This window comes from Pseudomonas sp. NPDC090592 (assembly GCF_044769185.1).
Lineage (GTDB): Bacteria > Pseudomonadota > Gammaproteobacteria > Pseudomonadales > Pseudomonadaceae > Aquipseudomonas.
In genome coordinates, this window is record NZ_JBIVXJ010000021.1 from 57672 (window position 1) to 108983 (window position 51312).

The following is a 51312-nucleotide window of genomic DNA, read 5'->3' on the forward strand; positions in this document are numbered from 1 at the left end:
GGCGGGCACCGGTTTCATAGATGTGGTTGGCGATAGGGGTTGAACCTACGAACGACACGGCCTGTACATCCGGGTGCTCGATCAGTGCGTTCACCGCGTCCTTGTCGCCCTGCACCACGTTGAACACGCCGTCTGGCAGGCCGGCCTGCTTCAGCAGCCCGGCGATGAACAGGCTCGGGCTCGGGTCCAGCGGGCTTGGCTTGAGCACGAAGGTGTTGCCGGTGGCCAGGGCGACCGGGAACATCCACATCGGTACCATGACCGGGAAGTTGAACGGCGTGATGCCGGTGACCACACCCAAAGGCTGACGCAGGGTCCAGTTGTCGATGTTGGTGCTGACTTGATCGGTGAAGTCTGTTTTCAGCAGCTGCGGCGCGCCGCAGGCGAATTCGACGATCTCGATGCCGCGCATCACTTCGCCCTGGGCGTCGGTGAACACCTTGCCGTGCTCGGCGGTGATCATGCGCGCCAGGTCATCACGGTGCTCATTGAGCAGCGCCAGGAACTTGTTCAGTACCCGTGCACGGCGCAGTGGCGACAGGTTGCTCCAAGCCGGGAAAGCGGCTTTGGCCGATGCCACTGCAGCGTCCACGTCTTTTTGCGCCGACAGTTGCACCTGCCCAGTGACTACGCCGGTAGCTGGGTTGTAGACCGGCAGTTGCTGGCCGCTGGTAGCCTCGGCTTGAGCGCCGGATATCCAGTTCATGATGGTTTGGGTCATTGTTTTCTCACATCAGAGGGTAACGACGGTGGCGTGCTTTATTAGCTCGCCGTACTCGGTTTTCAGTAAATGGCGTAGACCTTGCGCACGGTCTCGAGCACATCCCAGCGGCCGGTCCACCCTGGCGGCAGGATGATCAGGTCACCGCCGTTCACTTCGACTACTTCGTCAGTGCTGCTGTCGGTAAGCAGGGCTTTGCCAGAAATGATGTAAGTGAACTCGGTGTCGGGACGCTCGATTACCGGCCAGCCACCGGGTTGGCATTCCCATACACCCAGATTACCTACTGCCTGCGGAGCAAGCGCCTGGATGGCGATTTGTGGGTCGCCTTTGTCGGCCCCTGCCCGCTGGCCGGCCGGGTTGAGTGACAGGGCCTTGATGTCGGCATGCTTGATGATGGTGAACGAAGTCATGGGGTTTCTCCTTGTCAATGGGCGCCGGTGAGCTTTTCCAGCAGCATCGCGGTACGCGAAGGTTTGTGGGTGAAGCGTTCTTCGATATCGCTCAGCGAGGCCGCTGCCAGGCCGCTGTTGATACCGAACCAACGCAAGGGTTCGTGCTCCCAGGATGGCGAGCGGTGATTGACCAGAGGCAATGTGTTGATTTCCTCGTCGCGCTGCAGAATGAAGTTGCGCAGCAAGCGCCCGGCCAGGTTGCTGGTGGCTACGCCGTCACCGACATAGTTACCCGCCCAGGCCATGCGCTTGTTGCGGTCGATGCTCACCGTTGGGCACCAGTCGCGCGACACGCCTAGTGCGCCGCCCCAACGGTGGGTGATGCGCGCATCCCGCAGCGCCGGGAAGAACTCGAGCAGGGTGTCGTAGATCTTGCCGTGGATGCTGTCGACCAAATCGTCCTCGGCAGACATGCGCGAGCCCCAGTTGTAGGGCGCCCCGCGACCGCCGAAGACCAACCGGCCCTCCGCCGTCACCTGGCCGTAAACGCGCAGGTGACGCATGTCGTTGAAGGCCATGCGGTGATCGAGTTTGAGCTTGGCCAGCAAATCGCCTGGCAGTGGCTCGGTGGCCAGGACCAGCGAGTACAGCGGAATGACAAAGCGGGAGTGGCCGGGCTGTTGGGAGGTGAATGCCTCAGTGGCACGCACAGTCATTTCGGCACGTACCGAGCCGTGGGCGGTGTGCACCACCCCCGGCGCCATCTGCGTGACTGCTGACTGCTCATGGATTTTCGCACCCAGGCCTTCAACCAGCTTCGCCAGACCACGGACCAGCTTGCCGGGGTGGATCAGCGCGCAATGCTCGGTATAGAGGCCGCCCAGCGTTTCCTGGGCACCGATGCGTGCCTGGGCTTCAGTAGCCTCAAGCACCCGCCACTGGTCTGCAAGCCCAAAGCGTGCCGAGGACTCGACCGCTGCCCGGGCCCGCGCCATCTGTGGTTTGCTGCGCGCCAGCGACAAGAAACCTTGCTTGGCATAATCAGCGTCTACCCCTTCCAGCGCCAGTACCCGGCCAATCTCATCGACCGTCTCGTTCATTGCAGCCTGCAAATGCAGGGCCGCGCTGTGTGAATACAGCTGCTCTACCCGCTGCAGCGAGATCGGAAAAATCGCCGACGCCCAACCGCCATTGCGCCCGGAGGCACCAAAACCGACTTCGTTCTTCTCCAGCAGGACTACGCGCAGGGATGGATCACTCTTGAGCAGGTAGTAGGCCGTCCACAGCCCTGTGTAACCGGCTCCGACGATGACCACGTCGGCCTGGACCACACCCTCCAGTCGCTCACGCGATGGGCCTGGCGCGAACCATAGCGGTTTGTTGGGCAACTGGGACAATTGGTTTTTCGCTGACATGCTGTTGGCTTCCCATTCAGGGCCCGGGGTCCGGGTTGTACTGATACGGCGTTGTTGACTAGGCAATGGTGACAGGCTGCCCTTTGACGGCGCGTTGACGTTTGCGAGTGAGGCTCAGTGCCAGGTACGAAACAGCGATGGCGAAGATGGCTATCACGCACTGCAGCAGGCTCATCTGCATGGAGGGGTCGAATGCCATGCTGACCAGGACGGCGATGATCGAGGCGGTGACCAGCAGCGGCAGCCATGGGTGCGCCCACATGGCGAACTTCAGGCTGCCCTCCTCTACCCACTTTCGGCGAAGCTTGAGTTGCGACAGGCAAATCATCAGGTAGACAAACAGGAACACCGTGCCCGAGGAGTTGATCAGGAACTGGAACACCGTATCCGGCCACAGCGCTGCAATGACCACGCAGCCATAGCCCACCAGGGTGGAAGCAAGCACGCCACGAACCGGTACACCTTTTTTGTTCAAGCCAGCAATCCAGCGAGGTGCCTCGTTATTGGAGGCCAGGACGAACAGCAAACGCGAAGAGGTATACAGGCCGGCGTTGAGCACCGACAACACGGCAACCAGAATGACCGCAGTGAGCATCTCGCCAGCACCGGGAATGCCGATGTGCTCCAGCGTGGTCACGAAAGGCGATTTGCCTGGCGTCAGGCTGGTCCATGGTTGGGCGACAACGATGAAGAACGTGGCCAGCACAAAGAACACCAGGATGCGCAGCATGACGGTGTTCACAGCCTTGCGGATGTTGCGGGTGGGGTCTTGCGATTCTGCCGCGGCGAGTGTCGCAACCTCGACACCTGTCATCGAAAAGATCACCACGACCACGCCCGTGAACAGCGCACCAACGCCGTGGGGCAAGAAGCCGCCGTGCTGTGTCAGGTTGTCGAACGTGGCAGTCGAGTTGGGCCACAGGTGGAACACGTAAGCGCCCGCGACCAGCAGGAACACCACGATAGCGGCCACCTTGACCCCGGCGAACCAGTATTCAGCCTCACCAAAGGAGTGCACCGACATCATGTTCAGCAGGGTCATGCTGATCATCAGGCCCAGGGCAATGACCCAGACCGGGATATCCGGGAACCAGCCATTGATGATCTGGCCGCCAACCACGGCCTCGAAGCCAACCACAATGACCCAGAAGTACCAGTACAGCCAACCGGTCATGTACCCCGCCGGCCGGCCGAATGCCATTCGGGCGTAGTCGACAAAAGAGCCTTTGGTGGGATGTGCCGCTGCCATCTCACCGAGCATGCGCATCACCAGGGCGACGATGATGCCGGTGATGGCATAGGTGAGGAACGCACCCGGGCCCGTTGCGGCGATGACCGCGCTGGAGCCCACGAACAGGCCGGCACCGATTACCCCGCCCAGGGCAAGCATGCTGATGTGTCGGGTTTTTAGTGATCGTTTAAGGCGCGGATCATGCTCTGACTGCATGGGCATTGGATGTCTCCTTTTATTATTGTTCAACGCTTGAACAGGAGACTAAAACGCCTTTGCAGCACTGGAAATCGTTAAATTTTCGGGTTTGCGATTGTGGGATTATACAAATGTATGACCTCGTTTTTTGCCGCCAAGGTGTGTTTGTTCAGGTAATCAGTTGCCCTGATGCCCTGTACGCAATACTGATTTCAAGCGACCACCATGGGCGCCTTAGACTGCCCCCCCCCCCACACACAGGAACCCCGTGATGAATGGCGAAACCTCGATAGAAAAACTCCTCCAGTCCATGCAGCCGGTGCTGAACGAGGGCGAATATGTCTTCACTCACGGCGCAGGCCCACACACATTGAACAGCGAGCAGGTCATCGCCAGCTTCAGGGAGCACGAAGGGTGGACAGTGATTGTCGAGCGAAAGGTTGCTGATGAGCTGAGCCTGCCTTACCAGTACGTATGTGCCTGGATCACCCTGACAGTTCATTCCTCGCTCGAAGCGGTGGGCCTCACCGCGGCGTTTGCCACCGCGCTGGGTAACGCCGGGATCAGCTGCAACGTAATGGCCGCGTATTACCACGACCACATCTTTGTCGGCGTGAAAGATGCCGACAAAGCCATGGCAGTACTGGCTGCGCTTTCAGGCAGTGCCGGCCACTGATGATGGTTAGCGGTCGTGAAGATGCTTCTTCAAGAATGCCCGGGTGCGGTCCTGAACCGGCTTTTTCAGAATTTCATCCGGAGCCCCCTGCTCGACAACCACACCGCCATCCATGAACACGATCTGGTCAGCGACTTCACCGGCAAAGCGCATTTCATGTGTAACGATCAACATGGTCATGTGCTCGGCCGCCAACTGCTTCATGACCAGGTTCACTTCGTCCACAAGTTCCGGGTCCAGCGCTGAAGTCGCTTCATCGAACAGCATGACCTTGGGCTGCATGGCCAGCGCCCGGGCAATCGCAACACGCTGCTTTTGCCCACCAGACAAACGTGACGGGTACTCGTCGACCTTGTTGGCCAGCCCGACCTTTTGCAGGTACTCCAGGGCCAGCTCCCTGGCTGCGCGTTTTGAGTAGCCTTTGAGCTTCATGGGCCCTATTGCGATGTTTTCACTGACCGAGAGGTGCGGGAACAGATTGAAGTGCTGAAACACCATGCCCATCTGCTGGCGCACCCGGTTGATATGCTGCTCGAAAGCACGGCCATGCAAGGGCCGGTTGACCTGGTCGCCATCCAGCCAGACCTCGCCGCCATCAAGCACTTCCAGATGATTGATCGAGCGCAACAGGGTGCTTTTGCCCGAGCCGCTGGGGCCGATGATGGCGAAAATCTGCCCACGCGACACCGACAGGTCGATACCCTTGAGTACCTCGAGCGAACCATAGGCTTTACGGGCGCCCTTCACTGCTACCATAGCGTTGTTGTTCATCGTGACATCTCGACCTTTGCTTCAATAAGATGCAGCCCCGCCTCGAGCACCAGGTTGGCCACGTAGTAGATCACCGCAACGGCAATGTAGAACTCGAACGGGCTGTACGTTTCGCTGACCGCCAGTTGGGCGCTGTAGACCAGTTCGGCAATCCCGATGATCGATACCAGCGAGGTGTCCTTCAGCAAGACGATGAGGTTGTTGCCCAACGGCGCAATGGTCTTTCTCAGTGCCTGCGGCACAATGATGTAGCGCTGGGTCATGGCCCTGCTCAAGCCAATCGAGCGCGCGCCTTCTGTCTGGCCAGGGTCGACCGCTTCGATCCCGGACTTGATCACGTCGGCGTTGTACACCGCAAAATGCAGGCTCAACCCGATAATGCCCGCAGCCAGGGCCTGAATATCAATACCCACCTGCACCAGGCCGTAATAGATCAGGTACAGCTGCAGCAACAGCGGCGTGCCCATCAACAGCCAGGTAACGAAGCGCACAGGCAGTGCCATGGCCCTGGGTGCATACAGGTCAGTCAGGGCAAACAGCACGCCCACGACCAGGCTGATGACGCTGGAGCAAACAAACATGACCACCGTCCACCATAGCCCGGTCGCCAGCATTTCAGAGTAAGGCGTGATGACACTCAGGTTTAATCCATCCATTGGCAAGCCCTTACTTGGTCGCGTAGCGCCGGTCCAGTACCTCGACCAGATACTTGACCGAATAGACCATGACGATATAAAGCAGCGCCGACACCATGAAGATCTCGAACGGCTTGTAGGTGGAACTGATAAAGCGTTGCGCGGTGTAGGTCAGCTCAACCACGGAGATGGCCGACACCAGGGCTGACCCCTTGATCAAACCGATGGCATTGACCCCCAGCGGCCTGATCATGAGTTTCAATGCCTGGGGAATGATGATGTACAGCAACGTCTGGCTGCGGCTGAAGCCAATCGAACGGGCGCCCTCAACCTGGCCAGGGTCGACGTTATCGATAGCACCGCGAATGGACTCAGACATGTACGCCGCGATATTCATGCCCAAACCGATTACCGCCGCAGAGAATGGCTCCAGTTCAATCCCTATTTGTGGGCCACCAAAATAGATAATGAACAACTGCACCAGGCAGGGTGTGCCGCGAAAGACGCTGACATAAAGTTTGGCCGCCCAGCGCAAGAGCGCCAGTGGCGATAACCTGAGTGCGACCAGGAGGATTGCCAACACCAGGCCCAGCACCAGGGACAGCAGCGAGATTTGCACCGTGACCCAGGCGGCCTCGAAGAAAAACGGGTAGGTACGGTGGATTAAAGACAGGTCCATAAAAGCCACTCACAAAATCAGCCAACCCGGCCCAACCCAACGGTCGGGCCATTACAAGTAGCTATCAGCGAATATCGCTACCCACCCATTTCATCGAGATTTCTTTGTAAGTGCCGTCGGCGAGAATTTCGTCCAGCGCCTTCTGCAACTGGGCCTTGAGTTCCGGGTTGTTTCTACGGATGGCGATGCCCAGGCCCTCGCGACCGCCCTGATCGTCTGGCAAACTGATAATCCGCACCTTCTGCCCGGTCTCTTTCACGGCAACCATGACCGGTATGCTGTCCATGACCACTGCATCGATACGCCCGGCATCAAGGTCCACCAGCATTTCCGGCAGGCCCTTGTAAGTACGCACTTTCAAGTTGCCGCGCGCCCGTGCCCATTTGTCATGCGAGTCGCCCAGGGTGACGCCAACCGTGACATCCTTGAGGTCTTCCAGCCCCTTGATCGGTGAATCTTCCTTGACGCCGATGGTACGGCCGGCATGGTAATAAGGCCCGACAAAGTCAACCGCTTTCAGGCGCTCGGGGGTAATGGTCATCGAGGCAATCACAGCGTCGTACTTCTTGGCCAGCAACCCGGCGATAATGCCGTCGAACGGTGTAGTGATGATCTGGATATTTACGCCCAGGCGTTGGGCAAGTGCTTCGCCAATAGAGGCGTCGAAACCGACAATTTCATTTTTTTCATTGGCAAAGCTGAACGGGGAATACTGCCCGCTCATTGCCACGCGCAGTACCTTCGACTGTTGAATGGCCTGCAGGTCATCGGCTTGCACTGCGCCATGGGTGAACAGTGCAGCTGCCGCTACAGCGGTGGAAGCCAATAGCATTCTGGTTTTTCTTGCCAGCATCGAGGCACTCCTTGGAAGTTTGTATTTCTTATTGTCTTGGGCGCCAAAGCCCCAACCTTCAACGAAAGCTTTGCATACTGAAACCTTGAAAGCACCCTGCAATGTGCGTGTTCGACGGGCACATTGCCGGAACCGACCGACATAATGTCGGTGCTACTTCGTGCCTTGCAAAAACTCAAGTAGTGTCTTGCCATGCACTACCAAGTAGCAAGTATTCAGCTGGTTTGCACCTGCACTGTGCAGGGCTGGCCGGCCCTTTACCGGTGATCGGCCAGGAGTGTCAGCAGTGCGCGAACTAGACGTCAAGGATCGGGAAATACTCGAGATACTTTCCAAGGAAGCGCGTGTCGCGCTCAAGGCACTTGCAGCAAGAATCGGCCTGTCCAGAAGTGCCACCAGCGAGCGGGTACTACACCTTGAGCGCAGCGGGGTGATTCGTGGGTACCGTGCGGATATTGGTGAGATCGATGCCAATGTCATACGGGCGATCATCCTGGTATCACTCAAGCGTACCCCGGCGCTCGGGCTGCTGGACCTGCTGGCGCAGAACGCCCAGGTGAAACGGGTTTCGTCGGTCAGCGGGCAACTGGACCTGGTGATCGAGGTTGAAGCGCGGACAATTGATGATTTGAACCGGGTACGTGATGTGGTGGCGTGCCATGATTCGGTGGACGACATCACTACGGCAGTGGTGTTGCGGCGTGATATTGACCGGCAGAAGGCCTGACTGAATTCGCATGGCACCGGCTCAAGCATGATACCCGCCCGTGTAGGAGCGGCCTTGTGTCGCGATCGGGCTGCAGAGCAGCCCCGGCAATATTTGCATTGACGCTGAAATCCTGGGGCCGCTTTGCGGCCCTATCGCGACACAAGGCCGCTCCTACACGGCCCAGTGATATGGTGATTATTTCAGTGCCGCAGTAAAGCTATCCTTCAGCACCTCCAACAGGAAATCGGCATTGGCGCGGCTGAAGATCATCGAAGGGCGCATTTTCAGCACGTTGTCATGCGGGCCTTCGGTACCGATCAACACGCCGCGCTCCCTGGCGCCATCCGCCACTTGCCTGGCCAGGGCCGTGGCCGGGGCCTTCGACTTGCGGTCGGTGACCAGCACGATACCGAGGAACAGGCCCAGCCCGCGCACATCACCAATCACCTCGAATTGCTGCTGCAGCTTACGGAAACCTTCAAGCAGGTAGTTGCCGACAGCCAAGGCATTTTCCTTCAACTGATCGCGCTCGATGGCATCGAGCACCGCCAGGCCCACCGCGCACGACACCGGGTTGCCGGCAAAGGTGTTGAAGTACTCCATGCCGTTGTTGAACGCATCGGCTACCTCACGCGTGGTCACCACCGCCGACATCGGGTGCCCGTTGCCGATCGGCTTGCCCATGGTGACCGCATCCGGCACCACGCCCTGGGTCTCGAACGCCCACCAGTGGCTCCCGACGCGGCCAAACCCGACCTGCACCTCATCGGCCAGGCACAGCCCGCCTTCGGCACGCACCATGGCGTACACCTCCTTGAGGTAGTGCTCGGGCAGGAACACCTGCCCCGCCACACTGGGGATCGACTCCGCCAGGAAGAACCCGGGGCGCTTGCCGGCCTTGCGCATGGCTTGCAGCTGCTCGGCCACCGACTCGGCAAAACGCTTGCCGTGCTCTTCCAATGGCCAGTGCTCGGGGGCGTAATAGCTTTCCGGAACCACCGCCTCATAAACGTGCGCCGCCCTGCCCTTGCCGGCTTTGCGCTTGTACTTATAGGGGCTCAAGTCGATCAGCTCTTGCGTGGTGCCGTGGTAGGCCCAGTCCAGCACGATCGCCTGGTCACTGCCGGTGTAGTTGCGCGCCATGCGCAACATCAGGCTGTTGGCTTCGCTGCCCGAACAGCCGAACGAGGCTACGCAAAGGCCCTCGGGCAGCGTGCCGGTCAGGCGCTCGGCGTACTCGACGATGTTGTCGTGCAGGTAGCGGGTGTTGGTGTTGAGCCGTGCCGCCTGGCGGGTCAGGGCTTCGACCACGTCGGGGTGGCTATGGCCCAGGTGGCAGACGTTGTTGAAGCAGTCCAGGTAGGCCCGCCCGAAGTTGTCGATCAGCCACACGCCATCACCGCGCACGAACTTGATCGGGTCGGAGTAGGAAATTGACAGGTTCGGTAGCAGCAGTTCCTTGCGCCTGGCAATGATCTGCGCCTTGGTCATGCCCTGCTGCTGGTAGGTTTCCGCAGGGATACCGGCCAGCGCCGAGGCATCCGGGAACAGGTCCGCCCACACTTCGCGGAATTCGGGCTCACCCACGCCAATCACTTCGCTGGCGGTTAGCCGGGTATCGGTAGTCATCTGCAGATGCAGGTGGGGAATCCAGCCGCCGTTTTCATGGTCTGCGCCCATGTAGCCGACCAGGTCGCCGGCTTCGAGGCGGTCACCCACCCGCAAGCGGCCAAGTGCCTCGTGGGCCATGTGCCCCCACAGGGTCAGGAATGGCGGGCAACCTGGCGGGGCGTGCTCGATCATTACCAGGCCACCATAACCCAGTGGGTCGGGTTCGACCTCGACGCTTTTCACCGTACCGGCGACCGGTGCGTACAATGGCGTCCCCGCTGGCATTACCAGGTCCACCCCCACGTGCAGGGTACGCCGCTGCCCCTTGATGAAACGCGATTCAAAGGCGCTGTCGGTGTAGATGGTGCGCAACTCGCCCCATGGCCCGATGGCCAGCGGCACGTTGTGCGCAGCGGAGAACGCGTCCCACCAGCGGGTTGCATCGGCCGGGCGCTGCTGGGCCGAGGCAATGGTCATTTCGTGGCTGGCGTCGCCAAACGGCGCGATCACCTTGTTCAGGATGGCTGCTGACGGGCGCACCAGGTCGGCAAAGGTTTTCTGGTTGGCGGCAATCCAGCGGCGGATATCGCCGGCCCCCTCGATGGCGTCGAAACCACAGGCCTTGCGCAAAATGCCGGTAGCCAGCCGCGGGTTCATCGAATCCAGTTGTTCCAGCAGGCGCCAGGCAGGCGCTTCACTGATGGCCAGGTAGGGGTTGTCGTCGGTCTGCGCCTGCCGGGATGCGGAGAACGTGACGCTGATGACCAGGCGCATGGCGATCAGGTCGAACAGCACATCAAGCTCCTGCGCCTGCAGTGGGTACTTCTCATGGAAGCCGGCGACCAGCGCCGCTGCCGCGCCGATCGGGTCGTCCATGTCGAGGATGGCATACGCACTGGCAATTGCCACTTCGGCAATCAGCACGGTATGCACGGCATCGCCAAAGTCGATGAAGCCGGTCACGTTGCTGGTGGTTTCGGCATCGACCAGGATGTTCCAGTCGTTGGCATCGTTGTGGATCACCTGGGCCCGCAGCGCAGCCAGCCTGGGCTGTACGGTCTGTTCGAAGCGGGTGATGAAACGCTCGGCAATGGCCCGGCGTTCGGCGTTGTTGATGAAGTGCAGCCGCGAACGCGAGCGCGCCGCATGGCGCAGGTCCCAGTCCAGTTCACGCACCGCGCCCGGGTGCATGAAACCCTGCAGGGCACGATCCAACTCACCCAGCGCCCGGCCGAAGTTGCCCATCAAAGCAACGCTGCGCCGGGCCTCGGCCAGCGGAGTACCTGGCAACCAGCTCACCAGCCGCACGGCGTGGTTTTCACCGCAGGCAGCGGCCACCGACGGCAAATAGTCGCCAGCCACACTAGCCCGCAAGTGTGGCACGCCCAGGTGAGCGCCATGGACTGCCAGGTGACCGAGCAGCGCGGTTTGAAACTCGCTTTCTACCCTGGGCTCACTGGCATTGACGATTTTCAGGATCCAGCCTGCATCCACGCCGGTCTGCAGGCGATAGTTGCGGTCACGCTCCCCGTCCAGGGGCGTTGCCGTGCCGGTGACATTGAACAGGTCTTTTGCGAGGCCCTGGGCATCGCTTGCCGAGAACCGAGGTGCCGGGTGGGAAAGGTCTATCATATCATCACGTTCCGAGCGAGCAAATTGTTTTTTCAATAGCTTGTCATGCACTGTCGAAACCGACACCCTGCATACGGTCGGGATCAACAGGCATTATGCCGGTTCAGGCCGGCATAAAGACGGCTAGCTCATTAGGTGGTGCAATGCGTGACCTGGACGCAAAAGATCGTGAGATTCTTGAAGTACTTTCGAAGGACGCGCGCATTGCGCTGAAGGCGTTAGCCGGCCGCATCGGCCTGTCCAGAAGCGCCACCACCGAGCGCGTAGCCAGCCTTGAACGCAGCGGGATCATTCGCGGTTACCGCGCCGATATTGGCGAAATAGACGCCAACGTGATCCGCGCGATCTTGCTGGTGACGTTGCAGCGCACGCCGGCCATGGGGCTGCTGGACCAACTGGCCACGGATGCGCGCGTGCGCCGGGTGTCGTCGGTGAGCGGGCAACTCGACCTGGTAGTTGAAGTGGAAACCCGCACCATCGACGACCTCAATCAGGTGCGCGACAACGTGGCACGCCATGAATCGGTGGATGACATCACTACCTCGGTGGTCTTGCGCCGCGACATCGACCGCCAGGGTGCATGACTCCTGCAGGCTCCGTGTCGCCTGTTTCGCGGGCGCGCCCGCTCCCACAGAACTGGACATCACTTGCTGATTTAGCAGGGACCCTGTGGGAGCGGGCATGCCCGCGAACACCGGCGAAGCCGGTGCCATACCGCAGATGACTCAATCTTCGCGAATATGCCGCTCCCGACGCTCCTGGCGCTCTTTCGCTTCGATGCACAATGTCGCCGTCGGGCGCAGCAGCAACCGCTTCAGCCCGATGGGTTCGCCGGTATCCTTGCACCACCCGTACTCACCGCGGGCAATCCGCTCCAGGGCTTCATCGATCTTGTCCAGCAGCTTCTTCTCCCGCTCCAGCAAGCGCAGCTGCCATTGCCGATGCTCCTCGACCGTGCCCAGGTCCGAAGGGTCGCTGCTGGGCTCGAAGGTGCGCATCAGCTCGAACTCACTGGAAATCCGTGCTTGCAACTCGGTACGTTGCATAAGCAGCAGGTCGCGGAAAAAGCCCAACTGTGCAGCATCCATGTAGGCCGCTTCCGGCATGCAGAGCAGTTCCTGTTCAGTCATTGCAGTCATCTCGCGTTGTCAGGTTGCGTCTCAGCACCTGCTTGCGCTTGAGAAACATGATTCGAAACCTGTGTCGACAATGTTATGTTATAACAATTTATCGCACTTGGCATGACCTTGCCACTCACCCTCTTGAACCTCAGGTAAGCCCCATGAGCGCAACCGCCGCCTCCCCCACTCAAGCTGAACCCTACGCCGATACCGAACTGGCCTGCCTGGCAGGTGCCAAGGCCTCGCTCTACCGCTGGGCGGCAACGGTGGCCACGCGTGACGTTGATCAGGTGCTGGCGCTGTATGCGCCAGACGCCATCCTGGTACCCACCCTGTCCAACCAGGTACGGGACTGCGACGACAGCCGCCGCAACTACTTCGACAACTTCCTGGCCAATGACGGCCTGGTGTGTGACATCCAGGTGTTCAAGAAGCGGGTCAGCCGCAAGCTCGGCACCGTGGTGGTGGGTGGGCTCTACACATTCGTCTATCGCGACCAAGGTGTGCAGCGCGTGGTGCCGGCGCGGTTTTTGTTCACCTTTGAACAGATCGATGATCAGTGGCTGATCACCGGGCATCACTCGTCGATCGAGGCATGAACCCTTGGCTTGTTGCAAATCAATCGCAACTTCGTTTACTTTGTTACGGTATAACATTTACCAAGGAGCTCAACATGAAACCCGGCATTCACCCCGACTACCGCCCCGTCCTGTTTCACGACGTGGCTGCCAATGCCTTCTGGCTGATTGGTTCGACCATCGATACCGACAAGACTCACGTGCACACCGATGGCATCACCTACCCCTATGTCACGCTCGACGTTTCCAGCGCTTCGCACCCGGTCTACACCGGCCAGGAGCGTAAAGCCAAGGCCGAAGGCCGGGTGGCTGGCTTCAACAAGCGGTTCGCAGGTTTTACCGCGAAGTAGGAGGAAGCCGCTTCCGGTAACGGAAGCGGTTTAGGCACTACCCTGCGCGCGTTTCAGGCTGCCCAGGTTTCCTGCAGATGGCGCCACAGGGGGCGCCCGTCTTCGTCACTGAACACAGCGGTCGAGACCCGCGTCTTCGAGGGTTGACCGGGCAAATGGTGCGTCTCGCGGTAGCGAACCACTGCCCCCACTGGCCATTGCGCAATGGTTTCCAGCCCGCACAGCTCAATGCTCAAACCTGGCTGAGCGCCTGCGCGTTGCGCAAAAAGCGAGGCGACATCGTCAAGGCCGATCTGGGCACCGCCTGGGGTGACCATCGTGAAGTCGCCGTGAAAACGCTCAAGCATGGCCGCCACCGTGCCCTGCGCGCCGCCAAACAGCGCCTCGATCAGTACATGTAGATCAACGACTTCTTTCAGCCTGGAAGCCGAGCTGGGCGCCAGCCTGCTGGCGCGCAATACCCGGCACACCGTGCTGACCGATTGCGGTGAGCGGTTTCTGCACGAGGCGCGGCTGTTGCTTGACCAGGCGCAGCGTGCGACAGCCACCGTACAACCGTCACCTGCGCAGCTTGCCGGGCGCTTGCACATTACCAGCACGTCTGCCTTCGCACTGCAGGCGGTACTGCCGGTGCTGGCCGACATGGCTGAGGCGCACCCCGGGCTGGCCATCGAACATGTCGCTTCATCGCACCTCTGTGACCTGGTTGCCGAGCGCTTTGATGTGGCCATCCGGCTAGGCGAACTGCCTGATTCCGATTACAAGGCGGCCAGGATCGGCGACTACGCGTTGCAACTGGTTGCCAGCCCAGGGTATCTGCTGCAACACCCGGTTGGCTCGGCAGAAGCACTGGCCCAGGTGGACTGGCTGGCCCATTCGCACCTGAGCAATGCCCCTTGGCGTTTCTTCAATGCACCCGCCACCCCTGAAATCAGCCGCTTCGAGCGCCCGTCCAGGTTGCAGGCAGACAGCGCCGAAGCGTTGCTGGCCATGGCCCTGCGCGGGCTGGGCGTTGCGCTGCTGCCCGGCTGGCTGGTGGCGGACACTCTAGCCAAGGGTGAGCTTGTCAGCGTGATCGACCCTGGCCACTTCGCACGGCAACCCATCCATGCGCTGTACCGCAACAGCATGTATGTGCCGGCGACGATTCGGGTTTTCATCGACCAGCTGACGCAACAATGGGCCACCCAGCAAAGCCCGTACTGACAGCGAGACCGGCTTTTCGGTCGAACTTACGCGTTGCGCAGCACTGCCAATATTTCGCCAACTACCTGCCGGGTTGCCTGGTCGACAGTACCTTCATTGCGACACAGCACCCAGCCATGCTCGGCCACCGCCCGCTCGAACGCCTCGGTGCTGGCAACCTGTTGATCCAGCGTGTGCATCACCGTGCTGCCCAGCCCACGATTGCGCGCCGCGGCCCTTGCCCATGAGGTTTCAGGAGCAGTGACAACGCCGACATGCAAATCGGGCACTTGCACGCCGCGCTCAAGGTTCAGCTGCAGGATCTGCGCAAACGGCACGGTACGGCGAAACGCCGCGTCAGAGGGGTACCAACGATCGATCAGGATAATGCTGTCAGCGGGCTGCCTGGGCAGTACCGTCCGGGAAATCCAGGCGCGGCTTTCGGCAAAACGCTCGCAAACCTGGTACTCCAACTGTTGGCAAGGGCTTCGGGCGAGCCTGTTGACCAGTACCATGGTTTCGCCACGGTAGGGGTCGTTGTTTCGCTCGCACAGGCGCACCACCTTGTACCCTTCCAGCCTCAGGGCTTGCGTCACGGCTTCCAGCAGTGTGGTCTTGCCGGTACCTTTGGGGCCATCGATGGCAACAAACAGCGGGCGGTTCATCGTTCAATACCAATAAGCGCAGGCGCGGGATGAGAGCACTGATCAGGCCCTTCGTTCAAGCGCTACCCGAAAGGAGTACCTCTGTACTCCACCGGCGAAAGGCGACACATGCCGCCTTTCGCGCCTGGGTCGCCCCACTCAGATCTGCGCCTGACCACCATCTACGAACAGCTCGGCACCGTTGACGAAGCTGGCATCATCACTGGCCAGGAACACCGCCGCGTTGGCGATTTCCACCGGCTCCCCTACCCGGCCCAGCGGCACTTGCGCTGCCAGGTAGTCGAGCAGGCCCTGCTGTTGCTGCGCATCCGGGCCTGCGAGGTCGACCAAGCCGGGCGTACGGGTTGCGCCGGGGCTGAGGGTGTTGACCCGAACCCCGCGGTCCTTGAGGTCCAGAATCCAGCTACGGGCCAGGGCGCGTACGGCGGCCTTGGAAGCGGAGTACACACTGAACGCCGCGGTGCCAGAGCTGGCTGCCGTAGAACCGGTCAGGATGATCGAGGCGTTGCGCGCCAACAGTGGCAGTGCCTTTTGCACGGTGAACAGCACGCCTTTCACATTACGGTCGAAGGTATCGTCATAGTGCGCTTCGGTGATGTCGCCCAGAGGCAGCATCGACCCGCCGCCAGCGTTGGCAAACAGTACGTCCAGGCGCCCATGCTGCTGTTCAATGCGGGCATACAGTTGGTCCAGCTGGTCCAGGCGGGTGGAATCGACCGCCACTCCGGTAGCGTTGCCTACCTGCGCCACTGCCTTGTCCAGCTCCGCCTGGCGGCGGCCGGTGATGTAAACATGCGCGCCTTCTTCGGCAAAGCGTTTGGCGGTGGCCAGGCCGATGCCGGTGGTGCCGCCAGTGACCAGTGCAATCTTGCCTTCGAGTTTCTTGCCCATGGTGTTTCTCCCGTCAGGTTGGTGAGTTGCTGTGGGGAGAAGCGTATCGACTTGCGCTTGCTTTCAAAATAGAATCATCTGAAACTCATCATTGCAGAATTGAAATGGCAAGAATCCCGGATTTCGAAGGGTTGGCGATGTTTGCCAAGGTGGCTGAAGAAGGCTCCTACGCAGCGGCATCACGCGCCATGGGGGTATCAGTGCCCACGGTTTCACGCGCAGTCGCCCGCCTGGAAGATCGCCTGGGTGGGCGCTTGTTCAACCGTACCTCGCGCCAGCTGTCGTTGACGGAATTCGGCCAGCGCATGGTCGAACAGGCCAGCGCGCTGTACCGCCAGGCCGAGGAAATGGAAAGCGAGGCCCTGGAGCTGGCGCTACAACCCCGCGGGCTGGTGCGCCTGGCGGTACCCATGTCATTCGGCCTGCGCTGGGTCGCGCCATTGCTGCCCGAACTGCTGGCGCGTTACCCAGGGCTGGAGCTGGACCTGCATTTGTCCGACTCGACGGTTGACCTGGTGGCCGACGGCTTTGATGCCGCCCTGCGGATTGCCGCACTGCCCGACTCTTCACTGGTGGCACGGCGTATCTGCCCGGTGACCCAGTACCTGCTGGCGGCACCGGGGTATATTGCCGAGCATGGCCGCCCTGCACATCCGCACGATCTGGCCGAGCACGCCTGCATGAGCTACGCCTACCGCGCCCGCAGCCAGGTGTGGCGCTTTACCCACCACGATGGCACGGAACAGGATGTGACACCGCGTGGGCCGCTACGGGTTACCAACTCCGATGCCTTGGTGGCGCCGTTGCTGGCGGGTCTGGCGATTGCCGAGCTCCCGGAGTTCATTGCCGCTGAATACCTGGCTGATGGCCGCCTGGAGCGGCTTCTGCCCGAATGGAACATGATCCAGGGCGGGCTGTATTTCGTCACGCCCTCGGCGCGCAGCCGGCCGCGTAAGGTGCAGGCATTGGCCGATTTTTTTGTCGAGCGTTTGTCCGAACCCGCCTGGCGTACACACAACCTGTAGGTTATCGCAGGACTCTGTGGGAGCAACTGTCTTGCTCAATTTCCAAAAGCTGGCGCGATCCCTGGACTGCCCCCAAGAAGTTGGACACCCATCCAATTTCTTGGGGTGTCCCGATGAGCAAATACCCAGATCATTTCAAACTCACCGCCGTCCAGGCCTATCTGGAAGGCAGCGATGGCTTGCGCAAGGTAGCTCAGCGATTTGTAATGGATGTCAGCCTACTGCGGCGTTGGGTTGCAACCTATCAGCAGCATGGGCGCTTCAGCCTGCGTAAAAAGGGCCAGCGACACAGCCCCGCTTTCAAGCAGTCAGTTCTTGACTACATGCGCCAGCACCAGCTTTCTCTTCGCCAGACTGCGGCCCATTTCGGTCTCAGCCAGTCCTCGCAGATAGGCATTTGGGCACAGCAGCATTACAGTGGTGAACCCACTTTATCTCCCCTCCAGAGAAGAAAGCCTACTGCCATGACGAAAAGGCCCAAGCCCCTCAAACCTGTCACCGCCGATGACACGGACAAAACCCGCGAGCAGTTGATGGCTGAGCTTGAATACATGCGCATGGAGAACGCCTACCTAAAGGAGTTGAAAAAACTACGGGAGGAACAACGAAGGCGGGAGAACAAGCCCTGATTGTCTCTAGGCTCAAGCAACAGTTCCCCCTGACTGATCTCTTGCTGCTGGCGGATCTACCGCGCAGCACGTTCTACTACCAGTTGCAGGCGCAATCCAGGCCAGACCGACATGCCGCCCTGAAGCAGCAGATCCAGCGTATTTACCATGAGGAAAAGGGACGTTACGGGTACCGGCGCATTGCCGCTGTGATCCGTAACAGCGGCACCCTGGTCAACAAGAAGGTGGTGGAACGCCTAATGGTCGCACTCGATCTGCGCTCGCTCGTGCGACCGAAAAAATACCGCTCATACAAGGGCGTGGTCGGCACAATCGCTCCAAACCTGCTGGAGCGAAACTTCCTTGCGCAGCGCCCGAATCAAAAGTGGGTGACCGATGTGACCGAGTTCAAGGTGGCCCAGCAGAAGGTCTACCTTTCACCGGTGATGGATTTGTACAACGCGGAAATCGTGGCATATGAGGTGGCCAGCAGCCCTCGCCTTGAACTAGTGATGAACATGTTGGACAAGGCCTTCCAGCGTCTAGGGCACACGCCGAAACTGGTGCTGCACTCGGATCAAGGTTGGCACTATCAGCATTCGCAGTACCGCCACAAACTCTCAATGCAGGGGCTGAAGCAGAGCATGTCGCGTAAAGGAAACTGCCTGGATAATGCGGCGATGGAGAGCTTTTTTGGTACGCTTAAATCCGAGTTTTTCCACCAAAAACGCTTCGAGAGCGTCGAGGAACTAAAGACCGGTCTGGACGAGTACATCCACTACTACAACCACGACCGCATCAAGCTGAAGCTGAACGGCCTGAGCCCTGTAAAATACAGGACCCAGGCTGTTCAGGCTGGTGGCTGAAACTGTCCAACTTTTTGGGGGCAGTCCACCCTGTGGGAGCGGGCGTGCCCGCGAACACCGGCAAAGCCGGTGCCATGCACTGCGACGCCTTCTTCGCGGGCGCGCCCGCTCCCACAGAGATCATGCTGATCATTCGTTAAAGGGAGCACCCTGAGTCTGCCAGCCCACTTGCCTGAGCGCTGCCAGCAAGCGGTCCCCGGTAAGGCCTGGCACCTCGCGCCCGTCCTCAGTCTGCATCGGGCACCCCGCCAGGATCGCATTGACAATCGCCTCTTCCACCGCCTCGGCCGCCGCGGCGAACAGCGGCGAAATATGGTCGTTGTTGACCATCGTCACCTGCGCCGTCACGGGCAGGTCGCGACGGTTGTAATCGGCAGGCGCCAGCCCTGTGTTACCCGTTGAAAACGCCAGGAAGATATCGCCACTGGAGTCATCGGTACCGCCCCCCGTGCGGGCAATCCCCAGCGCCGCCCGTTGTGCCAGGCGCTGGCATTGATGAGGCAGCAAAGGAGCATCAGTGGCCAGCACCACCACGATCGAGCCCATGCCCGGGGTGTCCTGCAGGTCGAATGGCGAAGGCAGGTCATGCAACACCCTGCCGACCGGGTAACCATCCACCCGCAGGTCGCGGCGCTGCCCATGGTTGGCCTGGACAAAGGCCCCCACCGTCCAGCCACCCTGCCCGGCCGGCAATACCCGCGATGCAGTCCCGATACCGCCCTTGAACTCATGGCAAATCATCCCGGTACCACCACCAACCGCCCCCTCCACCACCGGGCCGCTGCGGGCTGCCGCCAGCGCCTGCTGCACCAGGTCGGCATTGACATGCTGGCCCCAGATATCGTTCAGCACACCGTCATAGGTCTCCATTACCACGGGCATGCACCAGTACGTCGCGTGGTCCGCCAGGGTCGCATGCTCGTGGGCAATCAGTGCGTCACGTACCACGCCGACGCTGTGCGTGTTGGTGGTGGCAATGGCGGTGGTCAGCAGGCCTGCTTCGCGAATCCACTCAAGGCCCGTGGCATCACCATTGCCATTGAGTACATGACAGCCGGCAAAACAGGGCTGATAGCGCGCCGGGCCTACCCGCGGCTCGATGATACTGACCCCGGTACGCACCGGTTTCCCGGCATGGCTGGTGTTCAGGGTGGCATGGCCAACCCGCACACCGGGTACATCGGTAATGGCATTGTGCGGGCCTGGCTGGCCAAGGCCCAGGGTAATGCCGAAATCGCGTGCTCGCATCGTGTTTCTCGCTCAAAGTTTCTGGAACGCTGGGCTCAACTTGCCATAGGTGCCGTACAGCAACACCGAGACAAGCAAGATACCAACGATGATGAAAATGTCCCGGGCTGACGCCGCAGCCAGCAGGGTCGTCAGCAGGTAGCCGGCACCGGTCACGGCCACCAGTGCCGGTAGCGGCCACAGCGGCATGCGGTAAGGGTGCTCACGGTCGCGGCGCAGTACCCGGCTGAACAGTGCGCACAAGCCCACCATCAGGTACACGCAGAGAATCAGCAGTACCGTGAACGAGGTCAGTTCGGCCAGATTGGAACTGAACGTAAGGGCCGCAGATGGCACGGCAAGGAACAGCGTGGCCAGCCACGGCGACTCCCACTTGGCGTGGATCCGGGTGAAGGCACGGTTCAGGGTCGGCATCCACAGTGCGTCGCGCCCGCTGCTGTAGATCACCCGCCCACTCTGGATCACCAGCGCGATGATGGCGTTGAACACAGAAAGGAAGATCCCGGCACTGACCAGGCGTGACAAGGTTTCGTTGCCATGTGCCGTCAACAGGTAGCCGATCGGATCGGGGCTGGCCAGCATCGCCTGCAGCGAGGGGGCACCGATCAATAGCGCCACCAGCGGGATCACTTCAATGGCCACCACCAGCACCAGTGACCACAGTACCGCCTTGGGGATACCACGGCCGCCGCACTTCATGTCCTCGGCCAGCAGCACGGCGCCGCCGTAGCCGTTGAACGAGAACAGTGCGGTGCCGATCGCGCCAACCACCAGTGCCCAGGGCGCGGCGTGGAGCATGCCGTTGTCGAGTACCAACGGGCTGACCAGGCTGCTGACCGGCTGCCCGGCATGGCCGAAGCCCAGCACCACAATCACCATCAATGCCGCCACCTCAAGTAGCAGGCAGATGCCGGTAACCCATGCGTTCAGCTTGATGTTGAGGATCGCCAGCAGGTAACCCAGCGTGACAATCACCAACGCCACCGCCTGCCCGTCAAGCTCGGTGCCCAGTGCCGCATTCAGGTATGTGGCGGCCCCCGTGGCCAGGACCGGTGGAATGAACACCAGCATCGCCAGCACGGTGAGGAAGGTGGCATAGCCAGCCATCCCGCCGAAAACCCGCTTGGCAAACACGTACTCACCGCCTGCCGCGCTATGCGCACGGCCCAGTTCGGCATAGCAAAGCGCAAACATCAGCGCCAGCACACCGCCCAGCATGAAAGCCCAGATCACCCCGGTGCCGGCCTGGGCGATGGCAAATGGCGCGATGACGAACACCGAGCTGGCGGGGGTTACCGAAGAAACAGTGATGGCGACTACATCAGCGACGCTCAGCGTCGGTTTGAGCGCTGGAGCAGGTGCACTACTGGACGTCATTTGTTCATCCTCACGTTATTGTTGGTGTCAGGAGGCAGAACCAGGAAGCGAAGCGTGGCGGGCTCGACGGCCCGCTTGATGGGGATGGAATCTATGCGGCGGTAACCGGCTGGGCAATTCCCACTAAGGGTTACCCCCGGTTGACAGCTGTGGCGAATCAGGCGCCAATGCCCCAGGCCGGCGATAGGCCGCAACGCGGCCCTGCTTGCCCTAGTCTCTCCAAGGATGCTGTCGTGGATATTCTCTTTAATGAAGTTGCCAGCCACACTGCCCTGGCCCGGGCAATCGAGCACATCGGCAGCCCGCGCTTCTGGCGCCAGCTGATCCTGGTGCTGCGCCATTGGGTGCCGTTCGACAACGCCTTGGCGATCCACTTCCCGGCCCAGGGCGCACCGCTTGTACTGGAGGAATACGACGCCGCCCCGGCGCCTGCCGCCGGTGAGTTGTACCTCGACGGTTTGTACCTGCTCGACCCGTTCTACCAGGCCGCCCGCGAAGGCCTGGCCAGTGGTTGCTACCACCTCGAGGAAGTCGCCCCGGACCATTTCTGGCAAACCGACTACTACCAGAACTACTTCCAGGACCATGTGCTGGTGGACGAGGTGCAGTTCCTGCTGCAGCTACCTGCAGGTGTGCTGTCGCTGTCGTTGGGCATGCGTCGCGCCTTTGACACAACAGCGCTGGGCAAGCTGAACCTGGTCAGTGCCTGGGTGCTGGCCCTGCTCCAGCAGCACTGGTCATGCAGCGCGCAATCGCTGCCTGTACAGCCCCCGGTCGGCGATGCCCTGGCCAGGTTCGGCCAGGGCCTGCTATCCGAGCGGGAACTGGAAATTGCCCGGCTGATCCTGCGCGGCTACTCGTCAAAAGCCATGGCGCAACGGCTGGGCATCTCACCGGAGACCATCAAGGTGCACCGGCGCCACCTGTACGCGAAGCTGAACATCTCGTCGCACCCGGAGCTGTTCTCGATGTTCATCCGAGAGCTGGGCTTTACCGAAGCGCGCAGTGACGCTTCCATGTAGTCACAAGGCGGGCAAGGCCTGCTAGTCTGACGGACGATGGCAGCCTGCTGGCAGCCTCTTCTTCCCTACAGGCACGGCCAATGACACCCGAAAACCCAGTAAACCTGACCAACTGCGACCGTGAGCCTATCCAGATTCCCGGCAGCATCCAGCCCCATGGCTGCCTGCTGGCCTGCGATGCATCGGCAACCGTGGTCTTGCGTCATTCGGTCAACGTCCCGCAAATACTTGGCGTAAGCGGCGAAATCAATGGCCAGAAACTGCAAGCGGTGCTCGGTGACGAGGTAGCCCACACCCTGCGCAACGCACTGGCCCGTACCCGGGAAGCCTCGCGGCCCGCGCTCAGCTTCGGCATCAAGCTGCCCAACGGCCAGGCCTTTGATATCGCCGCCCATCTGTTCAAAGGCACGGCTATCCTCGAATTCGAGCCCGCCGGCGCCAGCATTGCCGAGCCCGTCGAGCTGGCCCGTACGCTGATCGCCCAGCTGCGTGAAATCGACCAGACCAGCAAGCTGTTTCGCGACGCCGCGCGGTTCATACGTGCCGTGCTCGGTTACGACCGGGTGATGATCTACCAGCTGGGCGCGGACGGCGCCGGCAAGGTGGTTGCAGAAGCCAGGCGCAGCGACCTCGAAAGCTTCATGGGCCAATACTTCCCGGCTTCCGATATCCCCCAACAGGCCCGTGCGTTGTATCTGCGCAACCCGATCCGGGTGATCTCGGATGCCCAGTTCAAGACGGTGCCCATCGACCCGGTGCTCGACCCCTCGGGCGAGCCAATCGATCTCTCCTACGCGCACCTGCGCAGCGTCTCGCCTATCCACTGCGAGTATTTGAGCAACATGGGCGTGGGCGCCTCGATGTCGATTTCAGTAATCGTCAGCGGCGAGCTGTGGGGGCTGATCGCCTGCCATCACTATGCACCACGCACGCTGACCATGGGCCAGCGGGTAGCAGCGGAAATGTTCGGTGAGTTCTTCTCCCTGCATATCGAGACCCTGCGCAGCCGGCAAAAGCTCGAAGCCGCCGTGCACGTGCACAAAGCGCTGGACAGCCTGCTGCGTGACGCCAACCAGGCTGCTGACATCGACGGGTTCTTCCATGCGCGCCTGCCTCGGCTGATGTCGCTGATCCCCTGCGACGGCATCGGCATGTCGCTGCAGGGTCGCTGGGCGACCGCCGGGCTGGCCCCACCCAAGTCGGCGGTGCCTGATCTGCTGCGTCTGGCCGACATGGTCAGCGACGGCCGCACCTGGGCGTCGAACCGCCTGTCGATGGTGCTGCCTGCAGCCCAGGCCTACTTCACCGACGTGTCTGGCGTGCTGATCATTCCGATGTCGCAGCACCCCAGGGATTACCTGATCTTCTTCCGCAAAGAAGTGATCGAGACGCTCGACTGGGCCGGCGACCCGAACAAGACCTACGACAGCGGCGCGCTGGGCGACCGCCTGACACCGCGCAAGAGTTTCGCCCTTTGGAAAGAAACCGTTCACCAGCAGTCGCTACCGTGGTCCGAGCAGGACCGCCAGTTTGGCGATGCCATTCGTACTGCCATTGTCGAAGTGGTGCTGTACAACAGCGAGCTGCTGGCCAGCGAGCGCTCCAAGGCTGAAGTCCGCCAGCGCATCCTCAACGAAGAGCTCAACCACCGGGTCAAGAACATTCTCTCGCTGATCGGCGCGCTGGTTGCCCACCCGACCTCCGAAAGCCAGACCCTGCATGATTACGTGGTCACACTGAAGGGGCGCATCCAGGCGTTATCCCTCGCCCACGACCAGGTAGTGCGAGGCGATGGTGGCGGGCGCCTGGCCAAACTGCTGGAGGCCGAGCTATCGCCCTACCGCACTGCTGCCGGCGTAATCGAGTTGCTGGGTCCGAACGTGATCCTTGATGCCCGCGCCTATTCGGTCATGGCCCTGGTGCTGCACGAGCTGGCTACCAATGCCGCCAAGTACGGCGCGCTGTCGCGGGCTGGTGGCAAGCTTTCGGTGGCCTGGAGCATCGAGGTGACGGGCGCGTGTGCCATTACCTGGCGCGAAAGCGGCGGGCCGACAGTACGCCCGCCCAGCCGCAGTGGCTTTGGCTCGGTGCTGATCGATCGCAGCATTCCGTTCGACCTTGGCGGCACCAGTGCGGTGGAGTATCACCCCGAGGGCCTGCAAGGGCTGTTGAGGATCCCGGCCAAGCACTTCTCGCTCGCCGAAGCCGCCGAGCCCGCGAGCGTCGCCGCGCCGATCGCGCAGGCGGCCAATGCCTTTGCCGCGCGTGCAGGCTTGTGTGTACTGATCCTTGAGGATCAACTGGTGATCGCCGTTGGCCTGGAGCAGATTCTCAATGACGCGCAGATCAAGGATGTGATCACCGCCAGCTCCGAGGACGAAGCCATACGGCTGCTTGCTAATCGCGCACCGGATGCCGCGATCCTGGATGTAAACCTGGGCACCGGCACCTCCATTTCGGTGGCCGATGAACTGGTGCGGCGGCAGATTCCGTTTTTGTTTGCCACTGGCTATGGCGACGGCATCAGTATTCCCGAGCATTTGCAGCATTTACCGGTAACACGCAAGCCTTACGATGCCAACGCTATCCTGGCCAGCTTGCAAGGTCTGTTGAAGACAGCCTCCTGACTTGTTCAAAAGCCAGGTGCTTGCGCAATCCCTGTGGGAGCGGCCGTGGCCGCGAACACCGGCGCAGCCGGTGCCATCCACCGTGGTGGATTCTTCGCGGGCTTGCCCGCTCCCACAGGGACTGCACTGGCTTCGAGAGACTGCATTGCCTTCGAGAGAGCGAGCACTGGCTCAAGTGCCTTGGCCATAGCTCGCCAAGGCGCTCTCCAGGGCCGCCAGAAACACCTTGACCCGTGTCGGAACATACCGGCGCGTCGGCATCACCGCCCAGACGGCCAACTGCTCCATCTGTGCGTCCTGCAGCGCGATTTCCACCAGCGCGCCATCACGGATCTGCTGAAACACATCCCAATAGGCCAGCATGGCAATGCCCAGCCCTTGGACAGCTGCCGACCTGACAGCATCGACGCTGCTGGTACTCACCCGGGCAGGCAGGCGCCGATACTGCAGCGCACCGTCGACCACGAACGGCCAGCGCGGCACCGCCTGCAACATGATGCAGGCATGCTGTTCCAGCGCATCCAGCGTAGCGGGCTGGCCATGGCGCTGCAGGTAGGCCGGCGAAGCACACAGTACACGAGGGTTGGGGGCAAGCTTGCGCGCCACCAGCTCCGAGTCGGCCAGGGGCGCCACCCGCAAAGCCAGGTCCATGCCCTGCCCGACCAGGTCCACCAGCTTGTCCGATACATCCAGGTCTATCCGCAACTCCGGGTGCTGCGCCAGCAATGCCGGCAGCAGTCCGACCACGATGCCCTGGCCAAACACGCTGGGCGCGGTGATGCGCAAAAGCCCCCTTACACTGCCCGAGGATGGACGCAGCTCACCCATCACACTGTCCTCTGCCTCCGTCATGGTCCTGGCGTACGGCAGCAGCGCTTCGCCTTCGGTGGTCAGCGACACGGCGCGGGTGGTGCGGTGGAACAAGCGCACGCCCAGTTCCTCTTCCAGCGAGGCGAGCCTGCGCGACACCTGCATCGGCGAAATGTCGAGCAGGCGGCCTGCCGCCGACAGGGTGCCAGCGGCAACAACGGCAAGGAACACGCGCAGGTCTGCAACAAGCATGGCTTTATCCTTTTTTGTTAAACCGGCTTCTCTCTTGGCCAGCTTGGTCCGAAGCAAGCACAGCCGTAGCCTTGATGAAACCAAGCTACTGCGCCCGCCATTGCTGGCCCGAGAGGAAATCCGATGACGCATTCCACTGCACGCACTTTAACTCAAACAGATATTGCCGGCCGCCCATTGCGCAATCGCCTGGCGGTGGCACCCATGACCCGTGTCAGCGCCACCGCGGCAGGCGACGCCACCGTGGCAATGGCCGACTACTACGAGCGCTTCGCCAAGGGCGGTTTCGGCCTGATGATCAGCGAAGGCCTGTACACCGACCAGGCCTACTCGCAGGGTTACCTGAACCAGCCGGGCATGGGGAGTGACCAGCAGGCGCGTACCTGGCAAACGCTTGTCCAGCGGATCCAGGCACACAGGGGCCTGGTGTTTGCCCAACTGATGCATGCCGGTGCACTAAGCCAGGGCAACCGTTTCAGGCCAGATACCATTGCGCCCTCGGCGGTAAGGCCAAAAGGCGAGCAGATGCGCTTCTATCACGGCAATGGACGTTATGCCGAGCCCAAGGCCATGAGCGATGAAGAGATCGCCGATGTCATCAGTGGCTTTGCCAGTGCCGCGCAACGGGCCATGCGTGTTGCAGGTTTCGACGGTATCGAGATCCACGGCGCCAATGGCTACCTGCTGGACCAGTTCCTCACCGACTACAGCAATCAGCGCACCGACCGTTGGGGCGGCAGCAGCGAACGTCGCGTGCAACTGACGCTGGAGGTGATCAAGGCAGTTCGCGCCAGTGTCGGGGATGTGCCGTTGGGTGTGCGTATATCCCAAGGCAAGGTGAACGACTTCGAACACAAATGGGTGGGAGGTGAACAGGACGCGGAAGTGATCTTCGGCTCGCTGCAGGCATCCGGTGTCGACTTCATCCATGTCACCGAACATCAAGCCTGGCAGCCTGCGTTTGCGGGGAACACAGCCAGCCTGGTGAAACTCGCACGCCGCTATGCGCCTGGTACGCTGCTGATTGCCAATGGCGGCCTGGATGACCCGCAGCGTGCAGTAACCGCTCTGGACGAGGGCGCCGATATCATTGCGCTTGGCAAGGCCGCGCTGGCCAACCCCGACTACCCGCAACGGCTGGCCAGCCAGCAGCCACAGGCAGCATTCGACCCGTCGATTCTCGGCCCTATTGCCAATATCAAGGATGTCGAGCTCGCCCGCTGAGGGGTGACGTGATGGATGGCACCGGCTTTGCCGGTGTTCGCGGCTGAAGCCGCACAGGGCTCGCGAACCTCTCAAGCCCTGCGTGGTACCTGTAGGAGCGGCCTTGTGTCGCGATGGGGCGCGCAGCGGCCCCGGGATCTCAGCTTCGCAGCAGAAATTGCAGGGGGCCGCTGCGCAGCCCATCGCGACACAAGGCCGCTCCTACAGGGACGGCGCCAGCCATTGCGGGTGGCGCCGGGCCTCAGGGCTTAGACCGCCAGCGCGCGCTCACGCAGCTCGCTGTTGAGGATGCGGTCGTTCTCGCTGTAATCGACCGGGCAGTCGATCACGTGCACGCCTGGGGTCTTGATGCAGTGTTCCAGCAGCGGCAGCAGGCCCTCGGCGCTTTCCACGCGGTGGCCGTTGGCACCGTACGCTTCGGCGTACTTGACGAAGTCCGGGTTGCCGTAGTCCAGGCCGAAATCGGTGAAGCCCATGTTGGCCTGCTTCCAGCGGATCATGCCGTAGCCATCGTCACGCAGGATCACCACGGTGATGTGCATACCCAGACGCACGGCCGTTTCCAGCTCCTGGCTGTTCATCATGAAGCCGCCGTCGCCGCACACCGAAATCACCGGGCGGTCCGGGTGTACCAAATGCGCAGCCATGGCCGATGGCAGGCCAGCACCCATGGTCGCCAGGGCGTTGTCCAGCAGCACGGTGTTTGGCTTGTGCGCCTTGTAGTTACGGGCGAACCAGATCTTGTAGATGCCGTTGTCCAGGGCCACGATGCCTTCGGATGGCAGTACGCGACGGATGTCGGCAACCAGGCGCTGCGGATAGACCGGGAAGCGGTTGTCGTCGCCGCCTTCGGCGATTTGCGCTTCGTTGGCCTCGCGGATCGCCAGCAGGCGGGTGAAATCCCAGTGCGAGGTGTCGGTCAGCGCTTCGCTGATCTGCCACACGGCGTTGGCGATGTCGCCGATCACTTCGACCTGTGGGAAGTACACGGCATCGACTTCGGCTGAGCGGAAGTTGATGTGAATGACTTCGGTACCGCCACGGACCATGAAGAATGGCGGCTTCTCGATCACGTCGTGGCCGATGTTGATGATCAGGTCGGCAGCTTCGACGGCGCGGTGCACGAAGTCACCCGACGACAGCGCGGCGTTGCCCAGGAAGCGCGGGTGGCGCTCGTCGACCACACCTTTACCCATCTGGGTGGTGATGAACGGGATGCCGGTCTTGTCGATCAGTTGCTTGAGGACCTTGGCGGTCATCTTGCGGTTGGCACCGGCGCCGATCACCAGGATCGGGTTACGGGCGTTCTGCAGCTTCTCGACAGCAGCTTCGATGGCCACGTGCTCGGCCAGCGGGCGACGGTGCAGGCTGCGCGGGATCGGCAAGGCGTCGGTCTGCTCGGCGGCGATGTCTTCTGGCAGTTCCAGGTGCACGGCACCCGGTTTCTCTTCTTCAGCCAGGCGGAAGGCTTCGCGCATGCGCGACGGGATGTTGTCGGCCGAGGCGAACTGGTGGGTGTACTTGGTGATGGGGTCCATCATGCCGCACACGTCAATGATCTGGAAGCGGCCCTGCTTGGACTTCTTGATCGGCTTCTGGCCGGTGATCATCATCATCGGCATGCCGCCCAGGTAGGCGTAGGCGCTGGCGGTGACCAGGTTGGTGGCACCAGGGCCGAGGGTCGACAGGCTGACGCCGGTCTTGCCGGTCAGGCGACCGTAGGTGGCAGCCATGAAACCTGCAGACTGCTCGTGACGGGTCAGTACCAGCTTGATCTTCGACTTGCGCAGGGATTCGAGCAGGTCGAGGTTTTCCTCACCAGGAATGCCGAATACATACTCGACACCTTCGTTTTCCAGACATTGCACAACGACATCGGCGGCCTTGGCCATTTCGGGTACTACCTCAAAATCTTCGTGGGATTGCAGCGTTATTACACTGCGTGACTGAGATGTTGCAGGATGTCTCAGTGGCGCGCATCGTAGGCCCTCTGGTTAATAATAATAAATATATTGTTATGATGCTTAGCATCACAGTTCGTTATGAATGCAACTGGCATGAAAGGTAGTACCCCTCGATGAACCTCAAGGCATTGCGTTGCTGTGTCGAAATCGTCCGGCAAGGCAGCTTCACCAAGGCTGCGCAACACCTGCATATTGCCCAGCCTGCACTGAGCATGGCCGTCACCCGGCTGGAAGAAGAACTGGGCGTGACCCTGTTCAACCGCACCACGCGCAAGGTGATCCTCACGGCCGAGGGCGAGCAGTTTCTGCCGCGCATTGCCTCGGCCCTACGCGAAATGGATGTTGCCCGGCAAGAACTGCGCGATATGGCCGACCTGAAGCGCGGCGAAGTGCGCCTGGGCATCCCGCCGATGTTCGGCCTGCACTATGTGCCGGGTTTGATGAACGCCTTTCGGCAGTTGTACCCGGGCATTGCCATGACCGTGTTCGAAGGCAGCGCCGAAGATATCGGGCACCGCCTGGAACAACGGGAGATCGACCTGGCGTTGCTGGAGTCGCGACGGGTACCGCCGGACAAGGAGTCGATCCTGCTGGGCAGCGACGAGATGCTGGCGTGCATGCACCCCGACCACCCCTATGCTGGCAAGGCCTACCTCACCGCCGAAGACCTGCGCAACACTGACATGGTGGTGTTTGACCGAACGTTCGTGCAGCGCCACCTTCTGGATGCATTCTTTGCCGAGCACGGGATTACTTACCAGGTGGCACTGCAGAGCAACTTTGTCTCGCTGGTTGTGCAAGCGGCGCTGGACAACATGGGCGTGGCGACCTTGTTGCGCTCTGTGCAGCAGCGTACGCCGGGGATTGTCGGCGTGCCCTTCCGGCCAGCGCAGCAGATGAGCTTCCGCCTGTGCTGGCGCTCGGGGGAGTACCTGTCGCTGGCCAGCAAGCGGTTCATCGATTTTGCCGCGCAAACCCATTACCTGGAGCGTTGATACCCTCCTGTTCCGGCCCTTTCGCGGCTAAAGCCGCTCCCACAGGTACTGCGCTGCCATCGAGCTCACGCCATACCTTGTGGGAGCGGGCATGCCCGCGAACACCGGCGCAGCCGGTGCCATGCCCCACATTATCAACCGGTTCTCACTGCCAGATGAGCTATCACCTGCTCCGCCGCACGCCCCAGGCAACCCTTGAAAAAGTGGTTGGCGCCGGCATACACGGATACCGCCCGCTGCTCAGGCCCGGCCCATTGCAGCACGTTGGCCAACGGGGCCATCTCGTCCTGCTCACCATGCAGCAGCAGGCAATCGACAGGTACCGGCAATGGCGGGTAGTAACGCCCGCCCGGAACATCGCCTACCGGCAGCCCCAGCAATGCCACCGCCTGCAACTGCCCTTCCAGTGCCGCAGCCACACGCGCAAACACATAAGCACCAAATGAGAAACCGACCAAGGCTACCGGTAGTTCAGGCAACTCCCGGCTAAAGTAGCGGATAACCGCAATACAGTCGTCGGCTTCACCCATGCCCTCGTCATGCGCGCCTTGCGTCAGCCCCACCCCGCGAAAGCTCGGCCGCACCACCTGCCAACCGGCGGCGCACAACTGCCGTGCCAGGGTCAGCGGCACGATATGCCGTGGGCTACCGCCCAACAGCGGTTGCGGGTGACTGACCAGCACCAGCCCGTTGGGTGGGCCGGCGGGGTAGTCGATCAGCAGCTCGATCTGGCCCACCGGCCCATCGATCAGCAGCGGGTTGCGCGGGGTGTCCGACATTGCAGTTGTCCTTGTATACCGAATGGATGGCGGGTGTTCACGCCGTTTGCCGAGGGATGGTGCGCATCACCATCAGTACCAGCACCACACTGGTCAAGGCCAGCGCCGACAGGGTTGCCAGCACGCCCATGGCGCCAAAGTGCTGGAACAGGTAGCCGCCCACCAAGGGTGTCAGCGCCTGGCCGACCAGCGATGGCCGCGACATCTTGCCCATCAGTGCAACATACTGGGCAGGCGGCATCAGGGCCAGCGGCAGCAACCCCCTGACAATCGCCCGCAGGCCATTACCCGAGCCGTACAGCAGCAGGCCCAGTGCGGTCACCGCCGGGGCCACCGCCACCAGCGTAAGGCCAACCGCGACCAGCACCGATGACACCAGCGCGGTCCAGATCGGGTGGCGCTTGCCGGCGATGATCTGCAGCACCCGCGACGCCACCTGGCTCGGCCCGAGCAAGGCGCTCAGGCCAATGGCCGCAGCCAGCGAATGGCCCTGGCCCTGCAGTACCGCCACCAGTTGCACGGAAACAGCCGTCATGATGATCGCGCCAATGGCGAAGATCGCCGTCAGCAGGCAATACAGGCGCCGGTCCACCGGCACAGCGCTTGCTGCCGCCGGGCCCTTGGCCTGTTGCTGCGGTCGGCCCGCCGGTAAAACCCACAGGTACAACGGCGCCACGGCAACAATCAGTACCACCGCATAGGCCGTGCAGGCCGTGCGCCAGCCAAGCTGTTCGATGCCAAACGCCACGATCGGCCAGGTTACGGTGGTGGCGAACCCGGATATCAGCGTGATGCCGGTAATTGCCCGCCCTGCCCGTTCCGCATACAAGGCCCCGAGCGTAGCGAACAGCGCTTCATACAGCCCCATCGCCATGCCGGCGCCAATGATCACCCAGGCCAGCAGGAACACCTGCAGGCTGTGGCAGTTGGCAACCACCAACAGGCCCAGGCCCACCACCACGCCACTGGCAGCCAACTGCATGCGCCCACCATGACGCGCCACCAGGCGGCTGGACAGTGGTGCCAGCAACGCCGAAACCATCAAACCGAGTGACAACGCGCCATACACCCAGCCACTGTCCCAGCCGGTTTCGTGCAGGATCGGTTTGCCCATCACCGCCAGCAGAAAGAACGAACCACCCCACACCAGGATCTGCAGCAGGCCCAGCCAGAAAATACCCAAGGGCCCGGGAAAACGTACGCCAGCATTCACGTAAACAACCTTATCGACCAAGCGGGCCGGATGTCGGCGCACGCAGGCAGCAGTCTAAAAGAGCCGGCATGGCAGCTGCCATAGCATCCCGGCATTCCAGCTATGCGCGCAGTGAACAGCTCACAAGCATGCACCGGAGCACATTTGTACTCCACTCAGTGATGCGGCAGCAATCTGCCGGGTCAGATTTGCAGATGTCATGATCGTTGCCTGGCAGTTGTCAGCAAAAACCATTGATTCTCTGCATATCGACGGGTTATGGCCTGCGCTTCGCCTCCCTACAATGACCCCACAACAACAAACGAGCCCAGCTCCGTGAGGCACGACCCCCATGTACAAAGACCACATCGTCAAACCGCGTGCGACCGACAACCCGGCTTTCATGGGTCTGGTCACGGCCATGATCTTCGCCCTTGCCCTGTTCTACGGCGTGGGTGACGGGAGCCTGGCCCGGCTGATGGGCCCTATCGTGCTCGACCTGCAGGCACCGCTGCTGCGCAACATCGCCGTGGCCGGCACCCTGGCCGTCACCCTGGTGTTGAACCTGTTCATCCTTGGCCGCTTCCCGCTGCGGGCCCAGGTGATCACCGTCTGGTGCGAGCTGTTGCTGCTGTTCCTGCTGTTTTTCGACACCTTCGACCTGTCCTACAGCTTCATCGCCAGCAAGGTCGGCTTCATGATCACCCAGGGGGTGTTCACCACCGTCTACGTGTCGACCATTTCGATCGCCATCGCCTTCGTCCTGGCGTTGCTGGGGGCAACTGCGCGGCTGTCGTCCAACGGCTTCGCCATCGCCATTGCCAGCTTCTACACCTCGTTCTTCCGGGGCGTGCCGCTGCTGATCCAGATCTACCTGATTTACCTCGGCATCCCCCAGCTCGGCTACGTGGTGGGTGCAGTACCGGCGGGCATCCTCGCCCTGTCGCTGTGCTATGGCGCCTACATGACCGAGATCTTCCGTGCCGGCATCAGCAGCATCCCGCGCGGGCAGTGGGAAGCGTCGCGGGCGATTGGCCTGACACCGTTCCAGGCCATGACCCGGGTGATCCTGCCGCAGTCGATGCGCCTGATCATCCCGCCCACCGGCAACCAGTTCATCTCCATGCTCAAGGACAGCTCGCTGGTGTCGGTGATCGGCGTGTGGGAGCTGATGTTCCTCGCCCGCACCCAGGGCCGTGCCGAGTTCCGTCACCTGGAAATGCTGATCACCGCCGCCGTCCTGTACTGGGTACTGTCGATCCTGCTCGAAGCCGTGCAGTCGCGCCTGGAAAACCGTTTCAACCGCGCCCACCGCTGATCGAGGAGCCTGATGATGAACCAGCCTTTCACCCCCGCTGCCGCCCAGGCGGCCGTGTCGATCCGCGGCCTGCAGAAATGGTACGGCGAATTTCACGTGCTCAAGGGCATCGACCTGGAGATCGCCAGCGGCGAGATCGTGGTGGTCTGTGGCCCGTCCGGCTCGGGCAAATCCACGCTGATTCGTTGCCTCAACCTGCTGGAAGACTTCCAGAAAGGCCAGGTGCTGATCGCCGGCAACCCGCTGAACCGTGATGCAGCCAGCGTGGCTGCCATCCGTCGCCAGGTCGGCATGGTGTTCCAGCAGTTCAACCTGTTCCCGCACCTGACCGTGCTGGAAAACCTGATGCTCGGCCCGCGCCTGGTCAGCAAGCTCAGCGAGGCCCAGGCCCGCGCCCTGGCCCTGGAATACCTCGACCGGGTGCGCATCGCCAGCCAGGCCGACAAGTTCCCCGGGCAGCTTTCCGGTGGCCAGCAACAGCGTGTGGCAATTGCCCGCGCGCTGTGCATGAAACCGCGGATCATGCTGTTCGACGAGCCGACCTCGGCGCTGGACCCGGAAATGGTCAAGGAAGTACTCGACGTGATGGGCGAGTTGGCCCAGGACGGTATCACCATGCTCTGCGTCACCCACGAAATGGGCTTCGCCCGCCGGGTGGCCGACCGCATCATTTTCATGGACCAGGGCCAGGTCATCGAGCAGGGCCAACCCAACGCGTTCTTCGACAACCCGCGCCATCCGCGCGCCAGGGAGTTCCTTTCGCAGATCTTCAGCCACTGAGGCCTGTGTCTACCGCTGTGCCAACACCACAACAACAATCGCATGCCCGGAGACTTACCGAATGAACCCAGTCGCACGCTTGTTCGCACTCACCGCCGTTGCCGGCAGCCTGACCCTGATGGCCGGTGCCGCCTGGGCCGGTGCCACCCTTGATCGCATCCACCAGAGCAAGGTGATGAAAGTGGCCACCGCCGCCAACTGGCCACCGCAGTCGTTCCTCGGTGAGGACAACACCCTCAAGGGCTTCGACATCGATGTGGCCAACGAGATAGGCAAACGCCTGGGCAGCAAGGTGGCATTCGTCACCCCGGAGTACGGCATCATCACCGCCGGGCGCTGGGCCAGCCGCTGGGACCTGTCGGTCGGCTCGATGACCCCCACCACCGAGCGTGGCCGGGTGCTCGACTTCCCGGCCATCTACTACTACACGCCCTACGTGTTCGCCGTGCACAAGGATGCTGCCGGCGCCAGCGCGGCCGACCTCAATGGCAAGACCATCGGCGTGGAAGCAGGTACCACCTCCGAGGACTACATCAACCGCCGCCTGAAGATCGATGCCGCGGATGTGCCGGCCTTCACCTATGAAGTCGAGCCGGGCGATGTGCAAACCTACGGCGACAGCATGGGCCCGCTCGACGACCTGCGCATGGGCAACGGTACGCGCCTGGACGCCACCCTGTCGGCACTGCCCACCATCATGGGGGCGATCAAGGCCGGTTACCCGATCGCTCCGGTACAGGGCAAACCTGCCTACTACGAACCGCTGGCCATCGCCACCGACAAGGGCGACGACGCCTTCAATGCCGAGCTGGCCAAGGCCGTCGACAGCATGAAGGCCGATGGCACCCTGAAGCAGCTGTCCGAGAAGTGGTACGGCGCCGACCTCACGCAAGTGCAGTAACCCCTGAGCCAAACGCCAACGCCCTTCAACTGGAGGGCGTGCGGCACCCCCATGCCCGCGAAACCTGCAGCGCCCAGTAAAAGGATGACCCAGCCGATGTCCAGCTACAGCAACAACTACTACACCGGGACCATGCGCCCAGCCCCGCTGCGCAATGCCCTGGCCGGCGAAACCCGGGCCGATGTCTGCGTGATCGGTGGTGGCCTGGCCGGCCTTAGCGTGGCCCGTGAACTGCTGGCGCGGGGGCGCACCGTGGTCGTGATCGAGTCGGCACGGGTGGCTTGGGGCGCGTCCGGGCGCAATGGCGGTTTTGTGCTGCAGGGCTGGTCCGAGGGGCTGTCGGCGATCGAGCGCCGCTGCGGCAAGCAGACCGCAGCCGCACTTTTCCGGTTGTCGCTGGAGGGTGTCGATATCGTTCGCGACACCATTGCCCGGCACCAGTTGCCTGGCTGCGCCGCCACCACCGGCAAACTCAGCGTGGTGCGCTACGACGACGCCGACAACCTGCAGCGTACCCGCGACCGCATGGCCCGCGACTTCGATTTCAATATGGAGTACCTCGATACCCAGGCACTGCGCAGCCGCCTGAACACCGACCGCTACTTCCAGGGGCTGCGCGACAGCCATGGTTTTCACTTCCACCCCTTGAACTACTGCCTGGGCCTGGCCGAGCTGGTGGAGCTTGCCGGCGGCCGCATCCACGAGCAGTCGCCCATGCTGCGGGTTGAGCGCAAGCACGGCCACCACCGGGTGGTCACTGCCCAGGGCGCGGTCAGCTGTAGCGATGTGGTGTACTGCTGCGGTGGCTACGGTGGCCCCGAGTTCGGCCAGTTACGCCGGGCGTTCCTGCCGATTGCCACCTATGTGGTGCTGACCGGGCACCTGGGTGAGCGCCTGCGTGACGTGGTACGTACTACGGATGCAGTGGGTGACAACCGCCGTGCGTCTGACTACTACCGCATTGTCGAGGGCGACCGCCTGCTGTGGGGTGGCCATATCACTACGCGCAACCTGCAGGACGAACAGCGGCTGGGGCAGCTGCTGACCCGAGACATCCTCAGCGTGTACCCCCAGTTGCAAGGCTTGAAGATCGCCAAGGCCTGGTCTGGCCTGATGGGCTATGCCCGCCACAAGATGCCGCACATCGGCCCGCTGGGCCCGGGCTTGTGGGCTTGTACATCATTTGGAGGCCATGGTATGAACACCGCACCCGTGGGCGCGCGGGTGGTCGCCGAAGCGGTCTGCGGCGAAAGCGACCGCTACCGCCTGTTCGACGCCTACGGCCTGGAATGGAACGGTGGGCCGTTCGGGCCGGCTGCGGCGCAAACGGTGTATGCCGGGCTGAAGCTGATGGACAAGTTTCAGGAAGCCCGTGCGCACTATAACAACTAGAACATCACAGGAATCGCCATGGATGCCCTGCCCCCCGGCGCGCTGTTCAAGCTGACCGAAAAGGACCGCCAACTACTGGCACTGTTGCAGGCCAACGCCCGCGAGCCTACTGCCTCGCTGGCGCGCAGGCTGGGCGTGTCGCGCTCGGCCGTGCAGGAGCGCATCAACCGCCTGGAAAACGCCGGGGTGATCACCGGCTACAGCGTGCGCATCGACCAGGACAAGGTGCAGCAGGTGATCAACTGCTTCACCATGACCTCGTGCAGCAACAAGAGCTATACCGACGTGATGACCACGTTGCGCAAGATGGATTCGGTGCAGGCGGTGTATGCGGTGTCGGGGGAAATGGACTTCATCATCCACCTCACCACCCACACGCTAGGCGAGCTGAATGCCGAGCTGACCCGGATCAACATGATCAAGGGTGTGACCCATACCGCTTCGCATATTGTCATGGAGACCAAATTCAGCAAGAAGCTGACCCTGTAACCCTGTCCAATGCTTGCGCGACCCCATTGTGGGAGCGGGCATGCCCGCGAACACCGGCGGAGCCGGTGCCATCCACCGCGCTGCCTTCTTCGCGGGCACGCCCGCTCCCACAGGGACCTACCGACGCAGGCACTTCGGGAACATGCAGAAAGGCTGAAAAGTGCTTCCTAGAGCGGTTATTTCATTTTAATTAGGCAGCTAATCAAGCTATTCTCGCCCGCGCCAGAACAACATCAAGGAGCAGGCATGAAGATTGAAATCGTACGCAATGAGCAGGACGCAGGCTGCAAAGTGATCATCGACGGGCACCCCGTGTCGTTCGCTGACATCCAGCATGCCCAAGCCTACGTGGACCAGTTGCAGTCCCGTCTTCAGGCTGCTCCCCAAGCCTTCGCCAGCCCGGCTGCAGAGCCTGCCTGAACCAGGCGAACGCGCGAGGAAGCCGCTCGGCTTCCTCGACGTTGCAGTCGCCGATTGACTATCATCCCGCCTTGAACGTTTCAGCATGTTTCAACGCATGCCTCAATAGGGATACAGATGTCAGTCCAGGAACTCCCCCCGCTCCCCAGTAAAAGTACCGTCGCCAAGATGGAAGCCGCCATGGCGCTGGGCAGCTTTGCCATTGGCACCGGCGAATTCGCCATCATGGGCCTGATGCCCGACATTGCCAGCAACCTGCAATTGAGCGAGCCGCAAGTGGGCCATGCCATCAGCGCCTATGCGCTGGGGGTGATGGTCGGTGCGCCTGCCCTGGCGATTCTGGGTGCCAAGCTGCTGCGCAAGCACATGCTGCTGCTGTTGATGTTGCTGTATGCCCTGGGCAACCTGGCCACCGCCTTTGCACCGTCGTTCGGCGGCCTGGTGGCCTTCCGCTTCATCAGCGGCCTGCCCCATGGCGCCTACTTCGGCATTGCCGCCGTGGTGGCATCGAGCATGGTGGCCAAGGATCAGCGAGCGGGAGCCGTGGCCCGGGTGATGATGGGCCTGACCCTGGCCATGCTGCTCGGCAACCCGGTGGCCACCTTCCTCGGCCAGTATTTCGGCTGGCGCTCGGCGTTCGTGCTGGTCGGCGCCATTGCCTTGTGCACCATCGCCATGGTCTGGCGTTATGTACCTCAGCGCCACGATGAAGTGCGTAGCGACCCACGCAAGGAACTGCAAGCCTTCACCCTGCCGCAGGTGTGGATGGCGTTGGCCATTGCCTCGATCGGCTTTGCCGGCATGTTCTGCGTGTTCAGCTACCTGGCGCCGACCATGCTGCAGGTGACCCAGGTGTCGCCGCAGTGGATTCCGTTCGGCCTGGCAGCATTCGGCGTGGGCGGAATCGTCGGCAACATCGCCGGCGGCAAGCTGTTCGACCGTTTGCAGTTCCGCGCGGTGGGGCTGGTACTGGTGTGGTCGATTGCCGTGCTGCTGTTCTTCAGCTTTGCCGCACAGGCGCTGTGGAGCCTGCTGCTGGGCATCGGCCTGGTTGGCACCATGATTGCGCTGGCGGCGCCGCTGCAGATTCGCTTGATGGACATTGCCCATGAAGCGCCTAGCCTGGCGGCAGCGTCGAACCATGCGGCATTCAACCTGGCCAATGCGCTGGGGCCGTGGCTGGGAGGTATGGCGATTACGGCGGGCATGGGCTGGACCAGCACCGGGTATATCGGTGCGGCAACGGCGCTGGTCGGGTTGGGCATCTACCTGGTGGCGCGCCGCATGAAAGGCGGGCATTGAACGCGAAGTGAGCACAGCACCCGTGGGAGCGGGCGTGCCCGCGAAACAGGCGACGCGATGGATCAGGCGCGGGCCCAGGCACGCTGGCGGGCCAGCACCGAAGCAGCCGATTCGCCCAGCAGTTCGGCGTACACACCTGGTGCGGTGGCACCTTCGGTACTGATGAACAGCACGCGGGCCTTGCTGTCGAGGCCCAGGTCGGCGGCGGCACCTGCGCCCTGGACCAGTTGCACCAAGCCGGCCAGGCCGGCGACGCTGGACTCACCGGCTACCAGCGGGATATCGCCGGCGCTGCCAGTTGCCAGGCGGCGCATCGCAGCAACAGCCTGGTCGTCGCTGATGGTCATGAAGTAATCGACACTGGGCTCGAGGAAACGCCAGGCCAACGGTGACGTCTCGCCACAGGCCAGGCCGGCCATGACCGAGTCCACCGAGCCGGTCGCCCTGGCGGGCTTGCCGAGCACGGCGCTCTGGTACAGGCAGTCGGCCTGCTCGGGTTCGACCATGACAAACAGCGGGCGCTGTTCACCGTAGTGCTCCCACAGGTAGCTGACGATGCCGGCTGCCAGGCCGCCCACCCCGCCCTGCAGGAATACGTGGGTGAAGGGTGCCTGCCCGGCCATGGCTTCGACGATTTCCGCGGCGATGGTGCCGTAGCCTTGCATCACGTCGCGCGGGATCACCTCGTAGCCTTCATAGGACGTGTCGGAAACCACGGTCCAGCCATGGCTGGCCGCCAGCTCCGCTGCGTGCTCGACCGATTCGTCGTAGTTGCCGGCAATGCGCACGATCTGCGCGCCGAAGGCGGCAATCGCCTGCTCACGCTCGACGCTGACGTTGGCATGCAGCACGATCACGCAACGGCAACCGATACTCTGCGCGGCAGCGGCCAGGCCTTTGCCGTGGTTGCCATCGGTGGCGCTGACCACGGTGAAGTGGGCCAGCAGGTCGGCATACTGCCCCTGCAGCAAGCCGCGTGGCTCGAACTGCTGGGCCGGGAACGTACGCAGGATCAGACGCAGCAGGGCGATTGGCGCGCCGAGCGCCTTGAAGCTGCCCAACTGCGAGCGTACCGATTCGTCCTTGACCGACAGCTGGGCAATGCCCAGCTCGGCGGCCAGGTCAGGCAAGGCGTACAGCGGCGTGGGTCCGCGGTTCAGCAGGCCCCAGTCGGCCAGCCATTGGCGGCTTTGCTCGGCCGTGGCGATGCTCATCACCGCCTGCAACGCTTGCGGGTATGGCTGGCGGCCAGCCTTGGGGTTGGATACAAGCATGTGGCACTCCTTTTCTACAGGCAACAGGAAGCCCAAACCGCTGCAGCCAGGCGGCAGCGGTTGGGCACTACAGCGGGAATCAGGCGTGGGACAGGCGGTGGCTCACTACATCCAGCAGCACCTGCGCGCCCTGGATCAGTTGGTGATCGTCGGTATGCTCGCGCGGGTTGTGGCTGATGCCGCCCTGGCTCGGCACGAAGATCATTGCTGCCGGGGCAATGCGGGCGATCATTTGCGCGTCGTGGCCGGCGCCTGAGGTCATGCGCCGGTGGCTGAAGCCAAGGCGCTGCGCCGAGGCTTCGATGGCATCGGCCAGGCCCGCATCGAAGACCACCGGATCAAAGCGCACCAGCCGCTCGGTGGTAATGCTGACGCCTTCGCGTTCGGCAAGCTGCACCAGGTATTGGCCCAGGCGCTTTTCCGCATACGCCAGGCAGGTTTCATCCGGATCGCGCAGGTCGACGGTGAAGGTGGCCTTGCGCGGGATCACGTTGATCACGTTCGGCTCGAACTGCATGCAGCCGACCGTGGCCAGGGTGGTGCCGGAATCCACGGCCATGGCGCGCAATTCGGCGACAACGGCGCTGGCGACGAAGCCGGCGTCATGGCGCAAGTGGGTCGGGGTGGTGCCCGCGTGGTTGGCGTGCCCCTTTACCTCCACCTGCTGCCAGGAAATACCCTGCAGGTTCTCGACCACACCGATCAGGGTGCCCTCGGCTTCCAGGATCGGCCCTTGCTCGATGTGCAGTTCAAGGTATTCGTGCGGCACGATGGCGCCGGGTTGCACTGTACCGGCATAGCCGATGCGCGCCAGCTCATCGCCGAGCCGCGTGCCGTCGGTGCCGACGGTATCCAGCGCCTGTTGCAGCGGCAGGCCGCCGGCGTAAACCAGCGAGCCCATCATGTCGGGCTGGTAGCGCACGCCCTCTTCGTTGGTAAACGCGCCAACCGTGATCGAGCGCTCGGGCAGGTGCCCGGCATCCCGGTACGCACGAATAACAGCCAGCCCGGCCAGCACGCCGTAGCAGCCATCCAGGGCACCGGCGTTGGTGACCGTGTCGATGTGCGACCCCATCATCAGCGGCCGCTGGTCGCCGCTGTCAGTGGCAGAACGGAGGGTGCCGAAGATATTGCCGATACGATCGACCTGCACGTCGAGATCGAGTGCGCGCATCCAGCCGACCAGCAGGTCGCGCCCGGCTTTTTCGGCATCGCTCAGCGCGATGCGGGTGCGCCCGCCATGGGTGGCATCGGCGCCTACCTGGCCCAGTTCGCGGATTTGCTGCAGCAGCAAAGCGCCGTTCAGTTGCAGTGCGTTCATCAACCGTTTCTCCCTGTGTGCAACGCCATGGCCCTGCACCGCTGTTTTGTTCATGGAAGAATGTTATTCGCTTGCAGCGTACGAAAAACTTGATTTTCCAGGCCTGATTGCAATTTCATTACGCTTTTGCGCCGTTTGGCGCGATTGCGCTACGGAGCCCCGTTCATGCCCCTGGATCATTTCGACCTGGCCCTGCTTGATGCAGTGCAACGCGACGCCGGCACATCCCAGCTGGATTTGGGTGCGCAGGTCAACCTGTCCTCGGCCGCGGTCAATCGGCGCTTGAAGAAAATGGCCGCCGACGGCGTGATTCGCGGCACCGTGGCGCAGGTGAACGCCGAACAACTGGGTTACACGCTGACCGTGATCACCGAGGTGGAAGTGGAGAACGAGCGGCTGGACCTGCTGGACGACATGAAACGCACCTTCCTCGCCTGCCCCCAGGTGCAGCAGTGCTACTACGTGGCCGGTGGATGCGATTTCGTGCTGATCATGCTGGTGCGGCACATGGAGCAGTACACCCAGCTGACCCGTGAGCTGTTCTTCGAGAACAACAACGTCAAGCACTTCAAGACACTGGTGTCGATGAGCAATGTGAAGACCGGGATGTTCGTGCCGACCCTCACTCCTTGAAGCCTTACCGCGCTCCCCTGTGGGAGCGGCCTTGTGTCGCGAAAGGGCCGCGACGCGGCCCCAGGATTCCTGCTGCGATATACAGATTGCTGGGGCTGCTTTGCAGCCCTTTCGCGACACAAGGCCGCTCCCACCGGTATTGCGTACTGCTCGAAGTTTCTATTAGTTGTCATAATTGTAATATCCCACCAACCAGCAACTGTGCATCATGAAATAACTAACCCGTTGCGCACCCTCACAATAACAATACCCAGGCAGATCGCGTTACGCGCCCTGCCCACAACCGTGTCTGGAATATAATGACAATCCAAACAGGCGCTGCCCAACAAAAAGGTTATCGAAGAATCATTCCGTCGATGACCGCCTTGCTGCAATTCGAAGCCGTGGCACGGCTTAACAGCTTCACCCAGGCGGCCATTGAACTGGGCGTGACCCAGGCAGCGGTCAGCAAGCAGATCAAGGCCCTTGAAGAAAACCTCGGGGCGCTGTTGTTCCACCGTCTGCACCGCAGCATCCACCTAACCGAGGGTGGTGAAATTCTCTTCGCCAGCATCTCCGAATCGCTGCAGCGGGTGGCCAGCGCGTTCGACCAGATCACCCATATCAGTCACCAGCAGGAGATCGTGCTGGGCTCCACCGCACCCTTCTCCCAGCTGCGCATCATGCCCCGGCTCAACGCCCTGGCCGAAGCCTTGCCACAGGTGCAGCTACGCCTGGCCACGCAGATGTTCACCGGCGATTTGCGCAAGCGCGACTACGACCTCGACGTGCGCTATGGCAACGGCCAGTGGGATGACGGTGAAGCTATCTTGTTGTTCGAAGAAGAAGTTTTCCCGGTCTGCGCCCCGGCTTGGCTGGCCCGCAACAACATGCCCGGCACGCTCGAGGAACTGGCTGGCGCAGGCCTGCTGGACGCCGACTCCACCTCCGAGGGCTGGGTCGACTGGCCAAGCTGGTTCCGCGAACAAGGCCTGGCCCCGGCTGCGCCGCGCTACAACCTGCGCTGCAGCCTGTACACCGATGCCATCAATGCCGCCCTGGCCGGGTACGGCATCGCCCTGGGCTGGGGCCGGCTGGTGGAGCACCTGCTAAGCAGCGGCGCGCTGGTACGGCTGCAGCCGTTCAGCGTGCGTACCCGTGAGTCGTATTACATCGTCGTGCCGCACGGGCGACCGGCACTGGCCCATACCCGTGCCATTGCCCATTGGCTGCAAAGCGCGGCGTGTACCGCTGCATAACTACAGGTAATGGGAAGTGGAAAATTAAGCGCATTGACGCTGTTCGGGGGCACTTTAATAATTCGCCGCACATGGCTTGGTTAATTAAAAATAAAAGTGCCTGAGGACAACAATGAACAGCCCACTTGATAAAACCCATCGCGAACTTGTCGATGCGCGGCAACCGGGCTTCGGCATGCCTGGCGAGTTGTACAGCCGCCAGGATGTTTTCGACACCGATATGGATATCTTTTTCAACAAACACTGGATCCAGGTGGCGGTTACGGCCGATGTCGACGAACCCGGTGATGTGTTTACCGTGGACATCGGCAAGGCTTCGGTGCTGATCCTGCGTGACGATGACGAACAGATCCGCGCCTACCGCAATGTCTGCCGCCACCGCGGCGCACGCCTGAAAGCACCGGGCAAGTCCACCGTCGGCATGCTGGTGTGCCCGTACCACCAGTGGACCTACGACCTGGACGGCAGCCTCAAGCACGCCAGCCACATGGGCAAGGGCTTCGACCCCAAGTGCCGCAGCCTGATCCCGGTGCACTGCAAGGTCATCGGCAGCCACGTGTTCGTCTGCCTCAGCGACAACCCACCGGAAGACATCAGCGACCTCGAAGAGGTCATGGGGCCACGCTTTGCACCGTTCGACCTGACCAACACCCGCATTGCCCATGAGCTCGACTACATCGAGAACGGCAACTGGAAACTGGTGATGGAGAACAACCGCGAGTGCTACCACTGCGCGGGTACCCACCCGGAACTGATCGTTTCGTACCAGTCCGAAGACCTCGGCGTCAGCCTGGAAGAAATGAGCGACGATGCGCGAGCCTCCTATGACGCCTATCAGGTGCGCAAGGCCGGTATCGAAGCCGACTGGGCCAACGCCGGCCTGCTGTTTGATACCGTCGAGCACCTGCAGGACAGCTCGCCCACCCAGTTCCGTACCCAGCGCATGATCATCGCCGGCAGCGGCGAGTCGCAAACCCTGGACACCAAGGTGGCCTGCAGCAAGCTGCTGGGCAACCTCACCCGCCGCGACCTGGGCGACACCCACCTGTGGGGCAACAACGCCTGGGCCCATGTAATGAGCGACCACGCGATGATCAGCTGGATCATCCCGCTGTCGCCAGAGCGTACCCTGGTGCGCACCAAGTGGCTGGTGCACCGCGATGCCGTGGAAGGCGTGGACTACGACCTGCAGCGCCTGACCGAAGTGTGGGTGGCCACCACCCAGCAGGACGCCGCGCTGGTCGCCATCACCCACAGCGGAACCCAGGACCCCGCCTTCGTGCCGGGCCCCTACTCCACCTTCACCGAGCCGTACGTGGACCAGTTCGCCCGCTGGTACACCTCACGTCTCGCCGCGCACGGGGTTTGAAGGCCATGACCGCACTGCACAACATTGCCGGCCTGCGCGCAGACCAGCGCTTTACCGACAGCGACCACTGGGCCGCCCATGGCGCCCAATGGGCCAGCGGCGACAGCCGGCGCATCGAATGCCTGGGCGTGGTGGACGAAACCCACGACGTGAAGACCTTTACCTTCCACAGCCCGGATTACCATGCCCTGGCCTATGAACCCGGGCAGTTCCTGACCGTGTCGCCGGTGATCGACGGCGCCAGCGTGTCGCGCTGCTATACCCTGTCGTCCACGCCAACCCGCCCGTTCACCTTCTCGATCACGGTCAAGCGGGTGCCGGGCGGCGCAGTGTCCAACTGGCTGCACGACCATCTGCGGCCGGGCCACGCCCTGGCCGCCTCGGGCCCGGCCGGCGTGTTCACCCCGGTGGCAGGCCCGGCGCGCAAGCTGCTGTACCTGTCGGCGGGTTCGGGCGTGACGCCGTTGATGGCCATGACCCGCGCCGCAGCCGACCTGCATGCCGAGCTGGACATTGTCTTCGTACACAGCGCACGCACGCCGAAAGACATCATCTTCCGCGATGAACTGGCGCGCCTGGAACGCGGCATGGCGCAGATGCGCACGCTGTTCTTCTGCGAAAGCCTGGGTGATGAACCCGACTGGAGTGGCCCGCTCGGGCGCCTGTCACTGGAAACGCTGCAACGCGAAATCCCTGACTTCAAGGAACGCGCCGTGTTTACCTGTGGCCCCAAAGGCTACATGGACGCCACCAGGGCGCTACTGGCCGGCGCCGGTTTCGACCTGGCCCGCTACCACCAGGAAAGCTTCGACATCAGCGCCGACGCCGAGCCGGAACCCGCCCCGGCTGCCCCAGGCCAGGCCCTGGACACCTTCACCGTGCGCCTGGCCCGCTCGGGCAAGACCTTCACCATGCGCGCCGACCAGACCGTGCTGGCTGCCGCCAAACAGGCCGGTGCCGTGGTGCCCTCGTCCTGCAGCCAGGGCGTGTGCGGTACCTGCAAGACCGCGCTGCTGGAAGGCAGCGTGGAAATGAAACACAACGGCGGCATCCGCCAGCGTGAAATCGACAAGGGCCTGCGGCTGCTGTGCTGCAGCCGTCCGACCTCGGACCTGGTGGTCGACCTCTGACCACCGACAAGGGCGCTTGAGTTTCAGGCGCCCTTTTTTCGTTTGCGCTCCATAAACCTGCAACGCCGCCAGGCGGGTGCGCCCGCGCCTGCCTGCAAGAATAAGAAGGATAGAGACGATGCGTGCAAAAGAAGGCCTGTTCAAGGGCCTCAATCCCATTGTGACCGTTGGGTCGCTCTCCATAGTCGTGGCGTTCGTGGTGCTCTGCGCCTCGTACGGCGACCAGGCCGCCGGGGTATTCAAGGGTGCCTCCGACGCCATTCTCGACCACCTGAAATGGTTCTACCTGGCGCTGGTCAGCGGCATCCTCGGGGTGCTGGTGTTCATCGCCTTCAGCCGCTTTGGCACCCTCAAGCTCGGCCGGGCCGACGAAAAACCGGAATTCAGCTTCGCCGCCTGGATCGCCATGCTGTTCAGCGCCGGCATGGGTGTGGGGCTGATCTTCTGGTCGGTGGCTGAGCCGGTGCTGCACTACGCCAGCAACCCGTTCACCCCCGGGCTGACCGACCAGGCCGCGTCGATGGCCATGCGCATCACCCTGCTGCATTGGGGCCTGCACCCGTGGGCGATCTTTACCGTGATCGGCCTGGGCCTGGCCTACTTCGCCTACCGTGAAGGGTTGCCGCTGGCATTGCGCTCGATCCTCTACCCGCTGATCGGCAACCGTATCTACGGGCCGATCGGCCATACCGTGGACATCATTGGCGGCGCGGTGACCGCCTTTGGCGTGTCGCAGTCCCTGGGGCTGGGCGTGGAACAGATCAACATGGGCATGCACCAGGTGTTCGGCACCCCGGTCACCCTGTCGTTCAAGCTGAGCATCATCGCCGTGGTCACGGTGATTGCTTCGATTTCGCTGGTGGCCGGCGTGTCGCGCGGCATGAAGCGCCTGTCGACGCTGAACATGTGGATTTCCCTGGGGCTGATGCTGGTAGTGCTGGGCCTGGGCCCGACCAACTACATCATGAACCTGCTGTTCGAGTCGGCCGGTGACTACGCGCAGAACATCATCGGCATGAGCTTCTGGACAGACGCCCAGGCCGACAGCGCCTGGCAGAAGAGCTGGACCGCCTTCTACTGGCCGTGGTGGATGACCTGGGGGCCGTTCGTGGGGCTGTTCATTGCCCGCATCTCGCGTGGCCGCACCATTCGCGAGCTGGTGTTTGGTGCGCTGCTGGTGCCGACCCTGGTGACTATCTTGTGGATGGCCGTATTTGGCGGCAGCGCGCTGAAGGATGAACAACAGGCGCGCCAGGCCTACCAGCAATTGCCGGTCGCCGAGCAGACCGCCGCCGGCCCGTTCCAGGGTGGCCCGGTGCTGGAAGCCACGCGCAAGGAAACCACCACGGCCATGTTCACGCTGCTTGATCGCCTCGACGGGCCGACCCTGGGTGCGATACTGAGCGTGATCATCTGCCTGCTGCTGGCGGTGCATTTCGTGACGGCTGCCGATGCCGGGACGCAGGTGCTGTGCATGCTCAACTCGCTGGGCAGCATCAACCCGCCCAACTGGATACGGGTGTTGTGGTGTGTGCTGGAAGGGGCGATTGCGGCCAGCCTGGTGATTGCTGGCGGGCTGCTGGCTATTCAGATGGCCAGTATCGTGGTCGGGTTGCCGATTGCGTTCTACATGCTGCTGACCGGGTATAGCCTGATGCGCAGCTTGTTTGCCAGTGAAGTGGTGATTGCCCAGGAGGTGCCGGTGAGCATCACGGTCGAGCCAGCCCGGGCGGCTGGTGAAGTGGCATAAATTGCCGGGGCCGCTTTGCGGCCCACCGCGGGCAAGCCAGCTCCCACAGGGAGCGCATCAGGGCTGACGGTGTTTGCCACAAGATATACGGCGCGTGTCAGATCGAGCGCCGCGCGGGCGGCGCTCGATCTCACAGGCGCTGAAGATGCCGTGGCGAGCACCCGGCAACCCTAATGCCCTTGCCAGAAACCATAGAATCTCCCACAGGTGCAGCGTGAGCTCGAAACCAGTGCAGTAGCTGTGGGAGCTGGCTTGCCGGCGATGGGCTGCAGAGCAGCCCTGATATTCCCGGTATTGGCATGAAGGGGTTACCCTCCAGCGTTAGGCTAGCTCCATGACTACCGTCCTTGAAGGAGATGACGATGCAATACGTGAAGCTGGGTAGCACCGGGCTGGACATTTCCAGGCTGTGCCTGGGCTGCATGACCTTCGGCGAGCCGGATGCCGGCACCCACCCCTGGACCCTGGGCGAAGACGCCAGCCGGCCCATCATTCGCCACGCCGTCGAGCAAGGCATCAACTTCTTCGACACGGCCAACAGCTATTCTGCCGGCACCTCGGAACTCATCGTTGGCAAGCTGCTGAAGGAATTCACCCGCCGCGAGGAAACCGTGATCGCCACCAAGGTGTTTTTCCCCGCCAACATGTGGCAAGGCACCAGCAGGCCGAATGAGCAAGGCCTGTCACGCAAGGCGATCATGGCCAGCATCGATGCCAGCCTCAGCCGCCTGGGCACTGACTACGTCGACCTGTACCAGATCCACCGCTGGGACTACCACACCCCCATCGAGGAGACCATGGAAGCCCTGCACGACGTGGTCAAGGCCGGCAAGGCGCGCTACATCGGCGCCTCGTCAATGTATGCCTGGCAGTTCGCCAAGGCCCAGCAGGTGGCGGCCAGCAATGGCTGGAGCCGCTTCGTGTCGATGCAGAACTACCTCAACCTGATCTACCGCGAAGAAGAACGCGAGATGATCCCGCTGTGCCTGGACCAAGGCGTGGGCCTGATGCCCTGGAGCCCGATGGCGCGCGGGCGCCTGACCCGGCCGCACGGGCAGCAGACCGAACGCACGCGCACTGACCTGTCCGGGCAATCGTTCTATGAAAACACCGAGGCCGAAGACGGTCGGGTGATCAATGTGGTCGAGCAGATTGCCGGCGAGCGCGGCGTGCCGATGGCCCAGGTGGCGCTGGCATGGGTGCTGGGTAAAGCCGGTGTTTCAGCGCCTATCGTCGGCGCCTCGAAGCCCACCCACCTGGACGATGCACTGGGTGCGCTGTCACTGCAGTTGAGCGAGGACGAAGTGGCACGTTTGCAGGCCCCTTACGTCCCGCACGCGGTAACAGGCTTCAAGTAGGGCTGGCTTGCGGCAGTTCGATGCGTACCTGCAAGCCCCCGGTGGCGGCGGCCTGCGCGGTGATGCTGCCACCGTGCAGGGCGATGGCGCGCTGGGCGATGGCCAGGCCCAGGCCGAAGCCGTCACTGCTGCTGTCGGTACCACGGTCGAACGGCTCGAAGATGCGCTGCAGGCGTGCCGGGTCGACCCCTGGGCCATGGTCGCTGACGCACACCTGCAACCATTGCCCGCCCTGAGCCGGTGCAGCTTCCACCAACACCGCCGTGCCGGGCGCGGTGTAGCGCACGGCATTGCGGATGACGTTCTCGAAGGCCCGGTACAGCAGTTCTTCATGCCCCTGCATGAAGAACGCGCCCTGGGCCAGCAAGGACACCTGGCACTGCTTCATGCCGGCTTCAAAACGCGCATCCTCGACAATCTGCGCCAGCAGTTCAACCACATCCACGTTGGCGAAGTCGCTGTTGCCCTGGCGCGACTGGGCGCGGGCCAGCGTCAGCAATTGCTCGATCAGGTCGTCCATGCGCCGCGACTCGCGCTCGACGCGCTCCAGCATGTCGGGCCGGTCGGGTTGCTGGCGCATCAGGCCGATGGCGGCATGCATGCGGGTCAGTGGTGAGCGCAGCTCGTGGGAGATATCGTGCAGCAGGTTCTGCTGCGCCTGCACCAGGGCCTTGAGCTGGCCGGCCATGCGGTCGCAGTCTTCGGCCAGCTCGACGATCTCGTCACGGCGCTTGCCCAGCCGTGGCCGCACCCGCACGTCGAACCTGCCCTGGGCGACCTGGCCCATGGCCTCACGCAGCCAGGCCAGTGGGCGGGTCAGGTACAGGCTGCACAACAGCGCGAACAGCGCACTCATCAGTGCGCCCGTTACGAACGGGCCCACATTGTGCGGCCGCGGGGCCATGCCGATATGGGTGGCCACCGAGGCCCGCAGTACCAGCGGGCGGCCGTCGCGGTCGACCAGCGCCTGCTCGAAACGCGCGGTGTGCACCGTTTTGCCCGCCAGCAAGCGGCCTTGGTCATCGTAAAGGCCTACCTGCACATCCGGCGGCTGTGGCGACACATCCAGCAATTGCCGGCCGGCCCGTTCGCCATGTTGCTCCAGCATTTGCAGCTCGGTGGCCAGCAGCGAACGCAGCCCAGGGGTATCACCGCGCAGGTCATTGAGCATGAAGGCCCCCGCCCCCACCAGGAAGGTCAGGGTGTTGGCCAGCCAGAAGGCCAGGAACAGCTTCCAGAACAGGCGCCGGCGCATCATTCGACGATCAGCATGTAGCCCATACCGCGCACACTCTGGATCCAGCTGCTGCCGTCGGCACGCGGGCCGAGTTTTTGCCGGATGCTGCTGACGTGCACGTCGATGCGCCGGTCGTAGCGGGTCAGCGGCCGGCCCAGGGCATTGAGTGACAGGTCCTGCTTGTTGACCAGTTGACCGGCCTGGCGGGCCAGCGCTTCAAGCAGGCTGAACTCGGAGCCGGTCAGCTCCAGCGTGGCGCTGCCCCAGTGCGCCTCCCGCCGGCCCGGCCACATTTTCAAGGCGCCGCTGCGCACCTGGTCCGGTGCCTCGGGTGCACTGGCCTCGCCCATCAGCTGCGGCTGCACCCGGCGCAATATCGCCCGCAAACGTGCCACCAGCTCGCCCGGGGAACTGGGCTTGGGCACATAGTCATCCGCCCCCAACTCAAGGCCGGCGATACGGTCGATATTGTCGCCACGGGCCGTCAGCAGCAGCACCGGGACCTGGCTGCGCGCACGCACGCGTCGTAGCACCTCGATGCCAGAGATGCCCGGCAGCATCACGTCCAGCACCACCGCCTGGTAGTGGCCGGACAACGCCTGGGTCTCGCCCTCTTCGCCCGTGGCCACAGCCGTGGCCTGGAAGCCTTCGCGAACCAGGTACAAAGAGAGCATTTCAGTCAATTCGCGGTCGTCGTCGACCAGCAGCACGGGGATCATCAGGGCCAGATATCGCAGTTGCAGGGGCGTTAATGATCGCCTCGCACGGCGGTACTGTCACCGCCGCCCGGTCGGACTTTACACATCTTTACCCTCGGCTAACCGCGCCGTACACAGCCCGCCCGTATCCTCATCGCCCGCTGCATGCGGGTTGCCCGCGCTTGCTCCCCTCCGAATCCGCTTGTCTGGAACCCCCGATGAACTACCCGCGCCTGTTGCTCTCCATCCTGTTGCTGAAAGCCACGCTGGCCCAGGCCTCCCCGTTCAGGATCGCCGACATCCGCGTCAACGGCCTGCAGCGGGTTTCCGCCGGCAGTGTCTTCGGTGCCTTGCCGCTGAACGTCGGCGATCAGGCCGATGACCGCCGCCTGGTGGA

At 62.4% G+C, this 51312-nt stretch carries 48 protein-coding genes and 1 pseudogene (1 of these 49 cut by a window edge); 26 read left to right on the top strand and 23 right to left on the bottom strand.

Annotation, left to right across the window (positions count from 1 at the left end; translation table 11 throughout):
• From ACIQUI_RS18940 to ACIQUI_RS18955, 4 genes are all read right to left on the bottom strand, one after another.
• A protein-coding gene (locus tag ACIQUI_RS18940) for a CoA-acylating methylmalonate-semialdehyde dehydrogenase (RefSeq protein ID WP_403201478.1) crosses the window boundary here: on the bottom strand, nt 1-721 show its start. 791 nt of this gene lie to the left of the window's left edge; only the first 721 of its 1512 coding nucleotides appear in the window; the start codon lies at nt 719-721; its stop codon lies beyond the left edge, outside the window.
• A gap of 62 nt (nt 722-783) precedes the next feature.
• Entirely contained in the window at nt 784-1134 is a 351-nt protein-coding gene (locus ACIQUI_RS18945; RefSeq protein ID WP_403201481.1) for a cupin domain-containing protein, read from the bottom strand.
• Between the two features lie 14 nt (nt 1135-1148).
• Nucleotides 1149-2531 (bottom strand): NAD(P)/FAD-dependent oxidoreductase, encoded by a 1383-nt coding sequence (locus tag ACIQUI_RS18950; RefSeq protein WP_403201484.1) that lies wholly within the window; start codon nt 2529-2531, stop codon nt 1149-1151.
• Nucleotides 2532-2589: 58 nt separating this feature from the next.
• Complete coding sequence (locus ACIQUI_RS18955) at nt 2590-3984, bottom strand: amino acid permease (protein WP_403201486.1); 1395 nt, start codon at nt 3982-3984, stop codon at nt 2590-2592.
• 247 nt (nt 3985-4231) lie between these two features.
• Here ACIQUI_RS18955 and ACIQUI_RS18960 point away from each other — a divergent pair, with 247 nt between their 5' ends.
• Nucleotides 4232-4636, top strand: a complete 405-nt coding sequence (locus ACIQUI_RS18960; RefSeq protein ID WP_403201489.1) for an ACT domain-containing protein — start codon at nt 4232-4234, stop codon at nt 4634-4636.
• 6 nt (nt 4637-4642) lie between these two features.
• Here ACIQUI_RS18960 and ACIQUI_RS18965 read toward each other — a convergent pair whose 3' ends face one another.
• The 4 genes from ACIQUI_RS18965 to ACIQUI_RS18980 all read right to left on the bottom strand — a co-directional run bounded on the left by ACIQUI_RS18965 (nt 4643) and on the right by ACIQUI_RS18980 (nt 7553).
• Nucleotides 4643-5392: an amino acid ABC transporter ATP-binding protein gene (locus tag ACIQUI_RS18965; protein WP_403201590.1), complete on the bottom strand. Its 750-nt coding sequence runs from the start codon at nt 5390-5392 to the stop codon at nt 4643-4645.
• Between the two features lie 11 nt (nt 5393-5403).
• On the bottom strand, nt 5404-6063 hold the full coding sequence (locus ACIQUI_RS18970; RefSeq protein WP_403201492.1) for an amino acid ABC transporter permease: 660 nt from the start codon (nt 6061-6063) through the stop codon (nt 5404-5406).
• A 10-nt stretch (nt 6064-6073) separates the two neighbouring features.
• Nucleotides 6074-6721: an amino acid ABC transporter permease gene (locus tag ACIQUI_RS18975; protein ID WP_403201495.1), complete on the bottom strand. Its 648-nt coding sequence runs from the start codon at nt 6719-6721 to the stop codon at nt 6074-6076.
• Nucleotides 6722-6785: 64 nt separating this feature from the next.
• Nucleotides 6786-7553 carry an ABC transporter substrate-binding protein gene (locus tag ACIQUI_RS18980; RefSeq protein ID WP_403201498.1) on the bottom strand — a complete coding sequence of 256 codons (768 nt, stop codon included), beginning with the start codon at nt 7551-7553 and terminating at the stop codon, nt 6786-6788.
• Between the two features lie 307 nt (nt 7554-7860).
• Between ACIQUI_RS18980 and ACIQUI_RS18985 the strand changes: the two genes are divergently transcribed.
• Nucleotides 7861-8301 (top strand): Lrp/AsnC family transcriptional regulator, encoded by a 441-nt coding sequence (locus ACIQUI_RS18985; protein ID WP_403201501.1) that lies wholly within the window; start codon nt 7861-7863, stop codon nt 8299-8301.
• 177 nt (nt 8302-8478) lie between these two features.
• Here the strand turns inward: ACIQUI_RS18985 and ACIQUI_RS18990 are convergent, their stop codons facing one another.
• Nucleotides 8479-11526 carry an aminotransferase class III-fold pyridoxal phosphate-dependent enzyme gene (locus ACIQUI_RS18990; protein ID WP_403201504.1) on the bottom strand — a complete coding sequence of 1016 codons (3048 nt, stop codon included), beginning with the start codon at nt 11524-11526 and terminating at the stop codon, nt 8479-8481.
• A 143-nt stretch (nt 11527-11669) separates the two neighbouring features.
• Here ACIQUI_RS18990 and ACIQUI_RS18995 point away from each other — a divergent pair, with 143 nt between their 5' ends.
• The gene (locus ACIQUI_RS18995; RefSeq protein WP_391126100.1) at nt 11670-12110 is read left to right on the top strand and encodes a winged helix-turn-helix transcriptional regulator; all 441 of its coding nucleotides are present in this window, start codon (nt 11670-11672) and stop codon (nt 12108-12110) included.
• Nucleotides 12111-12251: 141 nt separating this feature from the next.
• Here ACIQUI_RS18995 and dksA read toward each other — a convergent pair whose 3' ends face one another.
• Nucleotides 12252-12656: an RNA polymerase-binding protein DksA gene (gene dksA, locus ACIQUI_RS19000; RefSeq protein ID WP_403201508.1), complete on the bottom strand. Its 405-nt coding sequence runs from the start codon at nt 12654-12656 to the stop codon at nt 12252-12254.
• 152 nt (nt 12657-12808) lie between these two features.
• Between dksA and ACIQUI_RS19005 the strand changes: the two genes are divergently transcribed.
• On the top strand, nt 12809-13246 hold the full coding sequence (locus tag ACIQUI_RS19005; protein ID WP_403201511.1) for a DUF4440 domain-containing protein: 438 nt from the start codon (nt 12809-12811) through the stop codon (nt 13244-13246).
• 74 nt (nt 13247-13320) lie between these two features.
• The gene (locus tag ACIQUI_RS19010) at nt 13321-13575 is read left to right on the top strand and encodes a type B 50S ribosomal protein L31 (RefSeq protein WP_403201512.1); all 255 of its coding nucleotides are present in this window, start codon (nt 13321-13323) and stop codon (nt 13573-13575) included.
• A 53-nt stretch (nt 13576-13628) separates the two neighbouring features.
• Here ACIQUI_RS19010 and ACIQUI_RS19015 read toward each other — a convergent pair whose 3' ends face one another.
• A complete protein-coding gene (locus ACIQUI_RS19015) occupies nt 13629-13922 on the bottom strand; it encodes a DUF4440 domain-containing protein (protein WP_403201515.1) in 294 nt (97 codons plus the stop codon).
• Between ACIQUI_RS19015 and ACIQUI_RS19020 the strand changes: the two genes are divergently transcribed.
• A complete protein-coding gene (locus tag ACIQUI_RS19020) occupies nt 13921-14781 on the top strand; it encodes a LysR substrate-binding domain-containing protein (protein WP_403201518.1) in 861 nt (286 codons plus the stop codon). The two genes, ACIQUI_RS19015 and ACIQUI_RS19020, sit on opposite strands and share 2 nt — an antisense overlap.
• 26 nt (nt 14782-14807) lie before the next feature.
• Here ACIQUI_RS19020 and ACIQUI_RS19025 read toward each other — a convergent pair whose 3' ends face one another.
• Together ACIQUI_RS19025 and ACIQUI_RS19030 are read right to left on the bottom strand one after the other, a co-directional pair.
• Entirely contained in the window at nt 14808-15425 is a 618-nt protein-coding gene (locus ACIQUI_RS19025; RefSeq protein WP_403201521.1) for a dTMP kinase, read from the bottom strand.
• Between the two features lie 138 nt (nt 15426-15563).
• Nucleotides 15564-16316 (bottom strand): SDR family NAD(P)-dependent oxidoreductase, encoded by a 753-nt coding sequence (locus ACIQUI_RS19030; protein ID WP_403201524.1) that lies wholly within the window; start codon nt 16314-16316, stop codon nt 15564-15566.
• Nucleotides 16317-16420: 104 nt separating this feature from the next.
• Here ACIQUI_RS19030 and ACIQUI_RS19035 point away from each other — a divergent pair, with 104 nt between their 5' ends.
• Nucleotides 16421-17341, top strand: coding sequence for a LysR family transcriptional regulator (locus ACIQUI_RS19035; protein WP_403201526.1), 921 nt, complete (start codon nt 16421-16423; stop codon nt 17339-17341).
• A 113-nt stretch (nt 17342-17454) separates the two neighbouring features.
• A protein-coding gene (locus ACIQUI_RS19040; protein ID WP_403201528.1) for an IS3 family transposase occupies nt 17455-18815 on the top strand; the annotation gives its coding sequence in 2 pieces (ribosomal slippage) (nt 17455-17922 and nt 17925-18815; 1359 coding nt in all).
• 129 nt (nt 18816-18944) lie between these two features.
• Here ACIQUI_RS19040 and ACIQUI_RS19045 read toward each other — a convergent pair.
• Together ACIQUI_RS19045 and ACIQUI_RS19050 are read right to left on the bottom strand one after the other, a co-directional pair.
• Nucleotides 18945-20063, bottom strand: coding sequence for a P1 family peptidase (locus ACIQUI_RS19045; protein WP_403201530.1), 1119 nt, complete (start codon nt 20061-20063; stop codon nt 18945-18947).
• A 12-nt stretch (nt 20064-20075) separates the two neighbouring features.
• The gene (locus tag ACIQUI_RS19050; protein ID WP_403201532.1) at nt 20076-21440 is read right to left on the bottom strand and encodes an APC family permease; all 1365 of its coding nucleotides are present in this window, start codon (nt 21438-21440) and stop codon (nt 20076-20078) included.
• 233 nt (nt 21441-21673) lie between these two features.
• On the opposite strand from ACIQUI_RS19050, the gene ACIQUI_RS19055 reads away from it, so the two are divergent.
• Together ACIQUI_RS19055 and ACIQUI_RS19060 are read left to right on the top strand one after the other, a co-directional pair.
• A complete protein-coding gene (locus ACIQUI_RS19055) occupies nt 21674-22462 on the top strand; it encodes a response regulator transcription factor (protein ID WP_403201535.1) in 789 nt (262 codons plus the stop codon).
• Between the two features lie 80 nt (nt 22463-22542).
• A complete protein-coding gene (locus ACIQUI_RS19060) occupies nt 22543-25089 on the top strand; it encodes an HWE histidine kinase domain-containing protein (protein ID WP_403201537.1) in 2547 nt (848 codons plus the stop codon).
• 171 nt (nt 25090-25260) lie between these two features.
• Here ACIQUI_RS19060 and ACIQUI_RS19065 read toward each other — a convergent pair whose 3' ends face one another.
• Nucleotides 25261-26151: a LysR family transcriptional regulator gene (locus ACIQUI_RS19065; protein WP_403201540.1), complete on the bottom strand. Its 891-nt coding sequence runs from the start codon at nt 26149-26151 to the stop codon at nt 25261-25263.
• Nucleotides 26152-26274: 123 nt separating this feature from the next.
• Here ACIQUI_RS19065 and ACIQUI_RS19070 point away from each other — a divergent pair, with 123 nt between their 5' ends.
• Nucleotides 26275-27375 carry an NADH:flavin oxidoreductase gene (locus ACIQUI_RS19070; protein WP_403201543.1) on the top strand — a complete coding sequence of 367 codons (1101 nt, stop codon included), beginning with the start codon at nt 26275-26277 and terminating at the stop codon, nt 27373-27375.
• Nucleotides 27376-27623: 248 nt separating this feature from the next.
• Here ACIQUI_RS19070 and ACIQUI_RS19075 read toward each other — a convergent pair whose 3' ends face one another.
• A complete protein-coding gene (locus ACIQUI_RS19075; RefSeq protein WP_403201545.1) occupies nt 27624-29267 on the bottom strand; it encodes an acetolactate synthase large subunit in 1644 nt (547 codons plus the stop codon).
• Between the two features lie 185 nt (nt 29268-29452).
• On the opposite strand from ACIQUI_RS19075, the gene ACIQUI_RS19080 reads away from it, so the two are divergent.
• On the top strand, nt 29453-30334 hold the full coding sequence (locus ACIQUI_RS19080; protein WP_403201547.1) for a LysR family transcriptional regulator: 882 nt from the start codon (nt 29453-29455) through the stop codon (nt 30332-30334).
• A 134-nt stretch (nt 30335-30468) separates the two neighbouring features.
• Here the strand turns inward: ACIQUI_RS19080 and ACIQUI_RS19085 are convergent, their stop codons facing one another.
• Both ACIQUI_RS19085 and ACIQUI_RS19090 read right to left on the bottom strand, forming a co-directional pair.
• Nucleotides 30469-31113 (bottom strand): alpha/beta hydrolase, encoded by a 645-nt coding sequence (locus ACIQUI_RS19085; protein WP_403201550.1) that lies wholly within the window; start codon nt 31111-31113, stop codon nt 30469-30471.
• 37 nt (nt 31114-31150) lie between these two features.
• The gene (locus ACIQUI_RS19090; RefSeq protein WP_403201592.1) at nt 31151-32275 is read right to left on the bottom strand and encodes an MFS transporter; all 1125 of its coding nucleotides are present in this window, start codon (nt 32273-32275) and stop codon (nt 31151-31153) included.
• Nucleotides 32276-32657: 382 nt separating this feature from the next.
• On the opposite strand from ACIQUI_RS19090, the gene ACIQUI_RS19095 reads away from it, so the two are divergent.
• The 7 genes from ACIQUI_RS19095 (at nt 32658) to ACIQUI_RS19125 (ending at nt 38907) form a co-directional block, all read left to right on the top strand.
• Complete coding sequence (locus tag ACIQUI_RS19095) at nt 32658-33623, top strand: amino acid ABC transporter permease (protein WP_403201553.1); 966 nt, start codon at nt 32658-32660, stop codon at nt 33621-33623.
• A gap of 15 nt (nt 33624-33638) precedes the next feature.
• Entirely contained in the window at nt 33639-34403 is a 765-nt protein-coding gene (locus ACIQUI_RS19100) for an amino acid ABC transporter ATP-binding protein (RefSeq protein ID WP_403201556.1), read from the top strand.
• A 61-nt stretch (nt 34404-34464) separates the two neighbouring features.
• On the top strand, nt 34465-35304 hold the full coding sequence (locus tag ACIQUI_RS19105; RefSeq protein WP_201200890.1) for an ABC transporter substrate-binding protein: 840 nt from the start codon (nt 34465-34467) through the stop codon (nt 35302-35304).
• Between the two features lie 96 nt (nt 35305-35400).
• Entirely contained in the window at nt 35401-36696 is a 1296-nt protein-coding gene (locus ACIQUI_RS19110; RefSeq protein WP_403201558.1) for an NAD(P)/FAD-dependent oxidoreductase, read from the top strand.
• An 18-nt stretch (nt 36697-36714) separates the two neighbouring features.
• On the top strand, nt 36715-37185 hold the full coding sequence (locus ACIQUI_RS19115; protein ID WP_403201560.1) for an Lrp/AsnC family transcriptional regulator: 471 nt from the start codon (nt 36715-36717) through the stop codon (nt 37183-37185).
• A 246-nt stretch (nt 37186-37431) separates the two neighbouring features.
• The gene (locus ACIQUI_RS19120) at nt 37432-37605 is read left to right on the top strand and encodes a hypothetical protein (RefSeq protein ID WP_403201562.1); all 174 of its coding nucleotides are present in this window, start codon (nt 37432-37434) and stop codon (nt 37603-37605) included.
• A gap of 117 nt (nt 37606-37722) precedes the next feature.
• A complete protein-coding gene (locus ACIQUI_RS19125) occupies nt 37723-38907 on the top strand; it encodes an MFS transporter (RefSeq protein WP_403201564.1) in 1185 nt (394 codons plus the stop codon).
• 62 nt (nt 38908-38969) lie between these two features.
• Here ACIQUI_RS19125 and ACIQUI_RS19130 read toward each other — a convergent pair whose 3' ends face one another.
• Together ACIQUI_RS19130 and ACIQUI_RS19135 are read right to left on the bottom strand one after the other, a co-directional pair.
• Complete coding sequence (locus tag ACIQUI_RS19130; protein WP_403201567.1) at nt 38970-40181, bottom strand: diaminopropionate ammonia-lyase; 1212 nt, start codon at nt 40179-40181, stop codon at nt 38970-38972.
• 79 nt (nt 40182-40260) lie between these two features.
• Nucleotides 40261-41502, bottom strand: coding sequence for a Zn-dependent hydrolase (locus tag ACIQUI_RS19135; RefSeq protein ID WP_403201570.1), 1242 nt, complete (start codon nt 41500-41502; stop codon nt 40261-40263).
• A 165-nt stretch (nt 41503-41667) separates the two neighbouring features.
• Between ACIQUI_RS19135 and ACIQUI_RS19140 the strand changes: the two genes are divergently transcribed.
• The 6 genes from ACIQUI_RS19140 (at nt 41668) to ACIQUI_RS19165 (ending at nt 48980) form a co-directional block, all read left to right on the top strand.
• Nucleotides 41668-42135, top strand: coding sequence for an Lrp/AsnC family transcriptional regulator (locus ACIQUI_RS19140; RefSeq protein WP_403201572.1), 468 nt, complete (start codon nt 41668-41670; stop codon nt 42133-42135).
• Nucleotides 42136-42434: 299 nt separating this feature from the next.
• Entirely contained in the window at nt 42435-43373 is a 939-nt protein-coding gene (locus tag ACIQUI_RS19145; RefSeq protein ID WP_403201574.1) for a LysR substrate-binding domain-containing protein, read from the top strand.
• 112 nt (nt 43374-43485) lie between these two features.
• Nucleotides 43486-44742 carry an SRPBCC family protein gene (locus tag ACIQUI_RS19150; RefSeq protein WP_403201577.1) on the top strand — a complete coding sequence of 419 codons (1257 nt, stop codon included), beginning with the start codon at nt 43486-43488 and terminating at the stop codon, nt 44740-44742.
• A 5-nt stretch (nt 44743-44747) separates the two neighbouring features.
• Nucleotides 44748-45872, top strand: a complete 1125-nt coding sequence (locus ACIQUI_RS19155) for an FAD-binding oxidoreductase (protein WP_403201579.1) — start codon at nt 44748-44750, stop codon at nt 45870-45872.
• A 118-nt stretch (nt 45873-45990) separates the two neighbouring features.
• Nucleotides 45991-47622, top strand: a complete 1632-nt coding sequence (locus ACIQUI_RS19160) for a BCCT family transporter (RefSeq protein ID WP_403201581.1) — start codon at nt 45991-45993, stop codon at nt 47620-47622.
• A 362-nt stretch (nt 47623-47984) separates the two neighbouring features.
• Nucleotides 47985-48980, top strand: coding sequence for an aldo/keto reductase (locus ACIQUI_RS19165; RefSeq protein WP_403201583.1), 996 nt, complete (start codon nt 47985-47987; stop codon nt 48978-48980).
• Here the strand turns inward: ACIQUI_RS19165 and ACIQUI_RS19170 are convergent.
• A complete protein-coding gene (locus tag ACIQUI_RS19170) occupies nt 48973-50238 on the bottom strand; it encodes an ATP-binding protein (protein ID WP_403201585.1) in 1266 nt (421 codons plus the stop codon). The genes ACIQUI_RS19165 and ACIQUI_RS19170 overlap by 8 nt on opposite strands.
• The gene (locus tag ACIQUI_RS19175) at nt 50235-50936 is read right to left on the bottom strand and encodes a response regulator (RefSeq protein WP_403201588.1); all 702 of its coding nucleotides are present in this window, start codon (nt 50934-50936) and stop codon (nt 50235-50237) included. The genes ACIQUI_RS19170 and ACIQUI_RS19175 overlap by 4 nt, the downstream gene beginning before the upstream one ends.
• 197 nt (nt 50937-51133) lie before the next feature.
• On the opposite strand from ACIQUI_RS19175, the pseudogene ACIQUI_RS19180 reads away from it, so the two are divergent.
• Nucleotides 51134-51312 (top strand): annotated as a pseudogene (locus tag ACIQUI_RS19180) (outer membrane assembly protein); the annotation flags it as partial.

Excerpts from the sequence above, each read along its gene's own strand:
- ACIQUI_RS18990 (WP_403201504.1), bottom strand. The coding sequence starts at position 11,526 with ATGATAGACCTTTCCCACCCGGCACCTCGGTTCTCGGCAAGCGATGCC.
- ACIQUI_RS19120 (WP_403201562.1), top strand. The coding sequence starts at position 37,432 with ATGAAGATTGAAATCGTACGCAATGAGCAGGACGCAGGCTGCAAAGTG.
- ACIQUI_RS19100 (WP_403201556.1), top strand. The coding sequence starts at position 33,639 with ATGAACCAGCCTTTCACCCCCGCTGCCGCCCAGGCGGCCGTGTCGATC.
- ACIQUI_RS19175 (WP_403201588.1), bottom strand. The coding sequence starts at position 50,936 with ATGATCCCCGTGCTGCTGGTCGACGACGACCGCGAATTGACTGAAATG.
- ACIQUI_RS19085 (WP_403201550.1), bottom strand. The coding sequence starts at position 31,113 with ATGTCGGACACCCCGCGCAACCCGCTGCTGATCGATGGGCCGGTGGGC.
- ACIQUI_RS18960 (WP_403201489.1), top strand. The coding sequence starts at position 4,232 with ATGAATGGCGAAACCTCGATAGAAAAACTCCTCCAGTCCATGCAGCCG.
- ACIQUI_RS19015 (WP_403201515.1), bottom strand. The coding sequence starts at position 13,922 with ATGCTTGAGCGTTTTCACGGCGACTTCACGATGGTCACCCCAGGCGGT.
- ACIQUI_RS19135 (WP_403201570.1), bottom strand. The coding sequence starts at position 41,502 with ATGAACGCACTGCAACTGAACGGCGCTTTGCTGCTGCAGCAAATCCGC.
- ACIQUI_RS18975 (WP_403201495.1), bottom strand. The coding sequence starts at position 6,721 with ATGGACCTGTCTTTAATCCACCGTACCTACCCGTTTTTCTTCGAGGCC.
- ACIQUI_RS19105 (WP_201200890.1), top strand. The coding sequence starts at position 34,465 with ATGAACCCAGTCGCACGCTTGTTCGCACTCACCGCCGTTGCCGGCAGC.
- ACIQUI_RS18965 (WP_403201590.1), bottom strand. The coding sequence starts at position 5,392 with ATGGTAGCAGTGAAGGGCGCCCGTAAAGCCTATGGTTCGCTCGAGGTA.
- ACIQUI_RS19140 (WP_403201572.1), top strand. The coding sequence starts at position 41,668 with ATGCCCCTGGATCATTTCGACCTGGCCCTGCTTGATGCAGTGCAACGC.
- ACIQUI_RS19065 (WP_403201540.1), bottom strand. The coding sequence starts at position 26,151 with ATGCTTGTTGCAGACCTGCGCGTGTTCCTTGCCGTTGTTGCCGCTGGC.
- ACIQUI_RS19070 (WP_403201543.1), top strand. The coding sequence starts at position 26,275 with ATGACGCATTCCACTGCACGCACTTTAACTCAAACAGATATTGCCGGC.
- ACIQUI_RS19150 (WP_403201577.1), top strand. The coding sequence starts at position 43,486 with ATGAACAGCCCACTTGATAAAACCCATCGCGAACTTGTCGATGCGCGG.
- ACIQUI_RS19020 (WP_403201518.1), top strand. The coding sequence starts at position 13,921 with ATGGCCGCCACCGTGCCCTGCGCGCCGCCAAACAGCGCCTCGATCAGT.
- ACIQUI_RS19115 (WP_403201560.1), top strand. The coding sequence starts at position 36,715 with ATGGATGCCCTGCCCCCCGGCGCGCTGTTCAAGCTGACCGAAAAGGAC.
- ACIQUI_RS18955 (WP_403201486.1), bottom strand. The coding sequence starts at position 3,984 with ATGCCCATGCAGTCAGAGCATGATCCGCGCCTTAAACGATCACTAAAA.
- ACIQUI_RS19125 (WP_403201564.1), top strand. The coding sequence starts at position 37,723 with ATGTCAGTCCAGGAACTCCCCCCGCTCCCCAGTAAAAGTACCGTCGCC.
- ACIQUI_RS19155 (WP_403201579.1), top strand. The coding sequence starts at position 44,748 with ATGACCGCACTGCACAACATTGCCGGCCTGCGCGCAGACCAGCGCTTT.
- ACIQUI_RS18950 (WP_403201484.1), bottom strand. The coding sequence starts at position 2,531 with ATGTCAGCGAAAAACCAATTGTCCCAGTTGCCCAACAAACCGCTATGG.
- ACIQUI_RS19035 (WP_403201526.1), top strand. The coding sequence starts at position 16,421 with ATGGCAAGAATCCCGGATTTCGAAGGGTTGGCGATGTTTGCCAAGGTG.
- ACIQUI_RS19010 (WP_403201512.1), top strand. The coding sequence starts at position 13,321 with ATGAAACCCGGCATTCACCCCGACTACCGCCCCGTCCTGTTTCACGAC.
- ACIQUI_RS19145 (WP_403201574.1), top strand. The coding sequence starts at position 42,435 with ATGACAATCCAAACAGGCGCTGCCCAACAAAAAGGTTATCGAAGAATC.
- ACIQUI_RS18970 (WP_403201492.1), bottom strand. The coding sequence starts at position 6,063 with ATGGATGGATTAAACCTGAGTGTCATCACGCCTTACTCTGAAATGCTG.
- ACIQUI_RS19110 (WP_403201558.1), top strand. The coding sequence starts at position 35,401 with ATGTCCAGCTACAGCAACAACTACTACACCGGGACCATGCGCCCAGCC.
- ACIQUI_RS19080 (WP_403201547.1), top strand. The coding sequence starts at position 29,453 with ATGAACCTCAAGGCATTGCGTTGCTGTGTCGAAATCGTCCGGCAAGGC.
- ACIQUI_RS19165 (WP_403201583.1), top strand. The coding sequence starts at position 47,985 with ATGCAATACGTGAAGCTGGGTAGCACCGGGCTGGACATTTCCAGGCTG.
- ACIQUI_RS18995 (WP_391126100.1), top strand. The coding sequence starts at position 11,670 with ATGCGTGACCTGGACGCAAAAGATCGTGAGATTCTTGAAGTACTTTCG.
- dksA (WP_403201508.1), bottom strand. The coding sequence starts at position 12,656 with ATGACTGAACAGGAACTGCTCTGCATGCCGGAAGCGGCCTACATGGAT.
- ACIQUI_RS19170 (WP_403201585.1), bottom strand. The coding sequence starts at position 50,238 with ATGATGCGCCGGCGCCTGTTCTGGAAGCTGTTCCTGGCCTTCTGGCTG.
- ACIQUI_RS19095 (WP_403201553.1), top strand. The coding sequence starts at position 32,658 with ATGTACAAAGACCACATCGTCAAACCGCGTGCGACCGACAACCCGGCT.
- ACIQUI_RS19160 (WP_403201581.1), top strand. The coding sequence starts at position 45,991 with ATGCGTGCAAAAGAAGGCCTGTTCAAGGGCCTCAATCCCATTGTGACC.
- ACIQUI_RS18945 (WP_403201481.1), bottom strand. The coding sequence starts at position 1,134 with ATGACTTCGTTCACCATCATCAAGCATGCCGACATCAAGGCCCTGTCA.
- ACIQUI_RS19025 (WP_403201521.1), bottom strand. The coding sequence starts at position 15,425 with ATGAACCGCCCGCTGTTTGTTGCCATCGATGGCCCCAAAGGTACCGGC.
- ACIQUI_RS18980 (WP_403201498.1), bottom strand. The coding sequence starts at position 7,553 with ATGCTATTGGCTTCCACCGCTGTAGCGGCAGCTGCACTGTTCACCCAT.
- ACIQUI_RS19030 (WP_403201524.1), bottom strand. The coding sequence starts at position 16,316 with ATGGGCAAGAAACTCGAAGGCAAGATTGCACTGGTCACTGGCGGCACC.
- ACIQUI_RS19045 (WP_403201530.1), bottom strand. The coding sequence starts at position 20,063 with ATGCGAGCACGCGATTTCGGCATTACCCTGGGCCTTGGCCAGCCAGGC.
- ACIQUI_RS19050 (WP_403201532.1), bottom strand. The coding sequence starts at position 21,440 with ATGACGTCCAGTAGTGCACCTGCTCCAGCGCTCAAACCGACGCTGAGC.
- ACIQUI_RS19005 (WP_403201511.1), top strand. The coding sequence starts at position 12,809 with ATGAGCGCAACCGCCGCCTCCCCCACTCAAGCTGAACCCTACGCCGAT.
- ACIQUI_RS19130 (WP_403201567.1), bottom strand. The coding sequence starts at position 40,181 with ATGCTTGTATCCAACCCCAAGGCTGGCCGCCAGCCATACCCGCAAGCG.
- ACIQUI_RS19060 (WP_403201537.1), top strand. The coding sequence starts at position 22,543 with ATGACACCCGAAAACCCAGTAAACCTGACCAACTGCGACCGTGAGCCT.
- ACIQUI_RS19075 (WP_403201545.1), bottom strand. The coding sequence starts at position 29,267 with ATGGCCAAGGCCGCCGATGTCGTTGTGCAATGTCTGGAAAACGAAGGT.